We start from the raw sequence: 56927 nt of genomic DNA, 5'->3' as shown, positions 1-56927 counted from the left end.
CGAGATCGCCACCGCCTCCCCGGAGCTCTTTCTGCGCCGCACCGGCCGCCGCGTCGAGTCCGGGCCCATCAAGGGCACCGGCCGCACCACCGCCGACCTGCTTCCCAAGGACCACGCCGAGAACGTGATGATCGTGGACCTGGTCCGCAACGACCTCGGCCGCGTCTGCGCCACGGGATCGGTCACCGTCCCCGAGCTGTGCGCCGTCGAGGAGCACCCGGGCCTCGTGCACCTCGTCTCCACCGTCGCCGGCGAGCTCGCCGACGGGGCCGGCTGGCCGGAGCTCCTCGCCGCCACCTTCCCGCCCGGCTCCGTCACCGGCGCCCCCAAGTCCTCGGCTCTGCGGATCATCGAGGCCCTGGAGACCGCGCCTCGCGGCCCCTACTGCGGCGGCATCGGCTGGGTGGACGCCGACCAGGGCACCGCCGAGCTCGCCGTCGGCATCCGCACCTTCTGGATCGACCGCGAGGTGCCCGGCGGGGCCCGCCTGCGCTTCGGCACCGGCGCCGGGATCACGTGGGGCTCCGACCCGGACCGTGAGTGGGCCGAGACCGAGCTGAAAGCCGCCCGCCTGCTGCGGGTAGCGTCGGGCACCCATGAGGAGACCGGTGTCCATGGGACGAACGGCATGAGCGGAGGGACCGTACGGTGAAGATCTGGCTCGACGGAGCGCTGCGGGACGCGGACGACGCGAGGGTGTCCGTGTTCGACCACGGACTGACCGTGGGGGACGGCGTCTTCGAGACGCTCAAGGTGCAGCACGGCGAGCCCTTCGCGCTCACCCGCCACCTGGAGCGGCTGACCCGCTCGGCCCGCGGTCTCGGCCTGCCCGACCCCGACCTCGACGAGGTGCGCCGGGCCTGCGCCGCCGTCGTCGAGGCCAACCCGATGGCCCTCGGCCGGCTGCGCGTCACCTACACCGGTGGGGTGTCCCCGCTCGGCTCCGACCGCGGCGACGCCGCGCCCACCCTGATCGCGGCCGTGGCCGCGTCCGGCCGCCGCCCCGACACCACCGCGGTCGTCACCGTGCCCTGGGTCCGCAACGAGCGGTCCGGGGTCACCGGGCTGAAGACCACCTCGTACGCGGAGAGCGTCGTCGCGCTCGCCGCCGCCCACCGGGCCGGTGCCTCCGAGGCGCTCCTCGCCAACACCGTGGGACGGCTCTGCGAGGGCACCGGCTCCAACGTGTTCGCCGTCCTCGACGGGGAGCTGCACACGCCGCCCGTCGCCTCCGGCTGCCTGGCCGGCATCACCCGCGCGCTCGTCGTCGAGTGGGCCGGGGCCAAGGAGACCGACCTGCCGTTCGACGTGCTGGAACGGGCCGAGGAGGTCTTCCTGACCTCCTCGCTGCGCGACGTCCAGGCCGTGGTCCGCATCGACGGCCGCGCGACCGGATCCGCCCCGGGCCCGGTCACCGCCGAGGCCATGCGGACGTTCGCGGCCCGCGCCGCCGTCGACCCCGACCCGGTCTGACCGGAGCGGAGGGGCCCGGCCCTGTCTTCGCGGCCGCCGGGCGGGTAGAACTCAGGGGATGACCACCACCCTGCGGCCCGCACAGCCGCTCCAGCAGAACAGCGACGGCACCCGCTCGCGGACCTACGAGGTCCGGGTCAACAGCCGCCGCGTCGGCAGCCTCGAACTGGCCACCCGGTCCGCCGCCCAGCCGGGGGTCGGGCTGATCCGGAACCTGTGGATCGAGGAACCGGACCGGCGGCGCGGACGCGGCACGGTCGCCGCGCTCGCCGCCGAGGAGGTGCTGCGCGGCTGGCGCTGCGCGAGCATCGCCGTGTCGGTCCCGGTCGGTGCGGAGCGCGCCCGGCGGCTGGTGGACGCGCTCGGCTACCGGGAGACCGGCCGGGTCATGGTCAAGGATCTGCCCGCCGAGCCGCCCGAGCTGCCGCCGGGCGGCCGGGGGCGCCCCATGGCCCCGGCCGAGTTCGACGACTGGCTGGAGCGGGCGGTGGGGGAGTACGCCCACCACCTGACCACGCCGGGCACCACTCCGGAGCAGGGGCTGGCCGCGTCCCGCGCGGAGCACGCCCGCATGCTGCCGGCGGGGCGGGAGACGCCCGGCGCGGACTTCCTCCTGCTGGAGGCGCCGGGGGGCGGCGTCCTGGGCACCCTGTGGATCGGGGACCTGGAGGTCGCCGGGTTCGGCGCGATCCCGTACGTGTGGGACGTGGACGTCGCGGCCGAGCACCGGCGCAAGGGTCACGGGCGGGCCCTCATGCTGCTGGCCGAGCGCACCGCCCTCGCGGCGGGAGCCCGGAACCTGGGCCTGCACGTCGTCGAGGGCAACACCCCGGCCCGCCGGCTCTACGAGTCGCTCGGCTACCGGGACACGGTCGTGAACGCCATCAAGGCACTGGTGTAGCCCCGAGGCGCGGCCGCGACGGGGGTGTCGTCGCACTCGCCCCTGCCGCGCGGTGTGCGGCCCGTACGCGCGCCGCGCTGTCGGGGTCGACCGCGCCCGTCCGGTCCGCGGGCGACCCTCCGCCGGGCGGGCGTACGCACCGGACGCCGCGCGCCCCCCCGGGGGGCGTCGCGACCGTGACGACGCGGACCCGGCAGGATCCGCACGAGACGGCCTACGCCACTCCGGCCAGGAGGCGGTCGGCGATCTCCTCGATGCGGGCGCGCAGGCCGTCCTGGCTCTTGCCGCCGTCGAGGCGCTCGCCGCCGATCACGTACGTCGGGGTGCCGGTCACGCCGATCGCCTTGCCCTCCGCCTGGTCGGCGTCGACGATCAGGATGTGCCGCCCGTCGATCAGTGCGGTGTCGAACTCCTCGACGTCGAGGCCGAGTTCACGCGCGACCTCCAGCAGTACGGGCTCGCCCTCACGGCCCAGCCCGGCGGTGCGCGCCAGCACCGCCTCGACGTACGGCCAGCCCTGCCCCTGCGCCACGGCCTCCTCGGCGGCCTGGGCCGCGGCGAAGGCGTGCTTGTGCTTGTCCAGCGGGAAGTGGCGCAGCCGGATGTCCAGCCGGTCGCCGTAGCGGGCCCGCAGGGCGCGGACGTCGTCCAGGGCGGCGTGGCAGTCCGGGCACTGCAGTTCGCACCAGACGTCGAGGATCACGGAATCGGTCATGGGAACAGTCTCCCAGCCCCCGCACGGCCCTTTGACCGGCACCTGGGGAGGAGACCCGACCCGGAGATGTCCCGGAGATCGCGCCCGGCGGGGCCGGCGACCTGGCCCGTACGGGGGCGACCGGTGCACGATGGACGGGTACGGATCGCCCGTCACCGACAGCCGGAGGGCCGCATGCTTGCCGAGACCATCTGTTCCGCGGCGTCGGTGGCCGGCCTGGGCATCGCCGCGCTCACGGCCTACCGCCGCCGCTTCCTGACGGCCACCCGGATCGCCGCGTACGCGCTCGTCCCGCTCGGACTGGTGATGACGGGCGTCGTGGCCTGGGCGACCGAGGTGGTGTTCGAGCCGACCGTGTGGGCCGGTTTCGGGGTCCTCGGGCTCGCCTGGCTGCTCTTCGCCACCACCCGCGTCGTCGAGCGCCGCAGCCTGGGCAAGGCCGCGAAACCTCCGCGGCCGGTCAAGGGCGCCCCCGCCCGGGAGGCCGTCGCCCCGGCCGCCTCCGAGCCGTCGCTCGGCGCCGCGGCCGCGGGCGGTACCCGGCCGGCCGGGCGGCAGAAGCCTGCGGCCGCCGCGGGGGACGACTTCTCCGATATCGAGGCCATCCTCAAGAAGCACGGCATCTGACCGGGAGGGGCGGACATCGGCCCGGGTCCACGAGATCGGGCGAACTACCGCGCGGATATTGGCGTGTTGAGACAGGGGCGGTCACGGGCTGCGCCATCATCGCCCGGACATGCTCGACACACCGCACAGTGAGCCGTCGGTACCCGCACCGCTCCCCGCCCCCGTCGCGGAGGAGCCGCGGGGCTGCCTCTTCGCGCTCTCCCAGCCACCCCTGATGATCTTCCTAGGCGTGATCGGAACCCTGCTGCTGCTGGCCGCCGTGCACGACCTGTTCGTGCTGTGACGCCGCGTGTCCCGCCGCCGGCCCGGGGGCTCCGTGCTCCGACACCTCGGCGTCGGCCTCCTTGCGCCGGGCCCGGTACGCGGCCACGTGCAGCCGGTTCCCGCAGGTCCGGCTGTCGCAGTAGCGGCGCGAGCGGTTCCTGGAGAGGTCCACGAAGGCGCGCCGGCAGTCCGGGGCCTCGCAGCGGCGCAGCCGTTCCTGCTCGCCGGAGACCACGATGAAGGCCAGCGCCATCCCGCCGTCGGCGGCGAGGTGGTCGCCCAGCGAGGCGCCCGGCGCGAAGTAGTGGACGTGCCAGTCATAGCCGTCGTGGTCGGTCAGCTGCGGCGTGGTGCCGGCGGTCGCCACGAGCTCGTTGATCAGTGCGGCCGCCGCGCGTGGGTTCGGCGCGGCGAAGACCTGGGCGAACTTGCCGCGCACGGCCCGGACGCCGGCCAGGTCGCGGGCGCTGAGCTCGCCCACGTCGCTGATCGCGTAGTCCCGGACGAAGCCGCGCAGCGCGCCGATCTCCGCGAGCCTGTCGGGCTGGTCGGCCTCGGCCGTGGTGTTCACCAGGGCGACGACGACGTCGAGCGCGCGACGGGTGTCGTGGGGGATCTGCACGGGTCTCCCTCATGGGCCGGAGCCTGCGACGACGGGCCGCCGCCGCTGGTGGCCGACTCTAGCGGGTCCCCTCGCGGGGCCGTCCCCACGCGCACCGGCGCCGTCCCCGTGGTTGGCTTCCGCGGGAACAGCGCCGGCACTCGCGTATGTGGTTGTCCGGCCCACACCGTCGCCCCGAGTCGGACGGTGCCGGGCGGCTGTAGGCCTGGCTCAGCTTTCGGCCAGGATGTGGGAGAGCTCCTTGTCGAGGTCGAAGTGCCGGTGCTCGGTTCCTGGCGGAACCGCGGCGTCCGTCCGCTTGAGGAACGACTCGAGTGCTCGGGCGGGTGCTTCGAGCAGTGCTTCTCCCTCCGGTGAGCTCAGGGCGATGCAGACGACGCCCTGACCGTGGCTGCGGGACGGCCAGACGCGGACGTCGCCGGTACCGGTGGGCCGGTGGAGGCCCTCCGCGAGGAGGTCGCGGGCGAATACCCATTCGACCGTCTCCTCGGCGCCGGTGTGGAAGGTGGCGTGCACGGCGTAGGGGTCGGCCGTGTCATACCGCAGGCCCGCGGGAACAGGCAGTGAGGACTCGCTCGACACAACGAGGCGCAGGTGCAGCTCGCAGCTGACCGTGGTGTTCATAAGCGCCAGGGCCTTTCGCTCAGTGTGCGCTCGGGGATTCGCACGTCGGCGAAATCGACATGCCACCTACGGTGCCGTTGTAAACCCCTCTGACCGTTTTGCGGACCTCTGGGTCCCTCGTACGGCGGATCCAAACCCGCATTCACGTGTGCATCCGGCTCGGGTAGATTCGAGGCCATGAATACGGGGAGTGACCGCGAGACCAACGAGTCCGCCGCAGGGGCCGCCGCAGGATCCACGCCGGACGCGCAGACCACGCCGGACGTCCCGGCCGCGCCGGCCGCCGAGGCCGCGGCCGAGGAGACGCCGCACGTCTCCAAGGCGCCCGACTTCGTCAAGGCCCGGCGCGGCCTGCACCTGAGCTGGCAGGTCGGCGTCTTCGTCGTCGGCCTCGCCGTCATCGGCGCGGGCGTCGCCATGCTCGTCCTGCCCGGCCCCGGCTGGGTGGCGATCTTCGCGGGGCTGGCGATCTGGGCCACCGAGTTCGCCTGGGCCCACCTCGTCCTGCGCTGGACCAAGCGCAAGGTCACCGAGGCCGCCCAGAAGGCGCTCGACCCCAAGGTGCGCCGCCGCAACCTCATCCTGACCGGCGCGGGCCTCGTCATCGCGGGCGCCCTCATCGGCTTCTACCTGTGGAAGTACGGGCTCGTGCTGCCCTGGGACATCAAGGACCAGTGATGGTCGGGGAGCACCGCTGACATGCGGTAATGTTTGCGGTGCGTCCGGGCGATTAGCTCAGTGGGAGAGCACTTCGTTCACACCGAAGGGGTCACTGGTTCGAACCCAGTATCGCCCACCCGGACCAGAGGCCCGGAGACTTCACCGTCTCCGGGCCTCCGGCGTTTCCCCGGTCCCTCCGCTCCCCTCCCGCGCGGTCCGGCACCCCCGTCGCCCGCCGTCAGCGCAGGCGCCCCAGTGCGTCGCGCAGGCGCCGGGCGTCCGCCAGCCGCCTCTCGTACGTGGCGCCCACCGCCAGCAGCAGCAGGCCGGCCAGCGCCGGCGGCAGCCAGCGCGGCAGGGCGCCCGCGACCTGCGCCACGTACGGCGCCAGCTCGTGCAGGGCCACCGCCGCCAGGACGGCGCCGCCGAGCAGCAGCGGAGCCTGCAGTCCGCGGCGGGCGCCCGCCAGGGTCAGGGCCAGGGCGGCCAGGCCGAGCAGCAGCGGGCGCTGCCAGTCCGCGTCCGCCCAGGCCGCCAGCAGGCTCGGCAGCAGCGTCGCCGCCAGGCCCGGACCGTACGCCGTCCAGGACGAGGCCTCCGGGTCCTTGCGGCGCCGCAGGAACCCCACCGCGAGCGCGGGCAGCGTCACCGGCAGGGTGTACGCCTCCGGGGCCGTGACCCCGTCCGACGCCAGCCGGACCCAGGTCGCCGCCGCGAACAGCGCGACCGCCGCCCAGCCCAGGGCGCGCCGCTCCGGCCGTACCGCCGCGCCCGCGCACACCACCCCGGCCAGCGCCAGGACCAGCGCCAGCGTCCCGGGCCGCGGGGCCGCCAAGGCCACCGCGAGCAGTCCGGCCGCTCCCGCCGCCGCTTCCGCGGAGAGCCGTACCGGTCCCAGGCGCGGCCCGAGCGCGGCCACCGCCGCGGGGACCGCGAGCACCGGCAGGCCCCACCAGGCCACCGCCAGGCCGGAAGCCGCGGCCGCCGCCGCGAGCAGTCCCGCGGCGTACCCGACCGCGCATCCGGCCGCCGTCGAGCGGGCCCACCGCGGAGCGCGCCCGTACGCCGCTCCCGCGGCGCAGCCCGCGCCCAGCAGGCCCCAGACCGCGAAGGTGGCCGCGCGGCCGTCCAGCGCGCCCAGGGACACGCTCGCGGCCCCGCCCAGCGCGCACGCGGCCGCCGCGAACGAGGTGCCCCGCGCCGACGCGCGCAGGGCCAGGCACCCGGCGGCCCCCGTCACCGCCAGCTGCGCCGCGAACACCCCCGCCGCCGGAAGTCCGAGCAGGACCGGTGCCGCGAACAGCCCCGACCAGGCCGCGACCACCGCCACCACCGCCGGCTCCGGCCGCGCGAGCGTGCGGGAGAGCGACCAGGCCGCCCCCGCCACCACCAGCAGGACCACCGGGGCCGAGGCCCCCGACGCGTACGGGCTCCAGCCGGGCGTCGTGCCCGACCACACCTCGTCCAGCACCGCGAGCGGCGCCGCCAGCGCCGGAACCGCCGCCGCCCAGCCCCACAGCGCCGCGAGGGCGCTCACCCCGGCCCCTGCCCGGGCCGACCCGCGCCGGACCGCCGCCGGCAGCCCGGCGACGCGTACGCACGCCACCAGCGCCAGCGCCGCCGGCAGGTGCGCCGCGACCGCCCAGCCCGTGTCCAGGGCCGGACGTGCCACGCCGCCGACCGCCACCGCCCAGGCGACCCCGCCCGCCGTCGCGGCCGCCGCCGCCCGCGGCTCCCGCCAGGCCGCCGCCGCCCCGAGGGCCGCTCCCGCCAGCAGCAGGGCCGCCGGGGCCACCGCTCCGCCGGGCGAAGCCGCCGACCAGGACGCGGCCGTGCCCAGCAGCAGCGCCCCCGCGCCGAGGACCGCGCCCAGGGCTGCGGCCAGGGCCGCCGCCGGCGCCCCCGGCGTGCCCCGAGCCGACCGGAACCGCAGGGCCGCGGCCACGTCCAGCGCCGCCGTCACCAGCAGCGCCCAGCCGACCCGCACCGGGCCCCCGTCCGAGGCCAGCGCGGCCAGCGGGAGCGGCAGCTGCGCCGCCAGGACCGCCGCCGGCAGCGGGAGGCGCAGCCCGGACGGACCCCCGCGCGCCAGGACCCACCCGTACCCGGCCCAGAGCGCCGCCAGCGCCGCCGCGGCCCCCGCCGCGTACCCGGTGGCGTCGAGGCCGGACAGGGCCGCCGCGTACAGCGCGTACGCGTCCAGCACCGTCAGCAGCAGGCCCAGCGCGCCCACCGACTCCGCCGTCGAGCGCAGCCCACGGCGCAGCAGGAGGACCGGCGCGGCCAGGGCCGCCGCCGTCACCACGGCCAGCACCGCCGACCGCCCGGCGATCCCCAGGGACCCCCAGCTGACCAGCGTGAAGGCCAGCGCGGCCACCGCCAGCAGCACCGCGCCCAGGGTCAGCAGCACGTTCTGCGCGCTCGGAGCCGAGGCGTCCTTCGCGGCCGCAGGGGCCCATGCCGGAGCGCCGCCGGGAGCCGGTCCACGGCCGGGCGCACCGGCCGGCGGGGCGGAGTACAGCAGGCGCAGCAGCCAGTCCCTGCGGCCCAGCAGGTAGAGGCGCCGGGCGTCGAGTCGTACCAGCTCGCGGTCGATGAGCGCCAGCTCCTCGGCCGGCGGCAGTGACGTGTTCATGATTCGCAGTGTGGTGCCGGTCACGCCGTCAGCACATGGGCGGGGGTACTCAGATGCGCCTGAGTACCCATCCGGTACCGGCAAAACCCGGACAACGGGGGGCGCAGCGGGCCAGACTGCACCCATGGACCTGAGCAGCTGGGACCGCTGGAGCCGCTACCGCTTCCGCAGCGTGTGGGACCTCGACGCCGCGCCCGCACGTGTCTACGCCGTGCTGGAGCAGCCCGGCGAGTACCCGGCCTGGTGGCCGCAGATACGCCGGGTCCGACCGGTCGACGAGCGCACCGGCACCGCGCTGGTCCGCTCCGTCCTGCCCTACGCGCTGCACGTCACGGCCACCGAGCTGCTCCGCGATCCCGGCCGCGGCGTCCTGGAGGTGGCGCTGCGCGGTGACATCGAGGGCTGGGCGCGGTGGACCGTGCGGGCGCGGGGCGCGGCCGGCGGCGGGCGCAGCCGCGCGCTGTACGAGCAGGAGGTCGAGGTGCGCCGGCCGCTGATGCGGCGCCTCGCGCTGCCGGGGCGGCCCGTGTTCCAGCTCAACCACGCGCTGATGATGCGGGCCGGGCAGCGCGGTCTGGCGGCCCGGCTGGCGGCGTTCCCGGAAGCGGTTTGAACGAGCCCCGGGCCTTCTGTATTGTTCAGTCCGTTCCCGGGCGATTAGCTCAGCGGGAGAGCACTTCGTTCACACCGAAGGGGTCACTGGTTCGATCCCAGTATCGCCCACCATGCAGGACCTGGCTTCGACAGCGGGGCTGAACACAGGCCCCCCGGCAGGGCCTTGACGGACAAGCCGCAGGTCCCTTCCCCAGCGGGGGAGGGACCTTTCGGCGTTCCCGCACCGGGCCGGCCCGGTGCGGTGCGCCCGCTACGCCGCCGTGGACAGGTCCGGCCGCAGCGGCCAGTGCGGGTCGACCGACTCCGGCGTGCCCTGCCGCGCGAACCAGGCCTGGAGGCCGCGCGCCTGCGCGGCGTGCCACACCTGCTGGAGCGTGTGCAGCTCGGCCGGGCTCAGCCGCTCCAGCCGCCCCGCGAACCGGCGGCCCACCGCCCGCACCAGCTCCAGGGACGCCATCGCGTCCGCCGCCGCGTCGTGCGCGCCCTCCAGCTCGATCCCGTAGTGCGCGCAGAGGTCGGTCAGCGTCCGGCGGCCCTTGCGGTACCGGTCGAGGTGCTTGTCCAGCACCCGCGGATCCAGCACCGTCAGCGGCCGGTTGTCCAGGTACCGCGACAGCGAGGACGCCCGGTGCCGGCGCAACTCCCGGTCCAGCAGCGTCAGATCGAACGGCGCGTTCATCACCACCACCGGCCGGCCGGCCACCTGCTGCTCCCCGAGCGCGCGGGCTATCTCCTCCACCACCGGCGCGGGCCAGCGCCCGTGCCGCTGCAGGTGCTCGTCGGTGAGCCCGTGCACCTCCGTGGCGCCCGCGGGAACGGGGATGCCGGGGTTGACCAGCCAGCGGGTGGAGCGCACCCGGCCCCCCGCACACTCCTGCACGACGAGCGCGGCGGACACGATCCGGTCCCGCTCGACGTCCACTCCGGTCGTCTCCGTGTCGAATGAGGCCAGCGGGCCCTCGTACCAGCGTGTCATGGCGAACTCCTCGTCCCCGGTCGGCAGATGGGGCGCCCCCGGGCGCCTCCGCCTCCGAACGCGCCACCCTTGCCCGCTTCGGTGATACCCGGGCTGTTTGCCCCGTACGCCGTTTGCGGGGACCCGGCTGCGGAGACAACAACCGTGGGGGGCCGTGCACATGACCGGCCGTCACCCCACCCACCACCCACCGCGGAGCCGGAAGGCATGGGGACCGGCCATGGCGCTCGCACAGCCCGAACAGGGCGGGGTGCTGGCGGGGCGGATCGATGCGCGGACCGGCACGCCGGACGAGCCGCGGACCGGACCGCTGCGCGGCACACTCGCCACCACCGCCTGCATGGAGACCCTCCAGGTGGGATACCTGCACGCCGTCGCCGCGGCGGCCGGCTGCTCGCTCTCCCAGCCCTTCCCGGACAACGGCATCGACTGGCACGTCAGCCACGGCGCCCCCGAGCACGTCGTCGACGACGAGGTCACCGTCAAGGTGCAGTTGAAGGCGACCTACCAGATACCGCCCAGACCGCCCGGCCCCACCTTCTCCTTCACGCTCGACAACGAGCACCTGGTGAAGCTGGCCCGCACCCCGGTCGCCGTCCACAAGATCCTCGTCGTGATGCTCGTCCCGCGGGAGCGCGACCAGTGGCTCGCCGCCGGGCACGACCGGCTCGACCTGAGGCACTGCTGCTACTGGACCAATCTGGCCGGGCACCCCGTGACCGGCCGGCGCCGGACCACCGTGCGGATCCCGACCACGCGGATCTTCGACGACCGGGCGCTGTGCGAGATCATGACCCGGGTCGGGTCGGGAGGGACACCTTGATGCACCGGCACTCGCCGAACCTCGAACCGCTGCCGTCCACGCCGTACGCGGACCTCGCCCACCCCGCCGCACCCGACCCCGCGAAGGTCGACCCCGTCGTGCTCGGCGCCCTGCTGCGCCACCACGGCTGGCTGCGCCGGGGCGGGGCCGCCGGCCGCTACGGGCGCTGGACACCGCCCGCGGGCGGCTCCGGCGCCAGCCTCCTCGTCCCGGAGAGCCGGGCCTTCCCCGACAGCGGCGACCTGCTGGAGGAGGCGCTCACCGCGCTCTCGCGCAGCGCGGTGCCGTCCGCGCGGGATGTGCTCTACGGGCTGAGCGTGCCGAGCGACGAGGTCCGCTGGGACCGGGAGATCCCGCCCGGCCCGTACGGGTTCCCGTCCGAGGCCGCGTGGACGGCGCAGGAGCAGCTCCGCTCGGCCGCCCGCCGGCTCCTGCTGGCCGGGGCCCTGGCGGACCGGGCGCGGGCCGGCTACTACGGCGCCCGGCACCGCGCGAAGGCCGAACGGGCCCTGGACGGCGTCCTGGTGGGCCCCGCCCCGGGCGCCCGGCGGCTCACCGCGTACGTCCCCGTGGACGGTGGGCGGGGCCTGGTGACCCGGCTCCACCACGCCCTGCACGCGACCCGCGAGGCCGTGGACTACCGGCGGGCCACCGGCGGCATGGAGGCCTTCGACGCGGCCGTGGCCGCCGGGGTCAGCCGGGAGCTCGCCGACGCGCTGATCGCGCTGGTCCGGGGCACCGAGGGAGCCCGGATCGCGCTCGCCTGGGCACCGGCGGCCGGGGTGCCGGCCGGGTGCGCGGCGCGCCCGGAACCGGTGGAGTTCTCGCCCGGCGACCTCCCCGTCCTGCGCGAGGCCGCCGCCCGCTACACCCGGGACGAACCGGCCGTCCGGGTCAGCGTCACCGGCGCCGTCGTGCGGATGCGGCGCTCGGCCCCCGGGGGCGGGGGCACCGTACGGCTGCGGGTCCTCGCCGGGGCGGACGTCCCGTACGTACGGGTGGCGCTGGACGAGGAGGCGTACGGGGTGGCGGTCCACGCCCACCTGGCGGGGCTGCCCGTCAGGGTCGGCGGGCGGCTCCAGCGGCGGGGCGGCTTCCGGCGGCTGACGGACGCGGCGGACCTCGTGCCGGTGCCGCTGGACGAGGTCGAACGGGACCGGCTGATGAAGTCGCTGGACGCGGCGTTCGACGCGCCGGACGTACTGCCGGGGGACGCCTAGGCGATCGGCCGGGACGCCCGGGGGCCCGGGCGGCGGCAGCCGCGCGTAGCCTGGGCGCTCCCGCCCGCGACCCCGAGGATCCCGCATGCCGAACCCGCTCGTCCGCCCGCTGGACCTCGCCGACGACGCCACGGCGGGCGCCGTGCACCGGATCGGCCGGGCGGCGTACGCGGTGGAGGCCGGGCTGATCGGATTCGACGGCATCCCCGCCCTGCACGAGAGCCTCGACGAGATGCGGGCGCGACCGCTGCGGTGGCTCGGCGCGGTGTCCGCGGACGGCGTGCTCGCCGGTTTCCTCGCCTGGGCGGAGGAGCCGGACGGCGTCGTCGGCGTCGACCGGCTCTGCGTGGACCCGGCCTGGTTCCGCCGGGGGATCGCCTCCCTGCTGCTGCGCCACGTACTGGCGGAGCTCTTCCCGGACCGCCGCGTCGAGGTGACCACGGGCGCCGGGAACGCCCCGGCGGTGACCCTGTACGAGCGCCTCGCTTCCTCCGCGGCCCGGACTTCTCGCCCGTCCCGGGGTTGCGCATGGCGTCGTTCGGCCGGCCGCCGGGGGTTCCGGGCGGTGCCCCGCCGATAACCGTTTAGGGGCGCCGCCCCTCCGCTCGGTACGATTCGGGAGCGCAGTGTTCGCTCGCGCACCCCCTGAGTCAGGAGAGACCGGTGTCAGACGTCCGTGTGATCATCCAACGCGATTCCGAGCGGGACGAGCGCGTGGTGGCCACGGGCACTACGGCGGCGGAGCTCTTCGCCGGCGAGCGCACCATCGTCGCCGCCCGCATCGCCGGTGAGCTGAAGGACCTCGCGTACGAGGTGAAGGACGGCGAGACCGTCGAGCCGGTGGAGATCTCCTCCGAGGACGGCCTGAACATCCTGCGCCACTCGGCCGCCCACGTCATGGCCCAGGCCGTGCAGGAGCTCTTCCCCGAGGCCAAGCTGGGCATCGGCCCGCCGGTCCGGGACGGCTTCTACTACGACTTCGACGTCGCCAAGCCCTTCACCCCCGAGGACCTCAAGGTCATCGAGAAGAAGATGCAGGAGATCCAGAAGCGCGGGCAGCGGTTCTCCCGCCGCGTGGTCACCGACGAGGCGGCCCGCGAGGAGCTCGCCGACGAGCCGTACAAACTGGAGCTCATCGGCATCAAGGGCTCCGCGTCGACCGACGACGGCGCGAACGTCGAAGTGGGCGCCGGCGAGCTGACCATCTACGACAACCTCGACGCGAAGACCGGCGAGCTGTGCTGGAAGGACCTCTGCCGGGGTCCCCACCTGCCCACCACCCGCACCATCCCGGCCTTCAAGCTCATGCGCAACGCCGCCGCCTACTGGCGCGGCAGCGAGAAGAACCCGATGCTCCAGCGCATCTACGGCACCGCGTGGCCGTCGAAGGAGGAGCTGAAGGCCCACCTCGACTTCCTCGCCGAGGCCGAGAAGCGCGACCACCGCAAGCTCGGCAGCGAGCTCGACCTCTTCTCCGTCCCGGACGAGATCGGCTCCGGCCTCGCCGTCTTCCACCCGCGCGGCGGCATCATCCGCCGCACCATGGAGGACTACTCGCGCCGCCGGCACGAGGAGGAGGGCTACGAGTTCGTCTACACCCCGCACGCCACCAAGGGCGCCCTCTTCGAGAAGAGCGGCCACCTGGACTGGTACGCGGAGGGCATGTACCCCCCCATGCAGCTCGACGGTGGTACCGACTACTACCTCAAGCCCATGAACTGCCCGATGCACAACCTGATCTTCGACGCGCGCGGCCGCTCCTACCGCGAACTGCCGCTGCGCCTCTTCGAGTTCGGCACCGTGTACCGGTACGAGAAGTCCGGCGTCGTGCACGGCCTGACCCGCGCCCGGGGCTTCACCCAGGACGACGCGCACATCTACTGCACCCGGGAGCAGATGGCGGAGGAGCTCGACCGCACGCTCACCTTCGTGCTGAACCTGCTCCGCGACTACGGCCTGACCGACTTCTACCTGGAGCTCTCCACCAAGGACCCGGAGAAGTTCGTCGGCTCGGACGAGGCCTGGGAGGAGGCCACCGCCGTCCTCCAGTCGGTCGCCGAGAAGCAGGGCCTGCCCCTGGTCCCGGACCCGGGCGGCGCCGCGTTCTACGGCCCGAAGATCTCCGTCCAGTGCCGTGACGCCATCGGCCGCACCTGGCAGATGTCGACCGTCCAGCTCGACTTCAACCTGCCGGAGCGCTTCAACCTGGAGTACACCGCGCCGGACGGCTCGCGCCAGCGCCCGGTCATGATCCACCGCGCGCTGTTCGGTTCGATCGAGCGGTTCTTCGCCGTACTGCTGGAGCACTACGCGGGCGCCATGCCGCCGTGGCTGGCCCCGGTCCAGGCGGTCGGCATCCCGATCGGCGACGGGCACGTGGAGTACCTGCAGGAGTTCGCCGCCGAGGCGAAGAAGCAGGGGCTGCGGGTCGAGGTCGACGCCTCCTCCGACCGCATGCAGAAGAAGATCCGCAACCACCAGAAGCTCAAGGTCCCGTTCATGGTCATCGTCGGTGACGAGGACATGGCCGCGGGCACCGTCTCCTTCCGCTACCGCGACGGTTCGCAGGAGAACGGCATCGCGAAGGACGAGGCCCTGGCCAAGCTGGCCAAGGTCGTCGCGGACCGCGTCCAGGTCTGATCCGAAGCGGAACGCGCACGTGGGGCCCCCGGGGGAGCGATCGCTTCCCCGGGGGCCTTCCTCGTCCGCTCGGGCAAGGTCATATGCTGCATCCCATGACGATTGAGCCGGAGCAGCAGATCGGTGTGGGCACGCAGGACGCGTTCCAGCGTCTGTGGACGCCCCACCGGATGGCCTACATCCAGGGTGAGAACAAGCCCACCGGCCCGGAGGCCGGGGACGGCTGTCCCTTCTGCGGGATTCCGGAGATGTCGGACCAGGACGGCCTGGTCGTGGCGCGGGGCCGGCACGTCTACGCGGTGCTGAACCTCTACCCGTACAACGGGGGCCACCTGATGGTCGTCCCGTACCGGCACGTCGCCGACTACACCGAGCTGGACGGGCCGGAGACGGCGGAGCTGGCCGACCTCACGAAGCGGGCCATGGCCGCGCTGCGCAAGGCGTCCGGGGCGCACGGCTTCAACATCGGCATGAACCAGGGCGCGGCCGCGGGGGCGGGCATCGCCGCGCACCTGCACCAGCACATCGTGCCCCGCTGGGGCGGCGACACCAACTTCATGCCGGTGGTGGGCCACACCAAGGTGCTGCCCCAACTCCTCGCGGACACCCGCCAGATGCTGGCCGACGCCTGGCCCGTCGGCTAGGCCGTGTCGTTCGGATCAGCGCGGGCCCGGGGTGTCCGGCACCGCGCCTCGCGGCGTTCTCGTCGGTCGCCGACACACCACGTCGGCTCCCTCCTCGGCCTTGCGACGCACGGCACCGGACACCCCGGGCCGATCCGCCCCGATCCGAAAGACACGGCCTAGGCCGGTCCGGAGCCGGTCCCGGCTCGGCCGGGGGACCGGTCCCCGCGCTCGCGCCAGGTGCGCAGCACGGCCTCCACGTCGAACTCCGTCAGGTTCAGCGGAGGCCCCGGCGGCGGCCTGCGCAGGGCCGTGCGGATCTTCTCGTTGACGTCGGTGAGGACGGCCCGCAGCTGGCGCTCGGAGCGCGCCGCCAGCGCCGTCTCCAGCGCGTCCTCGGCCTCCTTGCGGAGCGCGAGGGCCGGCGGCAGGACGGCGAACCCCTCGTCGTGCAGCTTCCCCTTGACCCACCACAGCTCGTCGTACGGGGCGTCGAGCGAGGCGAGCGGCTTGCCGTAGCCGGGAAGGTCCTCGAAGTCCCCGCGGGCGGCGGCTTCCCGGATCTGCCGGTCCACGAACGTCTCGAAGCTGACGCCAGGCGGTTTGCGCTCGGTCACGGGTCGCTCCTCCGGTGCGTACGGATGCCCTGGGCTGCGCCTTCAGCGTAACCGGGACGTCGTCCCGGCCGGGCGGGCCGGCCGGGGGAGGGCCGACACCATCCGGAGGAGACGGACCCGGCCGACAAGATCCGAAAGAGACGCCCTAGCCGTCGTACGCGTCCGCCTTGCGCGGCGACGGTTCCTGGATCATGCCGCTCATGATCGACGAGCGGTTGGTGAAGCGCTCGGTGTCGACACCGTTCTCCTCCAGGACCTTGAAGGTCGCGGCGTGCACGGACCGCAGGACCGGGGCCACGGTGCGCAGGGCGTCGTCCGCCATGAACCGGTGGCGCCACATCGAGCCGGCCCACACGTGGCGGACGCCGAACGGCTCGGGCAGGACCAGCTTGCCGCCGAGGTAGTCCAGGATCGGCGGGTACCACGTGAGCGGGGCGCGCACGGCGAGGCGCACCACCTCGCTGGCGTCGACCAGCGGGAGCGGGCGCTCCGTGGTCTCCCAGAAGCGGATGCTCTTGGGGACCTCCACCGTCGGGGCCTTGGACTTCGTGGTGAACAGGCCGTTGACGGGGCCCAGGGCGTGCGCCGTCACGTCCACGCGGAGCGTCTTGTAGAGCACGGTGACGGTCACCAGCATGGTGATGACGAGCTGGCCGTCCCAGAGCGGGTACTGGATGCCGAGGTAGTGCCGGTTGCCCGCGTTGAACTGCTGCTCGTTGCATATCCGGGTGATCTCGTGCGGCTTGATCAGGAAGGTGTCGACGTTCTCGCCGGTGGGGCGGGCCACCTCGCCGGCGCCCTCGCCGACCGGCGTCACGATCCAGTGCTGGATGGCGGCGGGCGGGAACCCGCCGGTGTGCAGGGGGCCGCGCTCCAGCTTGCGGAGCTGGGCGTCGATCGCGCGTACGACGTCCCAGCTGCGGAACGGGTGGATCTCGGCGACGCCCTCCCTGGGCGCGAGCTCCTCGGCCATCTGCCAGTTGCCCCAGCGCACGCCCATGCCCAGGATGCCCTTGGAGCCCGCGTAGAAGACCGAGTTGCTGCGGTCCTCGGCGGTCAGCTTGGCCAGCTGGCGCCGGAGGTCCTCGCGGGCCTTCTCGTCCGGGTTGCCCGGTACCGCCTCGGGGATCTTGGCGGCGACGCCGCCGCCGCCCAGCAGCCCGTCCCAGCGCGAGCGCAGGTCGGCGGCGGTCGCCTCGCAGATCCGGCGGGCGAGCAGCCAGCCCAGGGCCGGAGCGATGATCATGGCGCGCAGGTACAGGCCGAGGAACCCGGTGAACGGCAGCCGGAACATCAGCACGGCCACCAGGACGGCCACCCCGACCAGGAGGAGGGTGCCGATCCAGGAGGAGCGCTTGCCGTCGCCGGACGCCAGCGACCGGCGGAGCTGGAAGAGGCCCAGCCACAGCAGCAGGCCGGGCAGGAACAGCACGCCGCACACCAGCATGATCAGGCGGAGCTTGCGGTCGCGTTCCTTGCGGATCCGGGACGCGGCCAGGCAGTGCTCGACGACGGTCTGCGGATCGGCGCCGAAGGACTGGATCAGCGGCTTGCGGCCGGGGCCGAGGGTGCGCGTCTCGACGGCCCGGCAGAAGGCCTCGCCGAGGCTGGGCTCGAAGAGGGAGATCTTCGGGGGCTTGACCGTGGACGCGTGGTGCTCGCTGTTGGCGCCGAGTATGAGGTCGAGTCTGGTGTCCTTCGCGCCGTCCCGGTACGCCGCGGAGGCCAGCGCGTTGGTCGCCGCCGTCTGCCCGCCACCCCCCTGGAGGGGAATCTGCGCTCCGGGCCTGAAGTCGAATCCGTCGTCCGCCACCGCTGCCCCCATCGCTGTGCGTCGTGCGTTTTGGTGCGCCGACGAGCTTATCGGCGGATCTCGCCCCGTGGTCATGGGACAGGGAAATGCCGCCCGCCGCAAGCGGGTTGGCCGGGCGGCCGTTCCGCGTCAGGTCAACTGACGGCTCGCGTCGGCTGGTTCGTGCATCTTGTCCGCGATGTGGGACGGCACCGGTTCGTGGCGTACGTAGGCCCGGGCGAAGCCGCCGGTACCGTGCGTGACGGAGCGCAGCTCGACGGCGTAGCGGCCGATCTCGATCTCGGGGACCTCGGCGCGCACGCGGGTGCGCCCCGGGCCGGCCTGCTCGGTGCCGACGACGCGGCCGCGGCGGCCCGCGAGATCGCTCATGACCGGGCCGACGTACTCGTCCGGGACGAGGACGGAGAGCTCGGCGACCGGTTCCAGGAGGTCGATGCGGGCCCCGGCCGCCGCCTCGCGCAGGGCGAGCGCGCCGGCGGTCTGGAAGGCGGCGTCGGAGGAGTCCACCGAGTGGGCCTTCCCGTCGAGGAGGGTGACGCGCACGTCGACCAGCGGGTGGCCGGCGGCGACCCCCCGGGCGGCCTGGGCGCGTACGCCCTTCTCCACGGACGGGATGAACTGCCGGGGCACGGAGCCGCCGACCACCCGGTCGACGAACTCCACGCCGCTGCCCGGCGGGAGCGGCTCCACCTCGATCTCGCAGATCGCGAACTGGCCGTGGCCGCCGGACTGCTTCACGTGCCGGCCGCGCCCGGCGGCCTTCGCCCCGAAGGTCTCGCGCAGGCTGACCTTGTGCGGGACCGGGTCGACCTGGACGCCGTACCGGGTGCGCAGCCGCTCCAGGGTGACCTCCTGGTGTGCCTCGCCGAGGCACCACAGGACGAGCTGGCGGGTGTGCGGGTTCTGCTCCAGCCGCAGGGTCGGGTCCTCGGCGACCAGGCGCGCCAGACCCTGCGAGAGCTTGTCCTCGTCGGCCTTGCTGTGGGCCTCGACGGCGAGGGGGAGCAGCGGGTCGGGCATGGGCCAGGGCTCCATGAGGAGCGGGCGCTCCTTGGCGGACAGGGTGTCGCCGGTCTCGGCCCGGGTCAGCTTGGCGACGCATGCGAGGTCGCCGGCGATGCACCGGTCCAGGCTCCGCTGCTGCTTGCCGAAGGGGGAGGTCAGGGTGCCGATCCGCTCCTGGAGGTCGTGGTCCTCGTGGCCGCGGTCGGCGAGGCCGTGGCCGGAGACGTGCACGGTGGCCTCCGGGCGCAGGGTGCCGGAGAAGACGCGGACGAGGGACACCCGGCCGACGTACGGGTCGGAGGTGGTCTTGACGACCTCGGCGACGAGGGGGCCGTCGGGATCGCAGGTGACGTCCGGGCGGGCGGCGCCGTCGGGCGCGGTCACGGTCAGGGCGGCGCGCTCCAGCGGGGTGGGGAAGCCGCCGGTCACGAGTTCGAGGAGCTCCACGGTGCCCAGGCCCTGGCGGGCGCCGTCGGCGGCCGGGGCGGCCATCAGGACGGGGTGGAAGGTGCCGCGGGCGACGGCACGCTCCAGGTCGTCGACGAGGGTCCCCGGGTCGATGTCCTCGCCGCCGAGGTAGCGGTCCATGAGGCCCTCGTCCTCGCTCTCGGCGATGATCCCCTCGATCAGGCGGGAGCGGGCCGCGTCGATGAGGGCCTGCTCGGCCGGGTCCGGGTCGCGCTCGGCGCGCTCACCGGAGGCGTAGTCGTACGCGCGCTGCGACAGCAGCCCGAGGAGGCCGGTGACCGGGGCGTGCCCGTCGGGCCCGGCGGGGCCGTACAGCGGCAGGTAGAGCGGGATGACGGCGTCGGGGTCGTCGGCGCCGAAGACGTCGCCGCAGACGGACGCCATCCGGTCGTAGTCGGCGCGGGCCGCCTCCAGGTGCGTGACGACGATGGCGCGGGGCATCCCGACGGCCGCGCACTCGTCCCAGACCGCGCGGGTGGCCCCGGACAGGCCCTCGGCGCCGTCCGCGGCCGAGACGACGAAGAGGGCCGCGTCCGCGGCGCGCAGACCGGCCCTGAGCTCTCCCACGAAGTCGGCGTATCCCGGAGTGTCCAGGATGTTGATCTTGATTCCGTCCCAGGCGACGGGGACGAGGGACAGCTGGACGGAGCGCCGGCGCCGGTGCTCGATCTCGTCGTAGTCGGAGACGGTGGCCCCGTCCTCGACCCGGCCGGCCCGGTTCACGGCTCCGGCGGTCAGGGCCAGGGCCTCGACGAGGGTGGTCTTGCCCGACCCGCTGTGGCCGACCAGCACGACGTTCCGTACGGATGAGGGGCGGTCGGCCGTCAGTGCCCTGCCGGCGGCTCCGGAATGGTGTGACGTGGCTCCCATGGTGCTCGTGCCTCCCGATGGTGACGGTGAGGAGGGAAACGGGGTCCTTCGAGCTTTGCACCGGTGGCACAGCGCGTCCATACGTCGCGCCGACGGCGCACCGGTGGCGCGCCGGGAGGCGGCGGAGGGATGAAGTACGGCCCCCGCGGCCCGAACCGGTGGGTGCGCGGCGTCCGGGAGGCGCCGTGCTGGCTACGATGGGCCAGCCGGTGGCCGTGGTGGCCGTGCGGCCCAGCGACCCTCCGGGAAGGCCATGCTGAACAAGTACGCGCGTGCATTCTTCACGCGTGTTCTCACGCCATTCGCCGCATTTCTGCTCCGGCGGGGGGTGAGTCCGGACGCGGTCACCCTGATCGGCACGGCCGGAGTGGCGGCGGGAGCGCTGGTCTTCTTCCCCCGGGGCGAGTTCTTCTGGGGCACGATCACCATCACCCTCTTCGTCTTCTCCGACCTGGTGGACGGGAACATGGCCCGCCAGGCCGGTGTGTCCAGCCGCTGGGGCGCCTTCCTCGACTCCACCCTCGACCGGGTGGCGGACGCGGCGATCTTCGGCGGGCTCGCGCTCTGGTACGCGGGCTCCGGGAACGACAACGCGCTCTGCGCCGTCGCGATCTTCTGCCTCGCCAGCGGCCAGGTGGTCTCCTACACCAAGGCCCGCGGCGAGTCGATCGGGCTCCCGGTCGCCGTCAACGGCCTCATCGAGCGCGCCGAGCGGCTGGTCATCTCGCTGGTCGCCGCCGGCCTATCCGGCCTGGAGATCTTCGGCGCCCCCTCGTGGATCGGGGTCCTGCTGCCGATCGCGCTGTGGATCGTCGCCGCCGGCTCCGTCGTCACGCTGATCCAGCGGGTGGTCACCGTACGCCGCGAGGCCGCCGAGGCCGACGCCGCCGCGGCCGCCGCCGAAGGGGGAGCCGCCTGATGGGCACCGCACAGGACAAGCTGGTCGACGGGCTGTACGGGCTCGGCTGGGCCGGCGTGAAGAAGCTGCCCGAGCCGGCCGCGGTCGCCCTCGGCCGCCGGATCGCGGACTTCGCGTGGAAGCGCCGCGGCAAGAGCGTGCTGCGCCTGGAGTCCAACCTGGCCCGGGTCGTGCCCGACGCCGGTCCGGAGCGGCTGCGCGAGCTGTCCAAGGCCGGCATGCGCTCTTACATGCGGTACTGGATGGAATCGTTCCGGCTGCCCACCATGGATCCGAAGCGGTTCGGCACCGACGTGCAGATGAAGGACGACCACATCCTGCGCGAGGCCCTGGCCTCCGGCCGCGGCGTCGTCGTCGCCCTGCCGCACCTGGCCAACTGGGACCTCGCCGGGGCCTGGGCCACCGGCCACATCGGCGTGCCGCTCACCACGGTCGCCGAGCGGCTCAAGCCCGAGTCCCTCTACGACCGCTTCGTGGCCTACCGGGAGAGCCTCGGCATGGAGGTGCTGCCCCACAACGGCGGCGCCGCCTTCGGCACCCTCGCCCGGCGGCTCCGCTCCGGCGGCCTCGTCTGCCTCGTCGCCGACCGCGACCTGTCCGCCTCCGGCGTCGAGGTGGACTTCTTCGGCGCCACGGCGCGCATGCCGGCCGGTCCGGCGCTGCTCGCCCAGCACACGGGCGCGGCGCTGCTCCCCGCCACCCTGTACTACGGGGACGCGCCCCAGCTGTACGGTCGCATCCACCCCGAGGTGGAGGTGCCCACGGCGGGTACCCGGACCGAGAAGACCGCCGCCATGACGCAGGCGCTCGCGGACGTCTTCGCACGGGGCATCGCGGAGCACCCGCAGGACTGGCACATGCTCCAGCGCCTGTGGCTCGACGACCTGGAGGAGCGCCCGTAGTGAAGATCGGCATCGTGTGTCCGTACTCGTGGGACGTGCCGGGCGGCGTCCAGTTCCACATCCGCGACCTGGCGGAGCACCTGATCCGCCTCGGCCACGAGGTGTCGGTGCTGGCCCCGGCGGACGACGAGACCCCGCGGCCGCCGTACGTGGTCCCGGCGGGACGGGCGGTGCCGGTGCCGTACAACGGGTCGGTGGCCCGGCTGAACTTCGGCTTCCTCTCGGCGGCCCGCGTGCGCCGCTGGCTGCACGACGGGTTCTTCGACGTCCTCCACATCCACGAGCCCGCCTCGCCCTCCCTGGGGCTGCTGGCCTGCTGGGCGGCGCAGGGCCCCATCGTGGCCACGTTCCACACCTCGAACCCCCGCTCACGGGCGATGATCGCCGCGTACCCGATCCTGCAGCCCGCGCTGGAGAAGATCAGCGCCCGGATCGCGGTGAGCGAGTACGCGCGCCGCACCCTCGTGGAGCACCTGGGCGGCGACGCGGTGGTGATCCCGAACGGGGTCGACGTGGACTTCTTCGCCAAGGCCGAGCCCAAGGCGGAGTGGGGCGGGCAGACGCTCGGCTTCATCGGCCGCATCGACGAGCCCCGCAAGGGCCTGCCGGTGCTGATGGCGGCCTTCCCGAAGATCGTGGAGGCCTGCCCGGACGTACGGCTGCTGGTCGCCGGCCGCGGCGACGAGGAGGAGGCGGTCGCCTCCCTACCCGCCGACCTGCGGGGGCGGGTCGAGTTCCTGGGCATGGTTTCGGACGAGGACAAGGCGCGGCTGCTGCGCAGCGTGGACGTGTACGTCGCCCCCAACACCGGCGGCGAGAGCTTCGGCATCATCCTCGTCGAGGCCCTGTCGGCGGGCGCGGCGGTACTGGCCTCGGACCTCGACGCCTTCGCGCAGGTCCTGGACCAGGGCGGGGCGGGAGACCTCTTCGCCAACGAGAACGCCGACGCTCTCGCGGCCGGCGCGATCGCCCTCCTGCGGGACCCGGCCCGGCGCGCCGAGCTCAGCGACCGCGGCTCGGCGCACGTGCGCCGCTTCGACTGGTCCACGGTCGGCGCCGACATCCTGGCCGTCTACGAGACGGTGACCGACGGCGCGGCGGCGGTGGCCGAGGACGAACGCGTCCCCCTCCGCACCCGGCTCGGCCTCTCCCGGGACGCCTGACCGCGACGGCGGCGCCGGTGGCGCCGGCGACGACGGCGGCCCGGCGGACCGGGCGACCCGGCCGGGTCCGCCGGAGCGCCACCCCGCCCACCGGCGCTGACGGGGGCCGGGGCGGGGGCCGGTAGAGTCGCCGCCCGTGATCGAAACCCTTGTCTGGATTGCCCTGGCGCTCGGTGTCATCGGGGTCTACCTGAGCTGGACCGCCGGCCGGCTGGACCGGCTGCACTCGCGCATGGACGCCGCGCGGGCGGCCCTCGACGCCCAGCTCGTACGGCGCGCCTCCGTGGTGCTGGAGGTGGCCACCTCCGGCGTCCTCGACCCTGCCTCCTCCCTCGTGCTCTACGAGTCCGCGCACGCCGCCCGGCAGGCCGCGGAAGAGCACCGGGAGGTCGCCGAGAGCGAGCTCAGCCAGGCGCTGCGGGCCGTCTTCGCCGACGCCGACCAGGTGGACGTGCTCAAGGCGGCCCCGGGCGGGACCGAGGCCACCGAGGACCTGGCGGCGGCCGTACGCCGGGTGCCGATGGCCCGGCGGTTCCACAACGACGCCGTACGGGCCGCCCGCGCCCTGCGCAGGCACCGCAAGGTCCGCTGGTTCCGGCTGGCCGGACACGCGCCCTTCCCGCTCGCCTTCGAGATGGACGACGAGCCCCCGGCCCACCTCGCGGAGCGCCCGGTCTAGGAAGGCGGAGCGGGCCGGTTCAAGGGTGAAGGAGGCCCCCCGGGGGCGGCCGTGCCCGCCGATGCAGGCCGTCCGGCGGACCGGTCCAGGGCCGCAGCGGACAAGTCGGGGAGCCACCGGCTACACATTGGCCCTTGTTGTGGACTGGTCGGTGGGGTTGTCTCAACGGAGTAGTAGTCGCGTCTTCCCTTTCGAGTGAGGTCAACCCGTGAGCACGCTTCCCCCCTCCCCCCAGTCCGCCGAGTCGGCGATCGGCACCTCCCGCGTCAAGCGCGGCATGGCCGAGCAGCTCAAGGGCGGCGTGATCATGGACGTGGTCAACGCCGAGCAGGCGAAGATCGCCGAGGACGCCGGCGCCGTGGCCGTCATGGCCCTGGAGCGGGTCCCGGCCGACATCCGCAAGGACGGCGGGGTCGCCCGCATGTCCGACCCGAACATGATCGAAGAGATCATCGAGGCCGTCTCGATCCCGGTCATGGCCAAGTCCCGCATCGGCCACTTCGTCGAGGCCCAGGTGCTCCAGTCCCTCGGCGTCGACTACATCGACGAGTCCGAGGTGCTGACCCCGGCCGACGAGGTCAACCACTCCGACAAGTGGGCGTACACCACCCCCTTCGTCTGCGGCGCCACCAACCTGGGCGAGGCCCTGCGCCGCATCGCCGAGGGCGCGGCCATGATCCGCTCCAAGGGCGAGGCCGGCACCGGCAACGTGGTCGAGGCCGTCCGCCACCTGCGCCAGATCAAGAACGAGATCGCCCGCCTGCGCGGCTACGACAACAACGAGCTCTTCGCCGCGGCCAAGGAGCTGCGCGCGCCGTACGAGCTCGTCAAGGAGGTCGCCGAGCTCGGCAAGCTCCCCGTCGTGCTGTTCTCCGCCGGTGGCGTCGCCACCCCGGCCGACGCCGCGCTGATGCGCCAGCTCGGCGCCGAGGGCGTCTTCGTCGGCTCCGGCATCTTCAAGTCGGGCGACCCGGCCAAGCGTGCCGCCGCCATCGTGAAGGCCACCACCTTCTTCGACGACCCGAAGATCATCGCGGACGCCTCCCGGAACCTGGGCGAGGCCATGGTCGGCATCAACTGCGACACCCTCCCCGAGTCCGAGCGCTACGCCAACCGGGGCTGGTAACACGTATGGGCAGCACCCCCGTCATCGGTGTCCTGGCTCTTCAGGGCGACGTACGGGAGCACCTGATCGCCCTGGCCGCGGCGGACGCCGTGGCCAGGCCGGTCCGGCGCCCCGAGGAGCTCGCCGAGGTCGACGCCCTGGTGATCCCCGGCGGCGAGTCCACGACGATGTCGAAGCTCGCCGTGCTGTTCGGCATGCTGGAGCCGCTGCGCGAGCGCGTGCGCGCCGGCATGCCGGTCTACGGCACCTGCGCCGGCATGATCATGCTGGCGGACAAGCTCCTGGACGGCCGCGAGGACCAGGAGACGCTCGGCGGGATCGACATGATCGTCCGCCGCAACGCCTTCGGCCGGCAGAACGAGTCCTTCGAGGCGCGGATCGACTTCGCGGGCATAGCCGGCGACCCGGTCGAGGGTGTCTTCATCCGCGCCCCGTGGGTGGAGTCGGTCGGCGCTTCGGCCGAGGTGCTCGCCACGTACGACGGCCACACGGTCGCGGTGCGGCAGGGGAACGTGCTCGCCACGTCCTTCCACCCGGAACTGACCGGCGACGACCGCGTTCACGCGTACTTCGTCGACATGGTGCGCGCGGGGCTCTGACGGCGTCCCGGTAGGATCTGTGGCGAACACTGTTGGTGACGCGAAGGAGACAGGCAGATGTCCGGCCACTCTAAATGGGCTACGACGAAGCACAAGAAGGCCGTGGTCGACGCCAAGCGCGGCAAGCTCTTCGCGAAGCTGATCAAGAACATCGAGGTCGCGGCGCGGATGGGCGGCGCCGACATCGACGGCAACCCGACGCTCTTCGACGCCATCCAGAAGGCCAAGAAGAGCTCGGTCCCGAACAAGAACATCGACTCCGCGGTCAAGCGCGGCGGCGGCCTCGAGGCCGGCGGCGCCGACTACGAGACGATCATGTACGAGGGCTACGGGCCGAACGGCGTCGCGGTGCTCATCGAGTGCCTCACCGACAACCGCAACCGCGCCGCGTCCGACGTACGGGTCGCGATGACCCGCAACGGCGGCTCGATGGCCGACCCGGGTTCGGTCTCGTACCTGTTCAACCGCAAGGGCGTCGTCCTGCTGCCCAAGGGCGAGCTGTCCGAGGACGACATCCTGGAGACGGTGCTGGAGGCGGGCGCCGAGGAGGTCAACGACCTCGGCGAGAGCTTCGAGATCATCAGCGAGGCCACCGACATGGTCGCGGTCCGCACCGCACTCCAGCAGGCCGGCATCGACTACGACTCGGCCGACTCCAACTTCCTGCCGACCATGCAGGTCGAGCTGGACGAAGAGGGCGCGCGCAAGATCTTCAAGCTCATCGACGCGCTGGAGGACAGCGACGACGTGCAGAACGTCTTCGCCAACTTCGACGTCTCCGACGAGGTCATGGAGAAGGTCGACGCGTAACGCGTCCGCCGACACCGTTCGAACGGCGGGCCGCCGGGGACACACCCCGGCGGCCCGCCGTCGTGTTGTGCGCGATGTCAGTGGCGCCGGATAGCCTGCACGCACACGGACGGGCGATCGAACGGACAGGGGGCAGGGTGCGCGTACTCGGTGTGGACCCGGGGCTGACGCGGTGCGGCGTCGGCGTCGTCGAGGGTGTCGCCGGCCGTCCCCTGACCATGCTCGCGGTGGGGGTCGTACGGACGCCCGCCGACGCCGAGCTCGGCGCCCGGCTCGTCGCGATCGAGCGGGGCATAGAGGAGTGGCTCGACGCCCACCAGCCCGAAGTCGTCGCCGTGGAGCGGGTGTTCAGCCAGCACAACGTGAGCACCGTGATGGGCACCGCCCAGGCGAGCGCCGTCGCCATGCTGTGCGCGGCCCGCCGCGGCATCCCGGTCACCCTGCACACCCCGAGCGAGGTCAAGGCCGCCGTCACCGGCAGCGGCCGCGCCGACAAGGCCCAGGTCGGCGCCATGGTCACCCGGCTGCTGCGGCTCGCCGAGCCGCCGAAGCCCGCCGACGCCGCCGACGCCCTCGCCCTCGCCATCTGCCACATCTGGCGGGCCCCCGCCCAGAACCGCCTCCAGCGGGCGGTCGCCCTGCACGCCTCGAAAGGCCGTACCCGATGATCGCCTTCGTCAGCGGCCCGGTCGCCGCGCTCGCCCCCACCCTGGCCGTGATCGAGGTCGGGGGAGTGGGCATGGCCGTGCACTGCACGCCGCACACGATCGCCGGCCTGCGGACGGGCGAGCCGGCCCGGCTGGCCACCTCCCTGGTCGTACGGGAGGACTCGCTCACCCTGTACGGCTTCGCCGACGACGACGAGCGGCAGGTCTTCGAGGTGCTGCAGACCGCGAGCGGGGTCGGCCCGAGGCTCGCGCAGGCGATGCTCGGCGTGCACCGGCCGGACGCGCTGCGGACCGCCGTGTCGACGGGCGACGAGAAGGCGCTCACGGCGGTGCCGGGCATCGGCAAGAAGGGAGCCCAGAAGCTGCTCCTGGACCTCAAGGACAAGCTGGGGGCCCCACTGGGCGCCAGCGGCCTCGTCGGCGCCCAGCGGGCGGTGGCGGCCGGTCCCGCGCCCTGGACGGAGCAGCTCGCCGCGGCCCTCATCGGGCTGGGGTACGCCGCGCGCGACGCGGACGAGGCCGTCGCCGCGGTCACCCCGCAGGCCGAGGAGGCCATCGCGGCCGGCGGCCAGGCCCCCGTCCCGCAGCTCCTGCGCGCGGCCCTGCAGTCCCTGAACCGCGCCCGCTAGCCGCCGGCCCGCAGCCGTCCGCGTACGGGCCCCCGGGCGCGTTCCCCCGCCGGCCGGCCGCAGGGGCGGCCACCGCAGCAACCGCAGCAACCGAGAAGGCAGACTGACACCGTGAACTGGGACGACGACACCACCGCCGAGGACGAGGCACGGATCGTCGAGGGCGTCGCCGACGGCGAGGACACCGCGGTGGAAGCGGCCCTGCGGCCCAAGGACCTCGGTGAGTTCGTCGGTCAGGAGAAGGTCCGCCAGCAGCTGGACCTGGTCCTCAAGGCGGCCCGCCAGCGCGGGGCCACCGCCGACCACGTCCTGCTGTCCGGCGCGCCCGGCCTCGGCAAGACCACCCTCTCGATGATCATCGCCGCCGAGATGGGCGCCCCGATCCGCATCACCTCGGGCCCCGCGATCCAGCACGCCGGTGACCTCGCCGCGATCCTCTCCTCCCTCCAGGAGGGCGAGGTCCTCTTCCTCGACGAGATCCACCGCATGTCGCGGCCCGCCGAGGAGATGCTCTACATGGCCATGGAGGACTTCCGCGTCGACGTGATCGTCGGCAAGGGCCCCGGCGCCACCGCCATCCCCCTGGAGCTTCCGCCGTTCACCCTCGTGGGTGCCACCACCCGGGCCGGGCTGCTGCCCCCGCCGCTGCGCGACCGCTTCGGGTTCACCGGGCACATGGAGTTCTACGCCCCCGAGGAGCTGGAGCGCGTCATCCACCGCTCCGCCGGACTCCTCGACGTCGAGATCGACACCGCCGGCGCCGCTGAGATCGCCGGACGCTCCCGCGGCACCCCGCGCATCGCCAACCGCCTGCTGCGCCGGGTCCGCGACTACGCCCAGGTCCGTGCCGACGGGGTGATCAACCGCGAGGTGGCCGGCACCGCCCTGAAGGTCTACGAGGTGGACGAGCGCGGGCTGGACCGCCTCGACCGGGGGGTGCTGGAAGCCCTGCTCAAGCTCTTCGGCGGCGGCCCCGTCGGCCTGTCGACCCTGGCCGTGGCCGTGGGGGAGGAGCGGGAGACCGTCGAGGAGGTCGCGGAGCCCTTCCTGGTCCGCGAGGGCCTGCTGGCTCGCACGCCCAGGGGACGGGTGGCGACGCCCGCCGCGTGGGCCCACCTGGGACTCGTACCCCCGCAGCACGGCGGGAGCGGATCAAGCGGACAACAGGGCTTGTTCGGGGCCTGACGGCGCGGACGTTCGCCCCCTCAGGAACTGCGATGCCATGCTGGGCGTTGTTCCATCGGTGCGGACTCGCCTAGACTCCGCCGATGCCGACCCTTCGGGTCGGCATGCCCACCCCCCGTAAAAAGGCCGCCGTCCGCGTGCGGTCGTGCGAAGGATTTCCGTCCCGTGAATCTCGTGACCTTCCTCCCGTTCATCGTGCTCATCGGGGCCATGATCCTGATGACCCGCTCCGCCAAGAAGAAGCAGCAGGCGGCCGCGCAGATGCGCAACGAAATGACGCCCGGCACCGGTGTCCGCACCATCGGCGGCATGTACGCCACGGTGAAGGAGGTCGGCGACGACACCGTCACCCTCGAGGTCGCCCCCGGCGTCCACGCCATCTACGCGAAGAACTCCATCGGTGCCGTGCTCGAGGACGAGGAGTACAACCGCATCGTCCACGGCGTCATCGCCGACGCCGAGAACGACACGCCGGTCGTCCCCGACGACGCGTCCTCGCTCACCGGGACGCCGAAGGCAGACCTCACGAAGGACGAGGACGAGGCTCCCAAGCTCGACCTGGGCAAGAAGGAGGGCTCGGTCGACGAGCCCGGCGACGAGCCCAAGGACGGCAAGGCCGACGGCGAGGCCGGCGCGAAGTAGCGCGCGGCCCGGGACCGCGGGGCGCCTGACCGGCGGCCGTCGCGGTCCCGGTCAGTGACCCACTTCTGCGGGGGGCAGGGGTCCCCACCACACATTTCGTGGCCGTCCGCGCGCTGACCCGGCGCGGGGCGGTTGGACAGGGAGAAACGACAAGGTGGCAGCACCGAAGAAGGGCCGGCGGCCCACGGGGGCTCAGGGGAGGCCGGGGCGTGCCCTGGCGATCATCCTGATCGCGATGGTGGCGCTCACCGCGGGGATGTTCGTCTCGGACCAGACGACTCCCCGGCTCGGCATCGACCTCGCGGGCGGCACGAGCATCACGCTCAAGGCCAAGAGCGAGCCCGGCAAGCCGGACGCGATCAACGAGACCAACATGAACACGGCGGTCGGCATCATCGAGCGCCGCGTCAACGGTCTCGGCGTCTCCGAGGCCGAGGTCCAGACCCAGGGCCGCGACCACATCATCGTCAACATCCCCAAGGGGATGAACGAGAAGCAGGCGCGCGAGCAGGTCGGTACCACCGCGCAGCTCTACTTCCGCCCGGTCATCGCCTTCGCGGACGGCGCCCCCGCCGCTCCCGAGGGCAGCCCGAGCCCGAGCCCCTCCGCCAGCGGTTCCGGCGCCCCCAAGGCCGAGGACGGCAACAAGTCCTCTCCGTCGGCCACCCCGTCGTCCAGCGCCACTTCCCAGGGCCGCGCGCTCAGTGAGGCCCTCAAGGCTCCGAACGCCCCCACTCCCTCGCCCTCGGCGAGCGAGTCGAAGAAGGCAGACGACAACAAGGCCCCGTCGCCCTCCGCGTCGGCCCCGCCGACCGGTGACGAGGCGGCCGCGGCCGACCTCCAGGCCCGGTTCGCCACACTCGACTGCACCGACGAGGCGCAGCGCACCGCCGTCGGCAAGGGCGTCAAGCCCACCGAGCCGACGCTCGCCTGTGGCCAGCGCGGCGATGCCTGGGGCAAGTGGGTGCTCGGTCCGGCCGCCGTCGAGGGCAAGGACATCGCGAGCGCCAAGGGCGCCATCGACCAGCAGTCCGGTCAGTGGATCGTCACGATGGACTTCAACGACAAGGGCAGCGACGCCTTCGCGAAGGTCACCGGCGAGCTCTCCGCCAAGCAGCCGCCGCAGAACCAGTTCGCGATCGTGCTCGACGGCAACGTCGTCTCCGACCCGTCCGTCTCCTCGGCGATCATGGGCGGCAACGCGCAGATCTCCGGTGGCTTCACCCAGCAGTCCGCGCAGGACCTGGGCAACATGCTCTCGTACGGCGCCCTGCCGCTCTCCTTCAGCGAGGACAGCGTCACCACCGTCACCGCCGCCCTCGGCGGCGAGCAGCTGCGCGCCGGCCTGATCGCCGGTGCGATCGGCATGCTCCTCGTGGTGATCTACCTGCTGGTGTACTACCGCGGCCTCGCATTCATCGCGATCATCAGCCTCCTGGTGTCCGCGGTGCTCACCTACACGATCATGTCGCTCCTCGGCAAGGGCATCGGGTTCGCGCTCAACCTGCCCGCGGTCTGCGGCGCGATCGTGGCCATCGGCATCACAGCGGACTCGTTCATCGTCTACTTCGAACGCATCCGCGACGAGATCCGCGAGGGCCGGACCCTGCGTCCGGCCGTCGAGCGCGCCTGGCCGCGCGCCCGGCGCACGATCCTGGTCTCCGACTTCGTGTCGTTCCTCGCAGCCGCGGTGCTCTTCATCGTCACGGTGGGCAAGGTCCAGGGCTTCGCCTTCACACTGGGTCTGACGACCCTGCTCGACGTCGTCGTGGTGTTCCTCTTCACCAAGCCCGTCATGACGCTGCTGGCGCGTACGAAGTTCTTCTCCAGCGGCCACCCGTGGTCCGGGCTGGACCCGCAGCGGCTCGGCGCCAAGCCCCCGCTGCGCCGGTCCCGCCGACCCGGCCCCGCCCCCGCCCCCGTCGACGCAAAGGAGGCGTGAGAGATGTCGAAGCTGGGAGATCTCGGCGCCAAGCTGTACCGCGGTGAGGTCGGCTACGACTTCGTCGGCAAGCGCTTTCTCTGGTACGGCGTTTCCATCCTGATCACCATCACGGCCATCGTGGCCGTGGCCGTTCAGGGCCTCAACATGGGGATCGAGTTCAAGGGCGGTGCCGTCTTCACCACCCCGAAGACCTCCGTCTCCGTCGCTAAGGCCACGGAGGACGCGGAAGCGGCCTCCGGCCACGACGCGATCGTCCAGGAGCTCGGCACCGGCGGCCTGCGGATCCAGATCTCCGGTGTGGACACCGCCGCCGCGAGCGACGTGAAGAAGCAGCTGGCCACCGACCTCAAGGTCAACGAGGCCGACATCAACGCCGACCTGGTCGGCCCCAGCTGGGGCTCCCAGATCGCGAACAAGGCGTGGACCGGCCTCGGCATCTTCATGGTCCTCGTGGTCATCTACCTCGCCATCGCCTTCGAGTGGCGGATGGCGGTCGCGGCACTGATCGCCCTGATCCACGACCTCACGATCACGGTCGGCGTCTACGCGCTGGTCGGCTTCGAGGTCACCCCGGGCACGGTCATCGGTCTGCTGACGATCCTCGGTTACTCCCTCTACGACACCGTCGTCGTCTTCGACGGTCTCAAGGAGGGGTCGAAGGACATCACCAAGCAGACCCGCTTCACGTACAGCGAGGTCGCCAACCGCAGCATCAACGGCACCCTGGTCCGCTCGATCAACACCACGGTCGTGGCGCTGCTCCCGGTCGGGGCCCTGCTGTTCATCGGCGGCGGCTTCCTGGGCGCCGGCATGCTGAACGACATCTCGCTGTCGCTGTTCGTCGGCCTCGCGGCCGGCGCGTACTCCTCGATCTTCATCGCGACCCCGCTGGTCGTCGACCTCAAGGAGCGCGAGCCGGCCATGAAGGCCCTGAAGAAGCGCGTGCTCGCGAAGCGGGCGGGCGCCGCGGCCAAGGACGAGTCCGCGGACGACGGCCACGCCACCGACGCCGGTGACGCGCCCGAGGCCGTGGCGCCGGGCCGGCCGGGGCGTCGCCGGTGACCCCGCCGCTGACCGAGGACGTGCGGGGGCTGCTGCTCAGCCGCATCAAGGACGTACCGGACTACCCGAAGCCGGGCGTGATGTTCAAGGACATCACCCCGCTGCTGGCGGATCCGAAGGCGTTCGCCGCGCTCACCGACACGCTCGTGGAGCTGGCCGGGCAGTACGGCGCGACGAAGATCGTCGGGCTGGAGGCGCGCGGGTTCATCCTGGCGGCTCCGGTCGCCGTCCAGGCCGGGATCGGCTTCGTGCCGGTGCGCAAGGCCGGGAAGCTGCCGGGCGCGACGCTCGCCCAGTCGTACGAGCTGGAGTACGGGACGGCCGAGATCGAGGTCCACGCGGAGGACCTGTCGGCCGGTGACCGGGTCATGGTCATCGACGATGTCCTGGCCACCGGCGGCACCGCCGGGGCCTCGCTGGAGCTCATCCGGCGGGCCGGGGCGGACGTCGCCGGGGTCGCGGTCCTGATGGAGCTGTCGTTCCTGCCGGGCCGGTCCCGGCTGGCCGGCGCCCTGGACGGGGCTCCACTGGACGCCCTGATCGTGGTCTGACCCTTTCGTCACGAGCGGCGGGCACCCGGTTCACCCCCGGGCGCCCGCCGCTTTCGCGTACGGCGCCGGTGCCCGTGCGGGCCGGATCGGGCCCCGGCGGCCCGAGGCGCGGCCTCGGCGAACGGCGTGCGGAAACCCTCGCTACCATGGGATGTCCGGACCTGACCGGGGCACCGGATCCTCCCCCAGACTCCGTCCCGGGGGACCCCCGTGAGGAGCGCTCTTGCCAGACGAGGTCCAGCCAATCTCCGCCGCGCAGCCCGACCCGCAGGCCGAGGCGGCCGCGGCGCCCGCCGCCGCGCCCCCGCCGGCGCCGACGGCCCCGGCGGCCAAGCCCGCCCCGGCCGTGAAGCCCGCCCCGGCCCCGGCGGCCAAGCCGGCGCCGGGGAAGTCGGCCGGATCGTCCAACCGGGTGCGGGCCCGCCTCGCCCGCCTCGGCGTGCAGCGCTCCAACCCGTACAACCCGGTGCTGGAACCCCTCCTGCGCATAGTCCGCAGCAACGACCCGAAGATCGAGACGTCGACGCTGCGCCAGCTGGAGCAGGCCTACCAGGTCGCCGAGCGCTGGCACCGCGGCCAGAAGCGCAAGAGCGGCGACCCGTACATCACGCACCCGCTCGCCGTGACGACGATCCTCGCCGAGCTCGGCATGGACCCCGCCACCCTGATGGCCGGCCTGCTCCACGACACCGTCGAGGACACCGAGTACGGCCTGGAGGACCTGCGCCGCGACTTCGGTGACGCCGTGGCCCTCCTCGTCGACGGCGTCACCAAGCTCGACCGGGTCAAGTTCGGCGAGGCCGCCCAGGCGGAGACCGTGCGCAAGATGGTCGTCGCGATGGCCAAGGACCCGCGCGTCCTGGTCATCAAGCTCGCCGACCGCCTGCACAACATGCGCACCATGCGCTACCTCAAGCGGGAGAAGCAGGAGAAGAAGGCCCGCGAGACCCTTGAGATCTATGCCCCGCTGGCACACCGGCTGGGCATGAACACCATCAAGTGGGAGCTGGAGGACCTCGCCTTCGCGATCCTCTACCCCAAGATGTACGACGAGATCGTCCGGCTGGTCGCCGAGCGCGCGCCCAAGCGGGACGAGTACCTCGCCGTCGTCACGGACGAGGTGCAGACCGACCTGCGGGCGGCCCGGATCAAGGCCACCGTCACCGGACGGCCCAAGCACTACTACAGCGTCTACCAGAAGATGATCGTCCGCGGCCGCGACTTCGCGGAGATCTACGACCTGGTCGGCATCCGCGTCCTCGTGGACACCGTCCGGGACTGCTACGCCGCCCTCGGCACCGTGCACGCGCGATGGAACCCGGTCCCCGGCCGGTTCAAGGACTACATCGCGATGCCCAAGTTCAACATGTACCAGTCGCTCCACACGACGGTCATCGGACCCAGCGGCAAGCCGGTCGAGCTGCAGATCCGCACCTTCGACATGCACCGCCGGGCCGAGTACGGCATCGCGGCGCACTGGAAGTACAAGCAGCAGACCGTCGCCGGCACCTCCAAGGTGCGCACGGACGTCCCCCAGGCCGCCAAGGGCAGCGCCGGGCAGGACACCGTCAACGACATGGCCTGGCTGCGCCAGCTGCTGGACTGGCAGAAGGAGACGGAGGACCCGGGCGAGTTCCTCGACTCGCTGCGCTTCGACCTCTCCCGCAACGAGGTCTTCGTCTTCACGCCCAAGGGCGACGTCATAGCGCTGCCGGCCGGCGCCACTCCCGTGGACTTCGCGTACGCGGTCCACACGGAGGTCGGCCACCGGACCATAGGGGCCAGGGTCAACGGCCGCCTGGTGCCGCTGGAGTCCACCCTCGACAACGGCGACCTGGTCGAGGTCTTCACCTCCAAGGCCGAGGGGGCCGGACCGTCACGGGACTGGCTGGGCTTCGTCAAGTCCCCGCGGGCCCGCAACAAGATCCGCGGCTGGTTCTCCAAGGAGCGCCGCGACGAGGCCATCGAGCAGGGCAAGGACGCCATCGCGCGGGCCATGCGCAAGCAGAACCTGCCGATCCAGCGCATCCTGACCGGCGACTCCCTGGTCACCCTCGCGCACGAGATGCGCTACCCCGACATCTCCTCCCTCTACGCGGCGATCGGCGAGGGCCACGTGGCCGCGCAGGGCGTCGTGCAGAAGCTCGTCCAGGCCCTCGGCGGCGAGGAGGCGGCCAACGAGGACATCGAGGAGAGCATCCCGCCCGCCCGCGGCCGCAGCAACCGGCGGAAGAACGCGGACCCGGGCGTCGTCGTCAAGGGCGTCGACGACGTGTGGGTCAAGCTCGCCCGCTGCTGCACCCCGGTGCCGGGGGACCCGATCGTCGGCTTCGTCACGCGCGGCAGCGGCGTGTCGGTCCACCGCGCGGACTGCGTCAACGTGGACTCCCTCTCCCAGGAGCCCGAGCGGATGCTCGAGGTCGAATGGGCGCCCACCCAGTCCTCGGTCTTCCTGGTCGCCATCCAGGTCGAGGCGCTCGACCGGTCCCGGCTGCTGTCGGACGTCACCCGGGTCCTGTCGGACCAGCACGTCAACATCCTCTCGGCGGCCGTCCAGACCTCCCGCGACCGAGTGGCCACCTCCCGGTTCACCTTCGAGATGGGCGATCCCAAGCACCTGGGACACGTCCTGAAGGCCGTCCGGGGCGTGGAGGGCGTGTACGACGTCTACCGCGTGACCTCGGCCCGCAGGCCGTAGCGGCCGGACCGCAACGCGGCGGTGGGCGCCACCCCCTCGGGGATGGCGCCCACCGTCGTACGCGCGGTGTCCGGGGCCCGTCAGCCGCCGAACTCCTCCAGGCCCTTGAGCGCCTGGTCCAGCAGGGCCTGGCGGCCCTCCAGCTCACGGCCCAGCTTGTCGGCCTTCGCGTTGTTGCCCGCGGCGCGCGCCGCGTCCACCTGGCCGCGGAGCTTGTCCACGGCCGCCTGGAGCTGGCCCGTCAGCCCGGCCGCGCGCGCCCGCGCCTCCGGGTTCGTACGGCGCCACTCGCCCTCCTCGGCCTCCTGAATGGCCCGCTCGACCGTGTGCATCCGGCCCTCGACCTTGGGCCGGGCGTCGCGCGGCACGTGGCCGATGGCCTCCCAGCGCTCGTTCAGCGAGCGGAACGCGGCACGGGCCGCCTTCAGGTCGGTGATCGGGACGAGCTTCTCGGCCTCGTCGGCCAGCTCCTCCTTCAGCTTCAGGTTCTCGGTCTGCTCGGCGTCGCGCTCGGCGAAGACCTCGCTGCGCGCCGCGAAGAAGACGTCCTGCGCACCGCGGAAACGGTTCCACAGGTCGTCCTCCGACTCGCGCTGCGCGCGGCCGGCGGCCTTCCAGTCCGCCATCAGCTCGCGGTAACGGGCCGCCGTCGGACCCCAGTCGGTCGACTTCGACAGCGACTCGGCCTCCGCGACCAGCTTCTCCTTCACCTTGCGGGCGTCCTCGCGCTGCGCGTCGAGCGAGGCGAAGTGCGCCTTGCGGCGCTTGGAGAAGGCGGACCGGGCGTGCGAGAAGCGGTGCCACAGCTCGTCGTCGGACTTGCGGTCCAGGCGCGGCAGACCCTTCCAGATGTCCACCAGGGCGCGCAGCCGCTCGCCGGCGCTGCGCCACTGGTCGCTCTGCGCCAGCTCCTCGGCCTCGACGACCAGCGCGTCCTTGGCCGCGCGGGCCTCGTCCGTCTGCTTGGCCTTCTGGACCTTGCGCTCCTCGCGCCGCGACTCCACGGTCGCGACCAGCTTGTCGAGCCGGACGCGCAGGGCGTCGAGGTCGCCCACGGCGTGGTGCTCGTCCACCTGCGTGCGCAGGTGGTCGATGGCCGTCTGCGCGTCCTTGGCGGACAGATCGGTGGTCCGCACCCGCTTTTCGAGGAGGCCGATCTCGACCACCAGGCCCTCGTACTTGCGCTCGAAATAGGCCAGGGCCTCCTCAGGGGTGCCCGCCTGCCACGAGCCGACGACCTTCTCGCCATCGGCAGTACGCACGTACACGGTGCCCGTCTCGTCGACTCGGCCCCACGGGTCGCTGCTCACAGCGCCTCCTCCACCTGATGCCTGCGAGGGGTTCGCCCCCTGGGCATCGTCCACAGTTTCCTGGGGCGGGCAGCGCCCGCCCTGCACAACGCCAACATAGGCGACCGCCGGGCCGGCTGTCCGCATCCCGCACGACGGAATCTCGGCGTGCGGGGGAGGGAACGGCCGGTCCGGGGGTCGCCGGGTCCCGTCAGTTCTGGGTGACGGTGCCCTTCTCGATCTTCACCTCGGTCTTGGGCGCCCCGTCCTGGCCGCCGTCGGCCGTACCGGCCTTGGCGACCTGCTCCAGGACCTTCAGGCCGGCCGCGTCGATCGTGCCGAAGGGCGTGTACGACGGGGCCAGCGGGCTGTCCTTGTAGACGAGGAAGAACTGGCTGCCGCCCGAGCCCGGCTGACCGGTGTTGGCCATCGCCACCGTGCCCGCCGGGTAGACGACCTGCCCCTGCTCGTTCGCCTTGCCGAGGGAGTCCAGGTTCTCGTCCGGGATGGTGTAGCCGGGGCCGCCCATGCCGGTGCCCTGCGGGTCGCCGCACTGGAGCACGAAGATCCCGCCCGTCGTGAGCCGGTGGCACTTCGTGTTGTCGAAGTACCCGGCGTCGGCGAGCGACTTGAACGAGTTCACCGTCTGGGGGGTCTTCGCCGCGTCCATCGCGAACGAGACGTCGCCGGCGCTGGTCTTCAGCGCGAAGGTGTACTTCGCCTTCGCGTCGATCGCCATCGCGGGCGAGGGGGACTGCTGGGGCGTCGGCGAGGAGGACGGGGTCGCGGCCGGGTCGGCCGCCTGGTCCTTCTTGTCCGAGTCGAAGACCCCGCCCACGACGAGACCGACGAGCGTGGCGACCACCACGGCCACCGCCGCGCCGATCACGGCCGCGCGGCGGCGGGACTTCTGCCGGGCCTCGGCCCTGCGCTGCTGCTGGCGCTCGTACTTCTCCTTGGCGAGCTGTCGCCGCCGCTGATCGCTCGTGACCACCGGGTCGTCTCCTTGTGCGTCTCTGGTACCGCTGTCCGGGCTGGGATAGGCCGTACCGTATATGGGTTCGCTGTGTAATGAGCGGCGCCGGTAGGCTCTGAGCAGCAGCATTCCGATCTGCAGCCTCCCGCCGGACGACGATTGAGGACGAACGTGCTGATTGCCGGGTTCCCGGCCGGGGCCTGGGGGACCAACTGTTACGTGGTCGCCCCCGCCGCCGGTGAGGAGTGCGTCATCATCGACCCGGGCCACCAGGCCACCCGCGGCGTCGAGGAGATGCTGAAGAAGCACCGGCTCAAGCCCGTGGCGGTCGTCCTGACCCACGGCCACATCGATCATGTGGCCTCGGTCGTCCCGGTGTGCGGAGCACACGACGTACCGGCCTGGATCCACCCCGAGGACCGCTACATGATGAGCGACCCCGAGAAGGCCCTCGGCCGCTCGATCGGCATGCCGCTCATGGGCGAGCTGACCGTCGGCGAGCCGGACGACGTCCGCGAGCTGACCGACGGCGCGGGCCTGAAACTGGCCGGAATGGACTTCTCGGTCGCCCACGCCCCGGGCCATACCAGGGGGTCGGTGACGTTCCGGATGCCCGAGCTGGCGGCCACCGCGCAAGAACAAGGGTGTCCGCCGGTCCTCTTCTCGGGCGATCTGCTCTTCGCCGGCTCCATCGGCCGCACCGACCTGCCCGGCGGTTCCCACGCCGAGATGCTCGAATCGCTGGGCCGCGTGTGCCTGCCGCTCGACGACTCGACCGTGGTGCTGTCCGGCCACGGCCCCCAGACCACCATCGGCCGCGAGCGCGCGACCAACCCGTACCTGCGGGAGGTCGCCGCCGGCCTGGCAGCGGACCCGAAAGCCGCTCCACGACGAGGAATGTGACGAGAGTTCCGTGAGTACTTTTCAGGCCCCCAAGGGCACGTACGACCTGCTGCCGCCCCGGTCCGCGACCTTCCTCGCGGTCCGCGAGGCGATCGCCGCGCCGCTGAGGAACTCGGGCTACGGGTACGTCGAGACCCCCGGCTTCGAGAACGTCGAGCTGTTCTCCCGCGGCGTCGGCGAGTCCACCGACATCGTGAGCAAGGAGATGTACACCCTCACCACGAAGGGCGGCGACCAGCTCGCCCTGCGCCCCGAGGGCACCGCCTCCGTGCTGCGCGCCGCGCTCCAGGGCAACCTGCACAAGGCCGGCCTGCTGCCCGTCAAGCTCTGGTACTCGGGCTCGTACTACCGCTACGAGCGGGCGCAGAAGGGCCGCTACCGTCACTTCTCGCAGGTCGGAGCCGAGGCCATCGGTGCCGAGGACCCGGCGCTCGACGCCGAGCTGATCATCCTGGCCGACCAGGCCTACCGGACGCTGGGCCTGCGCAACTTCCGGATCCTGCTCAACTCGCTGGGCGACAAGGAGTGCCGTCCCGTCTACCGGGAGGCCCTGCAGGCGTTCCTCGGCGGGCTGGACCTGGACGAGGACACCGTCCGCCGGGCCGAGATCAACCCGCTGCGCGTCCTCGACGACAAGCGGGAGTCCGTACAGGCGCAGCTGGTCGGCGCACCGATGCTGCGCGACTACCTGTGCGACGCGTGCAAGGCGTACCACGAGGAGGTGCGGGCGCTCGTGACGGCGGCCGGCGTGGTCTTCGAGGACGACGAGAAGCTGGTGCGCGGGCTGGACTACTACACCCGCACCACCTTCGAGTTCGTCCACGACGGCCTGGGCTCGCAGTCCGCGGTGGGCGGCGGCGGCCGCTACGACGGGCTGTCCGAGATGATCGGCGGACCGGCCCTGCCCTCCGTGGGCTGGGCGCTGGGCGTGGACCGCACGGTGCTGGCGCTGGAGGCGGAGGGCGTGTCGCTGGACATCCCCGCCGCGACCTCGGTCTTCGCGGTGGCCCTGGGCGAGGAGGCCCGCCGGGTCCTGTTCGGCAAGGTCACCGAGCTCCGCAGGGCGGGCGTCCCCGCGGACTTCTCCTTCGGGGGCAAGGGCCTCAAGGGCGCGATGAAGGACGCCAACCGGTCGGGGGCGCGGTTCGCCGTCGTCGCCGGCGAGCGGGACCTGGCCGAGGGCCTGGTCCAGCTCAAGGACATGGAGTCCGGCGAGCAGGGCACGGTGCCGCTCGCCGAACTGGTCGACACCGTCCGGGCCCGCCTGGCCTGACGACCGCTGCCGCCGACGGGGCGGGGACGGGGAGCCGCCGCGGCGTGCTCCCCGTCCCCGCCCCCGTCGTTTCCCGGCCCGGGCCGATCCGAGGGGGACCCGCTCAGCGTAGCCCGCGGCGCCCGGCCGTCGTCACCACCGCCGCGCGGTCCGTGACCTCGAGCTTGCCGAACCCCCGCAGCGGGTGTGGCTCCTTATCTCCGCCGAACGGTGGACACACAGCCCCGTACGGCACAATGGCCGGTGCTTGGTGACCTTGCAGAAGCGGAGCGGGCGGTATGACGACACGAGGTACGGACGCGGACACCGCCCCGAGGACGACGATCGGGGGCAGCCGGGCCCTGGCCCTGCTGCTGGTGATCACCGGGGCGGCGGGGCTGCTGGCCGCGTGGGTGATCACGATCGACAAGTTCAAGCTGCTGGAGGACCCGAACTTCACCCCGGGCTGCAGCCTGAACCCGGTCGTCTCCTGCGGCAACATCATGAAGAGCGACCAGGCGGCCGTCTTCGGCTTCCCGAACCCCATGCTCGGACTGGTCGCCTACGGGATCGTGGTCTGCGTCGGCATGAGCCTGCTGGCCGGAGCCCGGTTCAGCCGCTGGTACTGGCTCACCCTCAACGCGGGCACCCTCTTCGGCGTCGTGTTCTGCGCCTGGCTGACCTACCAGTCCCTGTACAACATCAACTCGCTCTGCCTCTGGTGCTCCCTGGCCTGGGTCGCCACGATCATCATGTTCTGGTACGTCACCTCGCACAACGTCCGCGAAGGGCTGCTGCCCGCGCCGGGCTGGCTGCGAAGCTTCTTCGCCGAGTTCACCTGGGTGCTCCCCGTCCTGCACATCGGGATCATCGGCATGCTGATCCTGACGCGCTGGTGGGACTTCTGGACCTCCTGAGCCGAGCGGCCCTGTCAGCGGGCTCGCATAGGCTTCCCGTGTGGAACCAGATCTCTTCACCGCCGCAGCCGAGGAACGCCAGGAGAAGGACCCGTCCAGCTCTCCGCTCGCCGTCCGCATGCGCCCGCGCACCCTGGACGAGGTCGTCGGCCAGCAACACCTGCTGAAGCCCGGCTCCCCGCTGCGGCGCCTGGTGGGTGACGGTGCGGGCGGCCCCGCCGGCGCCTCGTCGGTGATCCTCTGGGGGCCGCCCGGCACCGGCAAGACCACCCTCGCGTACGTGGTGAGCCACGCGACGCAGAAGCGGTTCGTGGAGCTGTCGGCCATCACCGCCGGCGTCAAGGAGGTCCGGGCGGTCATCGAGGGCGCCCGGCGCGCGGCCGGCGGCTACGGCAAGGAGACCGTCCTCTTCCTCGACGAGATCCACCGCTTCAGCAAGGCGCAGCAGGACTCGCTGCTCCCGGCCGTGGAGAACCGCTGGGTGACGCTGATCGCGGCCACCACGGAGAACCCGTACTTCTCGATCATCTCCCCGCTGCTGTCGCGCTCCCTGCTGCTGACGCTGGAACCGCTGACGGACGAGGACCTGAGCGCCCTGATGCGGCGGGCGCTGACCGAGGAGCGGGGCCTCGGCGGAGCGGTGACCCTGCCCGCCGACGCGGAGGCCCACCTGCTGCGGATCGCGGGCGGCGACGCCCGGCGGGCGCTGACGGCGCTGGAGGCGGGGGCCGGGTCGGCCATCGCCAAGGGCGAGGAGGAGATCACCCTTGAGACCGTCGAGGAGGCGGTCGACCGGGCGGCCGTGCGCTACGACCGCGACGGCGACCAGCACTACGACGTGGCGAGCGCCCTGATCAAGTCGATCCGCGGCTCCGACGTGGACGCGGCGCTGCACTACCTGGCCCGGATGATCGACGCGGGGGAGGACCCCCGGTTCATCGCCCGGCGCCTGATGATCTCCGCGAGCGAGGACATCGGTCTGGCGGACCCGGCGGCCCTGCCGATCGCGGTGGCCGCGGCCCAGGCGGTGGCGATGATCGGTTTCCCGGAGGCCGCCCTGACCCTCTCCCACGCCACCATCGCCCTGGCCCTGGCCCCCAAGTCGAACACGGCGACCACCGCGATCGGCGCGGCGCTGGCCGACGTCCGGGCGGGCCTCGCGGGCTCGGTTCCGACGCACTTGCGGGACGGGCACTACAAGGGCGCGGCCAAGCTGGGGCACGCGCAGGGGTACGTCTACCCGCACGACGTGCCGGGCGCCATCGCCGCCCAGCAGTACGCGCCGGACGAGATCCACGGCAAGCGGTACTACGAGCCCACCCGGTACGGGGCCGAGGCGCGCTACGCCGACGTGGTGGAGAAGGTACGGGAGCGGCTGCGCGGCGGCTCCTGACGCAGACGCCCCCGGCCCGGCGGGAGGCGGACACCGGTCCCGCCCAGGCTCCGGCCGTAGACCTCGTGCTCCGCCCACCGCCGCGACGGCGGCTCGGCCCGAGAAGCCCGCGCCACGGCCTAGCGGGAGGCCGCCGAGAAGAGGGTGTGCACCGCCCGGCGCAGGCCGCAGATGTCCGTCACCGGGTCCGGGAAGTCGAAGCGGGCGTCGAACGGGCCGGACGCGCCGCCGGTGAAGCGCACGCGCAGGCCGAGCCGGTCCAGGGCCAGCGGGACGGCGGTCACGCCGTCCGCCCCGCGCGCGCCCAGCAGCCCGCACAGCCCGCCCAGCCGGTCGCCGTGGGCCGCGTGCAGGTGCTGGAGCAATTCGCTCTCGTGGGCCACCATCGGGTCCGGCTCCGCTTCGGCCAGGTCCTCCGGCTCGACGTGCTCGGCGCCCCACAGGTCGTCCACCGAGATCTCGCCGACCTCCAGGCGCAGCAGCATCCACGCCGGACGCCCGGTGTACGGGGCGTCCAGGGACTCCGACATCCCCAGCAGCTCGCCCACCGGGTGGCGCTCGGCGAGCAGCGCCGCGCAGGCCGCGCGCTCGTCCCCGCGCACCGCGGTCAGCCACCCGGCCAGCCATGCGCGGCCTCGGATACGATGGGGCACGGACACCGGCGCCACGTCCGTGATCTCGATCACGGCGGTGAGGTCGTCGTCCTGGGCGTGAGCGGCTGCCCTGGCAGCCGCGGATTCCCCGGAAACAAGGAGAATCACGTCCCCGTCCGGGGTGACGGTCCGTGCGGCCGGCATCCCCGTCCCGAACTCCGTCGGCTCGTGACTGTCGTGAGCACCCCGCAGAGTGAGGGATACTGAGGCGTTGGACTCTACGAGGGTTCGTACGCGTTCGGCTCCGGTGAGCTGCCGAACGCCTTCCCTGGGACGCGGCTGACCTTGCTTATCGTCGTCGAAAGCAGATTCCGTTTCGTTGGAATCTGAACTTCGACGCGCACTGGGCAGGGGGATCCCATGTGGTCGAGACATTACGTCCTCCTCGCTAAGGTAAGCCTCACCTAACTTACATGGAGGTAGGTTCCACGTGAACCAGAAGCGACCCAAGGTCAAGAAGTCGCGTGCCCTCGGCATTGCGCTGACCCCGAAGGCCGTCAAGTACTTCGAGGCCCGCCCCTACCCGCCGGGCGAGCACGGCCGTGGCCGCAAGCAGAACTCGGACTACAAGGTTCGTCTGCTGGAGAAGCAGCGTCTGCGCGCTCAGTACGACATCTCTGAGCGTCAGATGGCCCGCGCGTACGACCGCGCCAAGAAGGCCGAAGGCAAGACGGGCGAGGCGCTGGTCGTCGAGCTCGAGCGTCGCCTCGACGCCCTGGTCCTGCGTTCGGGCATCGCCCGCACCATCTACCAGGCCCGCCAGATGGTCGTTCACGGCCACATCGAGGTCAACGGCGACAAGGTCGACAAGCCGTCGTTCCGCGTCCGTCCGGACGACGTCATCACGGTGCGCGAGCGCAGCCGCGAGAAGGTTCCGTTCCAGGTCGCCCGTGAGGGTGGCTACGCAGGCGAGGGCGAGACCCCGCGCTACCTGCAGGTCAACCTGAAGGCCCTGGCCTTCCGCCTGGACCGCGACCCGAACCGCAAGGAAATCCCGGTCATCTGCGACGAGCAGCTGGTCGTCGAGTACTACGCCCGCTGACGCAGGCGTAGCCCTCACAGGCTGGTCGAAGCCCGTCGTCCCCTTCGGGGGACGGCGGGTTTTCCCGTACCCGGACCCCGTCCCTCCCCGGCGCGGCCCGCTACTGCTGGTCGGCCGCCGCCCGGCGCGACACCCGGGAGCCCCGCGCGCCGCCGCGCCAGGCCGGGCGCGGCGAGGAGGCCGTACCGCCCCGCTCCCCGGGGCCGCGCAGCGCGCGCACCACCAGCGCCTCCCGGCTCAGCACCCGTCCCTCGGCCGCGTACGCCGCGTAGCGCTCGGCGCCCAGCAGCTCACCGGCCCGCTCCCGGCACATCAGCCGCGGCGCGTTGAAGTACCCCGAGCCGAACAGCTGGAGCCCCACCCCTCCCCACATCGGCTCCGCCGCGCCCTGGAGCACCGCGGCCTCCACCGGATCGCCCTCCGCGACCGTCACCAGGGCCAGCAGCTCCAGCGCGAGCACCAGCCCCACCAGGTCGTGGAACGCGTGGTTGATCGCCACGCTCTCCGTCAGCAGCCGCCGCGCCTCGGCCGCGCCCCCCGCGTCCAGGGCCGCGTAGGCGAGGACGTACAGGGCGTACGCCTTCGTCCAGCGCTCCCCGCGCTCCTCGCAGATCTCCCGCACCTCGCCGCACAGCGTCGCCGCACCCGCCAGGTCCCCCTGGAAGGCCAGCGCCATCGCCAGCTCCACCTGGCACATCAGGACGTTGCTGTTCAGCTCCCCGGCCGCCCGGTACCGCTGCAGCGCCCCGCCCAGCAGCTCCCCGGCCCGCGCCATGTCGTCCGAGACCAGCGCCAGGCAGCCCAGCCGGTGCACCGCGTAGGCGGCCGCCACCGCGTTGTCCGTCCGCGCCGCCGCGTCCCGGCACTCGTACAGGGCGCTCATCGACGCCACCGCGTCCCCCTGCAGCGCCGCCACGTAGCCGAGCACCCACAGCGCCTTGAGCCGCGAGGCCTCGTACTCCACCGGCTGCTCGGCCGCCTCCAGCGACCGGTCCAGCCAGTGCCGGCCCTCGGTGAGCCGGCCGCAGCCGGCCCAGTAGAACCACAGGGTTCCCGCCAGGTACTGGCCCAGGTGCGCCTCGTCCGGCTCGTCCAGGCAGCACTCCAGCGCGAGCCGCAGGTTCGGCAGCTCCGCCTCCACCAGCGCGGCCACCGCCTCCTGGCGCGGGCTGAACCAGTCCAGCTCGCACCAGGTGGCCAGTCCCATGTACCAGTCCCGGTGCCGCCGCCGCAGCCGCCCGGCGTCGCCGAGCGACTCCAGCCATCCCGCGCCGTACGCCCGTACGGTCTCCAGCATCCGGTAGCGCACCCCGGCCGGGGTCTCCTCCCGCACCAGCAGGGACTGCGCCAGGAGCTCCCCGACCAGGTCCAGCACGTCGTCCGCGTGCAGGTCCGGCCCCGCGCACACGTACTCCGCGGCGTCGAGGTCGAACTGCCCGGCGAACACCGACAGCCGCGCCCACATCAGCCGCTCCGCGGCGGTGCACAGCTCGTGGCTCCAGCCGATGGCCGTGCGCAGCGCCCGGTGCCGGGGGAGTCCCCCGCGCGCCCCGCCCGTCAGCAGCGCGAAGCGGTCCTCCAGCCGGGCCAGCACCTGCTCCGGGGACAGGGTCCGCAGCCGGGCCGCCGCCAGCTCCAGGGCCAGCGGGATCCCGTCGAGCCGGGCGCACAGCTCGACCAGCGCGGGCCGGTTCGCCACGGTCACCGCGAAGGCGGGATCGGCCGCCCGGAGCCGCTCGGCCAGCAGCGCGAGGGCCTCCTCGGGCGCCGGCGGGGCCAGCGGGAACGCCCGCTCCCCGTCCAGGTCCAGCGGGCGCCGGCCCGCCGCGAGCACCCGCAGGCCGGGGCAGGCGCGCAGCAGCTCCCGTACCAGGGCGGCGGTCTCGTCCACCAGCTGCTCGAAGCCGTCCAGGACCAGCAGCAGGCGCCGCCCCGCCAGGTGCCCGGTCAGCACGGCCCGCGGCGGCCGGGTGGTGTGGTCGGTCAGCCCGAGCGCCTCCGCGACCACGACCTCCAGCAGCGCCGGATCCCGTACGGAGGCCAGCTCGGCCAGCCACACGCCGTCGCGGTGGCGTTCCTGCCCCGCGTCCGCCGCCGACCGGGCCGCTGCGAGCACCAGCCGGGACTTGCCCACCCCGCCCACACCGGTCACCGTGACGAGCCGGGAGGACTCCAGGAGCCGGCCCAGCCCGGCGAGTTCGGCACCCCGCCCGACGAATCGGCCCAGCTCCGAGGGAAGATTGCCCCGGGCGGTGTTGCGGAGGGGTCTGTGTCGCATGGGATACGGAGGGTACTGCTCACGGAGCTCTGCGTACAAGGCGCTCGCGCCGCCGCCGGTATTCCGGTATGGGCGGGGATCTCCGGCGCGATAGGGTCGTAGGGCCATGGGCAGGTGCAGTACAGCCGGCATCCGAGTACAGACAGAGAGCGGTGTGACGTGTCAGGTGGAGAGGTGGCCGGGATCCTCGTGGCCGTCTTCTGGGCCATCCTGGTCTCCTTCCTCGCCGTGGTGCTGGTGAGGCTGGCCCAGGTGCTCAAGGCGACCGGCAAGCTGGTGGCCGAGGTGACCGAGCAGGCGGTCCCGCTGCTCGCCGACGCCTCCACGACGGTCCGCTCCGCGCGCACCCAGCTCGACCGGGTCGACGCGATCGCGAGCGACGTCCAGGAGGTGACCTCCAACGCCTCCGCCCTGTCCTCCACGGTGGCCTCCGCCTTCGGCGGGCCGCTGGTCAAGGTCGCGGCCTTCGGCTACGGGGTGCGCAAGGCACTGGGCAAGACGGACCCGGCACCGGCCGGTACGCCGCGCAAGACATCCCGGCGCACCGTGATCGTCGGCCGTACGGTGCCGTCGGCCAGGCGCCGGAAGCAGAAGGGCTGAGACTCCGATGTTCCGCCGAGCCTTCTGGTTCACCGCCGGCGCAGCCGCCGGCGTATGGGCCACCACCAAGGTCAACCGCCAGCTCAAGAAGCTGACGCCGGAGAGCCTCGCCGTCCAGGCCGCCGACAAGGCCGTGGAGGCGGGGCACCGCCTCAAGGACTTCGCCCTCGACGTCAAGGCGGGAATGACGCAGCGCGAGGACGAGCTGAACGACGCACTGGGGCTCCACCAGGACCCCGACCGGCCCGACAACGTCACCGCCCTGCCCGGGCCGCGGCGGCTGCGGGCCATCGAGCCCGACCAGCACGACAAGACCACCGAACGACCGAAGTTTTCGTACAACCGGAATGAGGACCACTGATGGAGTCGGCTGAAATCCGCCGCCGCTGGCTGAGCTTCTTCGAGGAGCGCGGTCACGCCGTCGTCCCTTCGGCGTCGCTCATCGCGGACGACCCGACTCTGCTGCTGGTGCCCGCGGGCATGGTCCCGTTCAAGCCGTACTTCCTGGGCGAGGTCAAGCCGCCCGCGCCCCGGCTCACCAGCGTGCAGAAGTGCGTGCGCACGCCGGACATCGAAGAGGTCGGCAAGACCACCCGCCACGGCACGTTCTTCCAGATGTGCGGCAACTTCTCCTTCGGGGACTACTTCAAGGAAGGCGCCATCCAGTACGCCTGGGAGCTGCTCACCAGCTCCGTGGCGGACGGCGGCTACGGCCTGGAGCCCGAGAAGCTCTGGATCACCGTCTACCTCGACGACGACGAGGCCGAGCAGATCTGGCGCGAGAAGATCGGCGTCCCCGCCGAGCGCATCCAGCGCCTGGGCAAGAAGGACAACTTCTGGTCCATGGGCGTCCCCGGCCCCTGCGGCCCGTGCTCGGAGATCAACTACGACCGCGGCCCCGAGTTCGGCGTCGAGGGCGGACCGGCCGTCAACGACGAGCGCTACGTGGAGATCTGGAACCTGGTCTTCATGCAGTACGAGCGCGGCGCCGGCGACGGGAAGGACGACTTCCCGATCCTCGGCGACCTGCCGTCGCAGAACATCGACACCGGTCTCGGCCTCGAACGTCTCGCGATGATCCTGCAGGGCGTGCAGAACATGTACGAGACCGACACCCTGCGCGTGGTCATGGACAAGGCCACCGAGCTGACCGGCGTGCGCTACGGCGCCGCCCAGGGTACGGACGTCTCGCTGCGCGTGGTCGCCGACCACATCCGCACCTCGGCCATGCTCATCGGCGACGGCGTGACCCCCGGCAACGAGGGCCGCGGCTACGTGCTGCGCCGCATCATGCGCCGCGCCATCCGCAACATGCGCCTCATGGGTGCCACCGGGCCGGTCGTCCAGGACCTCATCGGCGTCGTGGTCGACACCATGGGCCTGCAGTACCCGGAGCTCGTCACCGACCGCAAGCGCATCGAGACCGTCGCGCTCGCCGAGGAGGCCGCCTTCCTCAAGGCCGTCAAGGGCGGCACGAACATCCTCGACACCGCCATCACCGAGACCAAGGCCACCGGCGGCACGGTCCTGGCCGGCGACAAGGCGTTCCTGCTCCACGACACCTGGGGCTTCCCGATCGACCTGACCCTGGAGATGGCCGCCGAGCAGGGCCTCTCCGTGGACGAGGACGGCTTCCGCCGCCTCATGCAGCAGCAGCGCGACCAGGCCAAGGCCGACGCCAAGGCCAAGAAGACCGGGCACGCGGACATGTCCGCCTACCGGCAGATCGCCGACGGCTCCGGCGCCACCGAGTTCACCGGCTACGCCACCACCCAGGGCGAGTCCACCATCGTCGGTCTCCTGGTCAACGGCGTCTCCGCGCCCGCCGCCTCCGAGGGCGACGACGTCGAGGTCGTGCTCGACCGCACCCCCTTCTACGCCGAGGGCGGCGGCCAGCTCGCCGACCAGGGCCGCATCAGGCTCGACTCCGGCGCCGTGATCGTCGTGCGCGACGTGCAGCAGCCGGTCCCGGGCGTCTCCGTGCACAAGGGCTCCGTCCAGGTCGGCGAGGTGACGGTGGGCGCCTCCGCGTACGCCGCCATCGACGTCCACCGCCGCCGGGCCATCGCCCGCGCCCACTCGGCCACCCACCTGACGCACCAGGCGCTGCGCGACGCGCTCGGGCCCACGGCCGCCCAGGCCGGCTCCGAGAACTCGCCGGGCCGCTTCCGCTTCGACTTCGGCTCCCCGAACGCCGTCCCCGGCTCGGTGCTGACCGACGTCGAGCAGAAGATCAACGACGTGCTCTCCCGCGAGCTCGACGTGACCGCCGAGATCATGAGCATCGACGAGGCGAAGAAGCAGGGCGCCATCGCCGAGTTCGGCGAGAAGTACGGCGAGCGCGTGCGCGTCGTGACCATCGGCGACTTCTCCAAGGAGCTGTGCGGCGGCACCCACGTCGGCAACACCGCCCAGCTGGGCCTGGTGAAGCTGCTCGGCGAGTCCTCCATCGGCTCCGGCGTGCGCCGCGTCGAGGCCCTGGTCGGCGTGGACGCGTACAACTTCCTCGCCAAGGAGCACACGGTCGTCGCCCAGCTCCAGGAGCTGGTCAAGGGGCGCCCGGAGGAGCTGCCCGAGAAGATCGCCTCCATGCTCGGCAAGCTGAAGGACGCCGAGAAGGAGATCGAGAAGTTCCGCGCGGAGAAGGTCCTGCAGGCCGCCGCCGGACTCGCCGCCGGTGCCCAGGACGTACGCGGCGTCTCCGTGGTCACCGGCCGGGTGCCCGACGGCACCGGCGCCGACGACCTGCGCAAGCTGGTCCTCGACGTCCGCGGCCGGATCGGTCAGATGTCGGGGCAGGGCGACCGCCCGGTCGTCGTGGCCCTGTTCACCGTGGCGGGCGGCCGCCCGCTGACCGTCATCGCCACCAACGAGGCCGCCCGCGAGCGCGGTCTCAAGGCCGGCGACCTGGTCCGCGCCGCGGCCAAGACCCTCGGCGGCGGAGGCGGCGGCAAGCCGGACGTCGCCCAGGGCGGCGGACAGAACGCGGCCGCCGTCGGTGACGCCATCGCCGCCGTCGAGCGCCTCGTGGGCGAGACCGCCTGATGACGCTGCGCCGTGGCCGCCGGCTCGCCGTCGATGTCGGGGACGCCCGGATCGGGGTCGCCTCGTGCGACCCCGACGGGGTGCTCGCCACGCCGGTGGAGACCGTGCCGGGCCGGGACGTCCCCTTCGCCCACCGGCGGCTGCGGCAGCTCGTCGCGGAGTACGAACCCCTCGAAGTCGTGGTCGGCCTGCCCCGCTCGCTCAGCGGGCGGGAGGGGCCGGCCGCGGCCAAGGTGCGCGCCTTCGCGAACGAACTGGCCAGGGGCATCAAGCCGGTGACGGTGCGCCTGGTGGACGAGCGGATGACCACGGTCACCGCCGCCCAGGGTCTGCGGGCCTCGGGGAGGAACGCGAAGAAGGGCCGTTCGGTCATCGATCAGGCGGCCGCGGTGGTGATCCTGCAGAACGCTTTGGAGACCGAACGGGTATCAGGTAATCCGCCTGGCGAGTGCGTCGAAGTGGTTGTCTGATCGCGATACGGTAACGTTCCGCGCGATGAGACGGCATTCGAACAAGCCGTCGCCTACCACCAAAGAGGCGGAACCGGGTGTCGCGGAGTACCGAATCCGCGGCCTTCGTCTCGCGGCTCTAGGGGACCGATGACTGAGTATGGACGGGGCCGCGGCTCCGAACCGTGGCACCCCGAGGACCCCCTGTACGGGGACCAGGGGTGGACCGCGCACCAGACCCAGCAGGGCCAGCAGGGCCAGGCGCCCTACGGTGGTGCCCCGCAGCAGCCGTACCCACAGGAGCCGCAGTACCAGGAGCAGCAGCAGTACGGGCAGCAGCAGTACCAGGACCCGGACTACCGCGATCCGCAGCAGTTCCAGGCACCGCAGCAGTATCTGGAACAGCAGGAACAGCAGTACCAGCAGCACCCCGGGCAGCAGCAGTACACCGCCGAACCCCCGTTCGGCGAGGCGCAGCAGTACGCGCAGGCCCAGCAGCAGCACCGGCAGGACCAGCAGCACCAGCAGATGTACGCCGCCCAGCAGGCGTACCCCCAGGCCCAGCCCCAGCAGCCGTCGGTGTACGACTCCCAGGGCTGGGACACCGGCCAGGGCCAGTACGTCGCCGCCGCCGCGCAGACGGACGCGTACGCCGGGACGGACCCGTACGCCCAGCAGCCCGTCGCGGGCTACCCCGGCGAGACCCCGGACCTGTACACCACTCCCGACGCCTTCCCGCCGCCGCAGCCCCCGGGCCGCCGGCACCTGGAGCCCGATCCGGTCGAGGAGCTCCCCGACGACGCGGCGGCCGACGGGGCCGAAGGCCTCTTCGCCGGGGGCGACGACGGCGACGAGCCCGGCGACGGGCGCCGGGGCGGCCGCTCCAAGGGCGGCAAGCCCAAGCGGCGGAGCGGCGCGGCCTGCCTGATCGCCGCCGTGGTGATCATCGGTGTGGTCGGCGGCGGCGGGTACTACGGCTACACCTACCTCAAGGACCGGTTCGGCTCCGCCGCGGACTTCGCGGGCGAGGGTTCCGGCGAGACCGTCGAGGTGACGATCCCCCAGGGTGCCGGACTCGGCCAGATGGGCCGCATCCTCAAGGCGGCCGGGGTGGTCGCCAGCGCCCAGGCCTTCGTGGACGCGGCCACCGCCAACCCGGACGGCAGCAAGATCCAGCCCGGCGTCTACCCGCTCAAGAAGGGGATGTCGGCGGCGTCGGCGGTCGAGTTCATGACGGACCCGTCCAAGCTGAACGTCCTGACGATCGCCGAGGGCTGGCGCAACGCCAAGGTCTACGACGCGATCGACAAGAAGCTGAAGAAGCCCGAGGGCACCACCCGCGGCATCGCCCAGCGCGAGGTCAAGAACCTCGGCCTGCCCGCCTGGGCGAACAACAACCCGAAGATCATGGACCCGCTGGAGGGGTTCCTCTACCCGGCGCGCTACGACCTCAGCCAGGACAGCACGCCCGAGTCCCTGCTCCGGCAGATGGTCAAGAACGCGACGGACAAGTACACCGAGCTGGGCATCGAGGGCAAGGCCAAGGACCTGGGTCTGGAGAACCCGCTCCAGGTGGTCACGGTCGCGAGCCTCGTCAACGCCGAGGGCAAGAACCACGACGACTTCCGGAAGATGGCGGAGGTGGTCTACAACCGCCTCGAGAAGACGAACGACGTCACCAACCAGAAGCTCGAGTTCGACTCGACGTACAACTACATCAAGGGGACGAGCGAGATCAACTTCTCGCTCAAGGAGGCCAGGGCCTTCGACCACCCCTACAACACGCACTTCGTCAAGGGACTGCCGCCGGCCCCCATCGGCAACCCCGGCGCCGACGCGCTCAACGCCACGCTCGACCCCGACGAGGGCGGCTGGATGTTCTTCGTATCGGTCGACGGCGACAAGACGACCTTCACCAAGACCTACGAGGAGCACCAGAAGCTGGCCGCGGAGTTCCTCGAGCGGCAGAAGCAGAAGAACGGCGGGTAGCAGGACATGTCACGGATACGGGCAGCGGTGCTCGGATCACCCATCGAGCACTCCCTCTCACCGGTGCTGCACCGTGCCGCCTACCGGGAGCTCGGCCTCGACGGCCGGACCTACGACCGCTTCGAGGTCGACGAGGCCGCGCTCCCCGGGTTCCTGGCGGCGATGGGCCCCGAGTGGGCGGGGCTGTCGCTGACGATGCCGCTGAAACGGGCGGTCATCCCGCTCCTCGACGGCATCAGCGCCACCGCCGCCTCGGTCGAGGCGGTCAACACGGTCGTCCTCACCGAGGACGGCCGGCGCCTCGGCGACAACACCGACATCCCGGGCATCGTCGCCGCGCTCCACGAGCGCGGCATCGACGAGGTGCCGTCCGCCGCCGTCCTCGGCGCGGGCGCCACCGCATCCTCCGCCCTCGCCGCCCTCGGGCGGATCTGCACCGGCGAGGTCACGGCGTACGTCCGCTCGCGGGCCCGCGCGGACGAGATGCGGCACTGGGGCGAGCGCCTCGGGGTCTCCGTCCGCACGGCGGACTGGTCGGACGCGGCCCGGGCGCTGGCGGCGCCGCTGGTGATCGCCACTACGCCGGCCGGCGCCACCGACGCCCTGGCCGCCGCCGTACCGGACGCCCCGGGCACCCTCTTCGACGTGCTGTACGACCCCTGGCCGACCGCGCTCGCCGCGGCCTGGACCGGGCGCGGCGGCACCCTCCTCGGCGGCTTGGACCTCCTGGTCCACCAGGCGGTCCTCCAGGTCGAGCAGATGACGGGGCACGCCCCGGCGCCGCTGGCGGCCATGCGGGCCGCGGGCGGGGCCGCGCTGCTGGCCCGCCACTGACACCGCCCCGCTGGACCCCGCGGCCCCCCGCACCGGCCGATCTTCGTCCATCCCCGGGTGCGCGGCCGTCCGACAGCTGGACCGGAGGGCCGGGCACCGGCCGGGCCATGGGAGGATCGGGTACGGCGGGTCCGGGCCGCGCACCCGTTCGCGCCGTCGCTGTACCAGGCGCGAGCATGAGGAGCATCGTTGAGCAGGTTGCGTTGGCTGACCGCCGGGGAGTCGCACGGACCGGCGCTGGTAGCGACGCTGGAGGGCCTTCCCGCCGGCGTCCCCGTCACCACGGAGCTGGTGGCCGACCACCTGGCCCGGCGCCGGCTCGGCTACGGCCGCGGCGCCCGGATGAAGTTCGAGCAGGACGAGATCACCTTCCTCGGCGGCGTCCGTCATGGGCTGTCGCAGGGTTCGCCGATCGCGGTCATGATCGGCAACACCGAATGGCCCAAGTGGGAGACCGTGATGTCGGCCGACCCGGTCGACCCCTCGCTGCTCAAGGAAACCGGCCGCAACGCGCCGCTGACCCGTCCCCGCCCCGGTCACGCCGACCTGGCGGGGATGCAGAAGTACGGCTTCTCCGAGGCCCGCCCGATCCTGGAGCGCGCCAGTGCCCGTGAGACGGCCGCCCGCGTCGCCCTCGGCGCCGTCGCCCGGTCCTTCATCAAGGAGGTCGCCGGCATCGAGATCGTCTCGCACGTGGTGGAACTGGCTGCGGCCAAGGCCCCGTACGGGCTCTACCCGACCCCCGCCGACGTGGACCGGCTCGACGCCGACCCGGTGCGCTGCCTCGACGCCGACGCCGGCAAGGCGATGGTGGCCGAGATCGACCAGGCCCACAAGGACGGCGACACCCTCGGCGGCGTCGTCGAGGTCCTCGCGTACGGAGTGCCCGTCGGCCTCGGCTCGCACGTGCACTGGGACCGGCGCCTCGACGCCCGCCTCGCCGCAGCCCTGATGGGCATCCAGGCCATCAAGGGCGTCGAGGTCGGCGACGGCTTCGACCTGGCCCGCGTGCCCGGCTCGCAGGCCCACGACGAGATCGTCTCCACCCCCGACGGCCTCAAGCGCACCACCGGCCGCTCCGGCGGCACCGAGGGCGGTCTGACCACCGGCGAACTGCTGCGCGTACGGGCCGCGATGAAGCCCATCGCGACCGTGCCGCGCGCGCTGGCGACCGTGGACGTGGCGACCGGTGAGGCGACGGTGGCCCACCACCAGCGCTCCGACGTCTGTGCCGTCCCGGCCGCGGGCATCGTCGCCGAGGCCATGGTCGCGCTGGTCCTCGCCGACGCCGTCGTCGAGAAGTTCGGCGGGGACTCGGTCCCCGAGACCCGGCGCAACGTGCGGTCCTACCTCGACAACCTGCAGATCCGGTGACCGGCGGACCACTGGTCGTCCTCGTCGGCCCGATGGGGTCCGGCAAGTCCACGGTCGGCGCGCTGCTCGCCGACCGGCTCGGCGTCCCCTACCGGGACACCGACGCCGACATCGTCGCCGCCCAGGGCCGGGAGATCTCCGACCTCTTCGTCGACGAGGGCGAGCCGTACTTCCGCGCCCTGGAGCGGCAGGCCGTCGCGGCCGCCGTCGCCGAGCACACCGGAGTCCTCGCCCTCGGCGGCGGGGCCGTCCTCGACGGGGGCACCCGAGAGCTGCTGGCCGGGCTGCCCGTCGCCTACCTGTCGATGGACGTCGAGGAGGCCGTACGGCGCGTGGGGCTCGGCGCCGCGCGCCCGCTGCTCGCGGTCAACCCGCGCCGCCAGTGGCGCGAGCTGATGGACGCCCGGCGCCCCCTGTACACCGAAGTCGCGCGCGTCGTGGTGGCCACCGACGACCGCACCCCCGAAGAGGTCGCCCAGGCGGTCCTCGACGCTCTGGAGTTGAAGGACGTATGACAGACCAGGTGACGCGCATCCAAGTCGGCGCCAGCGCCGGACACGCCGCGTACGACGTGCTGGTCGGCCGGCAGCTGCTCGGCGAACTCGGCACCCTGATCGGTACGAAGGCCCAGCGGGTCGCCGTGATCCACCCCGAGGCCCTGGCCTCGACGGGCGAGGCACTGCGCGACGACCTGGCGGGGCAGGGCTACGAGGCGGTCGCCATCCAGGTGCCGAACGCCGAGGAGGCCAAGACCATCGAGGTGGCGGCGTACTGCTGGAAGGCACTGGGGCAGTCCGGCTTCACCCGCACCGACGTGATCGTCGGCGTCGGCGGGGGCGCCACCACCGACCTCGCGGGCTTCGTCGCGGCCTCCTGGCTGCGCGGGGTGCGCTGGATCGCCGTGCCGACCACCGTCCTGGCGATGGTCGACGCGGCCGTCGGCGGCAAGACGGGCATCAACACCGCCGAGGGCAAGAACCTCGTGGGCGCCTTCCACCCGCCGGCCGGCGTGCTCTGCGACCTGGCGGCCCTGGACTCGCTGCCGGTCAACGACTACGTCAGCGGCCTCGCCGAGATCATCAAGGCCGGTTTCATCGCCGACCCGGCGATCCTCGACCTGATCGAGGGCGACCCGGAGGCGGCCCGGACGCCCGCCGGCCCGCACACGGCCGAGCTCATCGTCCGCTCCATCCAGGTCAAGGCCGACGTGGTCTCCAGCGACCTCAAGGAGTCCGGGCTCCGCGAGATCCTCAACTACGGCCACACCCTCGCGCACGCCATCGAGAAGAACGAGCGCTACAAGTGGCGCCACGGCGCCGCCGTCTCCGTCGGCATGGTCTTCGCCGCCGAGCTGGGCCGCCTGGCGGGCCGCCTCGACGACGCGACCGCCGACCGGCACAAGGCGGTCCTCGCCGCGGTGGGTCTGCCCCTGACCTACCGCGGCGACCAGTGGCCCAAGCTGCTGGAGACCATGAAGCTCGACAAGAAGTCCCGCGGCGACCTGCTGCGGTTCATCGTCCTCGACGGGCTGGCCAAGCCGACCGTCCTGGAGGGCCCCGACCCGGCCGTGCTCGTGGCCGCGTACGGCGAGGTCGCCGCGTGAGCCGCCGCGTCCTCGTGCTGAACGGTCCCAACCTGGGCCGGCTCGGCTCCCGCGAGCCCGACGTGTACGGGGCCACCTCGTACGCCGGGCTGGTCGAGAGCTGCCGCACGCTGGGGGAGGAGCTCGGATTCGACGTCGAGGTCCGCGAGACCAACGACGAGGGGCAGATCGTGCGCTGGCTGCACGAGGCGGCCGACGGCAAGATCCCCGTCGTGATCAACCCGGGGGCCTTCACGCACTACTCGTACGCCATGAGGGACGCGGCCGCCCAGCGCACCGCCCCGCTCATCGAGGTGCACATCTCGAACCCGTACGCCCGCGAGGAGTTCCGGCACACCTCGGTCATCGCCGCGGTGGCGACCGGGACCGTGGCGGGCTTCGGCATCGGGTCCTACCGCCTCGCGCTGCGCGCGCTGGCGGACGAGACCACGGCCTGATACCCGCTGCTCCGGCCCGGCCCGGGGGGGGGGGGGGGGGGGGCCCCCCCCCGGGGGGGGGGGTATAAAAAAAAAACACCAACCCACACCGGGGGGAGTAGGGATATAGGGGGAAGTGGTTGTA

53 protein-coding genes, 2 tRNA genes and 1 pseudogene (1 of these 56 running past the window's edge) are annotated in these 56927 nt (G+C 72.8%); 44 read left to right on the top strand and 12 right to left on the bottom strand.

Annotated features, from left to right (window positions below):
• The 3 genes in view from ACFWW8_RS30920 to ACFWW8_RS30910 are tightly spaced (at most 58 nt apart) and all read left to right on the top strand, a layout consistent with a single transcriptional unit that may run on beyond the window.
• On the top strand, positions 1–652 hold the 3' portion of the coding sequence (locus ACFWW8_RS30920; RefSeq protein ID WP_386534027.1) for a chorismate-binding protein. 434 nt of this gene lie to the left of the window's left edge; only the last 652 of its 1086 coding nucleotides appear in the window; its start codon lies off the left edge, out of view; the stop codon is at positions 650–652.
• On the top strand, positions 649–1473 hold the full coding sequence (locus ACFWW8_RS30915) for an aminotransferase class IV (RefSeq protein WP_386534024.1): 825 nt from the start codon (positions 649–651) through the stop codon (positions 1471–1473). The genes ACFWW8_RS30920 and ACFWW8_RS30915 overlap by 4 nt, the downstream gene beginning before the upstream one ends.
• A 58-nt stretch (positions 1474–1531) precedes the next feature.
• A complete protein-coding gene (locus ACFWW8_RS30910) occupies positions 1532–2374 on the top strand; it encodes a GNAT family N-acetyltransferase (RefSeq protein WP_386534022.1) in 843 nt (280 codons plus the stop codon).
• Between the two features lie 214 nt (positions 2375–2588).
• Here the strand turns inward: ACFWW8_RS30910 and ACFWW8_RS30905 are convergent, their stop codons facing one another.
• Positions 2589–3089 carry a DsbA family protein gene (locus ACFWW8_RS30905; protein ID WP_386534019.1) on the bottom strand — a complete coding sequence of 167 codons (501 nt, stop codon included), beginning with the start codon at positions 3087–3089 and terminating at the stop codon, positions 2589–2591.
• A 174-nt stretch (positions 3090–3263) separates the two neighbouring features.
• On the opposite strand from ACFWW8_RS30905, the gene ACFWW8_RS30900 reads away from it, so the two are divergent.
• Complete coding sequence (locus tag ACFWW8_RS30900; RefSeq protein WP_386534017.1) at positions 3264–3716, top strand: hypothetical protein; 453 nt, start codon at positions 3264–3266, stop codon at positions 3714–3716.
• A gap of 109 nt (positions 3717–3825) precedes the next feature.
• On the top strand, positions 3826–3999 hold the full coding sequence (locus ACFWW8_RS30895) for a hypothetical protein (protein ID WP_383931950.1): 174 nt from the start codon (positions 3826–3828) through the stop codon (positions 3997–3999).
• Between the two features lie 48 nt (positions 4000–4047).
• Here the strand turns inward: ACFWW8_RS30895 and ACFWW8_RS30890 are convergent.
• Both ACFWW8_RS30890 and ACFWW8_RS30885 read right to left on the bottom strand, forming a co-directional pair.
• Positions 4048–4602, bottom strand: a pseudogene (locus ACFWW8_RS30890) (CGNR zinc finger domain-containing protein); the annotation flags it as partial.
• A gap of 210 nt (positions 4603–4812) precedes the next feature.
• On the bottom strand, positions 4813–5226 hold the full coding sequence (locus ACFWW8_RS30885) for an SsgA family sporulation/cell division regulator (protein WP_030011909.1): 414 nt from the start codon (positions 5224–5226) through the stop codon (positions 4813–4815).
• A 177-nt stretch (positions 5227–5403) separates the two neighbouring features.
• Here ACFWW8_RS30885 and ACFWW8_RS30880 point away from each other — a divergent pair, with 177 nt between their 5' ends.
• Both ACFWW8_RS30880 and ACFWW8_RS30875 read left to right on the top strand, forming a co-directional pair.
• Complete coding sequence (locus tag ACFWW8_RS30880; protein WP_386534015.1) at positions 5404–5904, top strand: TIGR02611 family protein; 501 nt, start codon at positions 5404–5406, stop codon at positions 5902–5904.
• A gap of 46 nt (positions 5905–5950) precedes the next feature.
• Positions 5951–6022: transfer RNA gene (locus ACFWW8_RS30875), tRNA-Val, on the top strand.
• Positions 6023–6124: 102 nt separating this feature from the next.
• Here the strand turns inward: ACFWW8_RS30875 and ACFWW8_RS30870 are convergent.
• Positions 6125–8521 (bottom strand): SCO7613 C-terminal domain-containing membrane protein, encoded by a 2397-nt coding sequence (locus ACFWW8_RS30870; RefSeq protein WP_386534012.1) that lies wholly within the window; start codon positions 8519–8521, stop codon positions 6125–6127.
• A 124-nt stretch (positions 8522–8645) separates the two neighbouring features.
• Between ACFWW8_RS30870 and ACFWW8_RS30865 the strand changes: the two genes are divergently transcribed.
• Together ACFWW8_RS30865 and ACFWW8_RS30860 are read left to right on the top strand one after the other, a co-directional pair.
• Positions 8646–9134 (top strand): SRPBCC family protein, encoded by a 489-nt coding sequence (locus tag ACFWW8_RS30865; protein ID WP_386534010.1) that lies wholly within the window; start codon positions 8646–8648, stop codon positions 9132–9134.
• Positions 9135–9172: 38 nt separating this feature from the next.
• Positions 9173–9247, top strand: a tRNA-Val gene (locus ACFWW8_RS30860).
• A gap of 139 nt (positions 9248–9386) precedes the next feature.
• On the opposite strand, the gene ACFWW8_RS30855 is transcribed toward ACFWW8_RS30860, so the two are convergent.
• Positions 9387–10112, bottom strand: a complete 726-nt coding sequence (locus tag ACFWW8_RS30855) for a 3'-5' exonuclease (RefSeq protein WP_386534008.1) — start codon at positions 10110–10112, stop codon at positions 9387–9389.
• A gap of 220 nt (positions 10113–10332) precedes the next feature.
• Here ACFWW8_RS30855 and ACFWW8_RS30850 point away from each other — a divergent pair, with 220 nt between their 5' ends.
• The 5 genes from ACFWW8_RS30850 (at position 10333) to ACFWW8_RS30830 (ending at position 15439) form a co-directional block, all read left to right on the top strand.
• Positions 10333–10935 carry a DUF4365 domain-containing protein gene (locus tag ACFWW8_RS30850; protein WP_386534006.1) on the top strand — a complete coding sequence of 201 codons (603 nt, stop codon included), beginning with the start codon at positions 10333–10335 and terminating at the stop codon, positions 10933–10935.
• Positions 10935–12155, top strand: coding sequence for a hypothetical protein (locus tag ACFWW8_RS30845; RefSeq protein WP_386534003.1), 1221 nt, complete (start codon positions 10935–10937; stop codon positions 12153–12155). The genes ACFWW8_RS30850 and ACFWW8_RS30845 overlap by 1 nt, the downstream gene beginning before the upstream one ends.
• Positions 12156–12240: 85 nt before the next feature.
• On the top strand, positions 12241–12735 hold the full coding sequence (locus tag ACFWW8_RS30840) for a GNAT family N-acetyltransferase (protein WP_386534001.1): 495 nt from the start codon (positions 12241–12243) through the stop codon (positions 12733–12735).
• Between the two features lie 83 nt (positions 12736–12818).
• Complete coding sequence (gene thrS, locus ACFWW8_RS30835; protein ID WP_386533999.1) at positions 12819–14795, top strand: threonine--tRNA ligase; 1977 nt, start codon at positions 12819–12821, stop codon at positions 14793–14795.
• Between the two features lie 83 nt (positions 14796–14878).
• On the top strand, positions 14879–15439 hold the full coding sequence (locus ACFWW8_RS30830; protein ID WP_386533996.1) for an HIT family protein: 561 nt from the start codon (positions 14879–14881) through the stop codon (positions 15437–15439).
• A gap of 158 nt (positions 15440–15597) precedes the next feature.
• On the opposite strand, the gene ACFWW8_RS30825 is transcribed toward ACFWW8_RS30830, so the two are convergent.
• From ACFWW8_RS30825 to ACFWW8_RS30815, 3 genes are all read right to left on the bottom strand, one after another.
• The gene (locus ACFWW8_RS30825) at positions 15598–16035 is read right to left on the bottom strand and encodes a DUF1992 domain-containing protein (RefSeq protein WP_386533993.1); all 438 of its coding nucleotides are present in this window, start codon (positions 16033–16035) and stop codon (positions 15598–15600) included.
• A gap of 145 nt (positions 16036–16180) precedes the next feature.
• Positions 16181–17848 (bottom strand): hypothetical protein, encoded by a 1668-nt coding sequence (locus tag ACFWW8_RS30820; RefSeq protein WP_386533991.1) that lies wholly within the window; start codon positions 17846–17848, stop codon positions 16181–16183.
• Between the two features lie 129 nt (positions 17849–17977).
• Positions 17978–20191, bottom strand: coding sequence for an elongation factor G-like protein EF-G2 (locus ACFWW8_RS30815; protein WP_386533988.1), 2214 nt, complete (start codon positions 20189–20191; stop codon positions 17978–17980).
• Positions 20192–20444: 253 nt separating this feature from the next.
• Here ACFWW8_RS30815 and pgsA point away from each other — a divergent pair, with 253 nt between their 5' ends.
• From pgsA to ACFWW8_RS30740, 15 genes are all read left to right on the top strand, one after another.
• The gene (gene pgsA / locus ACFWW8_RS30810) at positions 20445–21110 is read left to right on the top strand and encodes a phosphatidylinositol phosphate synthase (protein ID WP_386533985.1); all 666 of its coding nucleotides are present in this window, start codon (positions 20445–20447) and stop codon (positions 21108–21110) included.
• Positions 21110–22012, top strand: a complete 903-nt coding sequence (locus ACFWW8_RS30805) for a phosphatidylinositol mannoside acyltransferase (RefSeq protein ID WP_386533983.1) — start codon at positions 21110–21112, stop codon at positions 22010–22012. Before pgsA ends, ACFWW8_RS30805 begins: the two co-directional genes overlap by 1 nt.
• Complete coding sequence (locus tag ACFWW8_RS30800; protein WP_386533980.1) at positions 22012–23175, top strand: glycosyltransferase family 4 protein; 1164 nt, start codon at positions 22012–22014, stop codon at positions 23173–23175. The genes ACFWW8_RS30805 and ACFWW8_RS30800 overlap by 1 nt, the downstream gene beginning before the upstream one ends.
• 136 nt (positions 23176–23311) lie before the next feature.
• Positions 23312–23854 carry a hypothetical protein gene (locus ACFWW8_RS30795; RefSeq protein WP_386533977.1) on the top strand — a complete coding sequence of 181 codons (543 nt, stop codon included), beginning with the start codon at positions 23312–23314 and terminating at the stop codon, positions 23852–23854.
• A gap of 208 nt (positions 23855–24062) precedes the next feature.
• Positions 24063–24980 carry a pyridoxal 5'-phosphate synthase lyase subunit PdxS gene (gene pdxS / locus ACFWW8_RS30790; protein WP_386533975.1) on the top strand — a complete coding sequence of 306 codons (918 nt, stop codon included), beginning with the start codon at positions 24063–24065 and terminating at the stop codon, positions 24978–24980.
• Positions 24981–24985: 5 nt separating this feature from the next.
• The gene (pdxT, locus tag ACFWW8_RS30785) at positions 24986–25579 is read left to right on the top strand and encodes a pyridoxal 5'-phosphate synthase glutaminase subunit PdxT (RefSeq protein ID WP_386533973.1); all 594 of its coding nucleotides are present in this window, start codon (positions 24986–24988) and stop codon (positions 25577–25579) included.
• 57 nt (positions 25580–25636) lie between these two features.
• Complete coding sequence (locus ACFWW8_RS30780; RefSeq protein ID WP_386533970.1) at positions 25637–26389, top strand: YebC/PmpR family DNA-binding transcriptional regulator; 753 nt, start codon at positions 25637–25639, stop codon at positions 26387–26389.
• A gap of 137 nt (positions 26390–26526) precedes the next feature.
• The gene (ruvC, locus tag ACFWW8_RS30775) at positions 26527–27057 is read left to right on the top strand and encodes a crossover junction endodeoxyribonuclease RuvC (RefSeq protein WP_386533968.1); all 531 of its coding nucleotides are present in this window, start codon (positions 26527–26529) and stop codon (positions 27055–27057) included.
• Positions 27054–27686: a Holliday junction branch migration protein RuvA gene (ruvA, locus tag ACFWW8_RS30770; protein WP_386533965.1), complete on the top strand. Its 633-nt coding sequence runs from the start codon at positions 27054–27056 to the stop codon at positions 27684–27686. Before ruvC ends, ruvA begins: the two co-directional genes overlap by 4 nt.
• A 111-nt stretch (positions 27687–27797) precedes the next feature.
• Complete coding sequence (ruvB, locus tag ACFWW8_RS30765) at positions 27798–28871, top strand: Holliday junction branch migration DNA helicase RuvB (protein ID WP_386533962.1); 1074 nt, start codon at positions 27798–27800, stop codon at positions 28869–28871.
• 165 nt (positions 28872–29036) lie between these two features.
• Positions 29037–29513, top strand: coding sequence for a preprotein translocase subunit YajC (gene yajC, locus ACFWW8_RS30760; protein WP_386533959.1), 477 nt, complete (start codon positions 29037–29039; stop codon positions 29511–29513).
• Between the two features lie 154 nt (positions 29514–29667).
• Positions 29668–31455, top strand: a complete 1788-nt coding sequence (gene secD / locus ACFWW8_RS30755) for a protein translocase subunit SecD (protein ID WP_386533956.1) — start codon at positions 29668–29670, stop codon at positions 31453–31455.
• A 3-nt stretch (positions 31456–31458) separates the two neighbouring features.
• Complete coding sequence (gene secF, locus ACFWW8_RS30750; RefSeq protein ID WP_386533953.1) at positions 31459–32520, top strand: protein translocase subunit SecF; 1062 nt, start codon at positions 31459–31461, stop codon at positions 32518–32520.
• Positions 32517–33071, top strand: coding sequence for an adenine phosphoribosyltransferase (locus ACFWW8_RS30745; protein WP_386533950.1), 555 nt, complete (start codon positions 32517–32519; stop codon positions 33069–33071). The genes secF and ACFWW8_RS30745 overlap by 4 nt, the downstream gene beginning before the upstream one ends.
• A 223-nt stretch (positions 33072–33294) precedes the next feature.
• The gene (locus ACFWW8_RS30740) at positions 33295–35769 is read left to right on the top strand and encodes a RelA/SpoT family protein (RefSeq protein ID WP_386533948.1); all 2475 of its coding nucleotides are present in this window, start codon (positions 33295–33297) and stop codon (positions 35767–35769) included.
• A gap of 80 nt (positions 35770–35849) precedes the next feature.
• Here ACFWW8_RS30740 and ACFWW8_RS30735 read toward each other — a convergent pair whose 3' ends face one another.
• Positions 35850–37079, bottom strand: a complete 1230-nt coding sequence (locus tag ACFWW8_RS30735; RefSeq protein WP_386533945.1) for a DUF349 domain-containing protein — start codon at positions 37077–37079, stop codon at positions 35850–35852.
• 190 nt (positions 37080–37269) lie between these two features.
• Positions 37270–38052, bottom strand: coding sequence for a peptidylprolyl isomerase (locus ACFWW8_RS30730; RefSeq protein WP_386533942.1), 783 nt, complete (start codon positions 38050–38052; stop codon positions 37270–37272).
• Positions 38053–38205: 153 nt separating this feature from the next.
• Between ACFWW8_RS30730 and ACFWW8_RS30725 the strand changes: the two genes are divergently transcribed.
• The 4 genes from ACFWW8_RS30725 (at position 38206) to ACFWW8_RS30710 (ending at position 42499) form a co-directional block, all read left to right on the top strand.
• A complete protein-coding gene (locus tag ACFWW8_RS30725; protein ID WP_386533940.1) occupies positions 38206–38937 on the top strand; it encodes an MBL fold metallo-hydrolase in 732 nt (243 codons plus the stop codon).
• Positions 38938–38947: 10 nt separating this feature from the next.
• On the top strand, positions 38948–40210 hold the full coding sequence (gene hisS, locus ACFWW8_RS30720; protein WP_386533937.1) for a histidine--tRNA ligase: 1263 nt from the start codon (positions 38948–38950) through the stop codon (positions 40208–40210).
• 278 nt (positions 40211–40488) lie between these two features.
• Positions 40489–41106: a vitamin K epoxide reductase family protein gene (locus tag ACFWW8_RS30715; RefSeq protein ID WP_386533934.1), complete on the top strand. Its 618-nt coding sequence runs from the start codon at positions 40489–40491 to the stop codon at positions 41104–41106.
• A gap of 40 nt (positions 41107–41146) precedes the next feature.
• Complete coding sequence (locus ACFWW8_RS30710) at positions 41147–42499, top strand: replication-associated recombination protein A (protein WP_386533932.1); 1353 nt, start codon at positions 41147–41149, stop codon at positions 42497–42499.
• A gap of 119 nt (positions 42500–42618) precedes the next feature.
• On the opposite strand, the gene ACFWW8_RS30705 is transcribed toward ACFWW8_RS30710, so the two are convergent.
• Entirely contained in the window at positions 42619–43296 is a 678-nt protein-coding gene (locus tag ACFWW8_RS30705; RefSeq protein ID WP_386533929.1) for a DUF2470 domain-containing protein, read from the bottom strand.
• A gap of 286 nt (positions 43297–43582) precedes the next feature.
• Here ACFWW8_RS30705 and rpsD point away from each other — a divergent pair, with 286 nt between their 5' ends.
• On the top strand, positions 43583–44194 hold the full coding sequence (gene rpsD, locus ACFWW8_RS30700) for a 30S ribosomal protein S4 (protein WP_008740451.1): 612 nt from the start codon (positions 43583–43585) through the stop codon (positions 44192–44194).
• Positions 44195–44294: 100 nt separating this feature from the next.
• Here the strand turns inward: rpsD and ACFWW8_RS30695 are convergent, their stop codons facing one another.
• Entirely contained in the window at positions 44295–46472 is a 2178-nt protein-coding gene (locus ACFWW8_RS30695; protein ID WP_386533926.1) for an ATP-binding protein, read from the bottom strand.
• Positions 46473–46631: 159 nt separating this feature from the next.
• Between ACFWW8_RS30695 and ACFWW8_RS30690 the strand changes: the two genes are divergently transcribed.
• The 10 genes from ACFWW8_RS30690 (at position 46632) to aroQ (ending at position 56803) form a co-directional block, all read left to right on the top strand.
• Positions 46632–47072, top strand: coding sequence for a DUF948 domain-containing protein (locus tag ACFWW8_RS30690; RefSeq protein ID WP_386533924.1), 441 nt, complete (start codon positions 46632–46634; stop codon positions 47070–47072).
• Between the two features lie 7 nt (positions 47073–47079).
• On the top strand, positions 47080–47433 hold the full coding sequence (locus tag ACFWW8_RS30685; protein WP_386533922.1) for a DUF6167 family protein: 354 nt from the start codon (positions 47080–47082) through the stop codon (positions 47431–47433).
• Positions 47433–50117 (top strand): alanine--tRNA ligase, encoded by a 2685-nt coding sequence (gene alaS, locus ACFWW8_RS30680; RefSeq protein ID WP_386533919.1) that lies wholly within the window; start codon positions 47433–47435, stop codon positions 50115–50117. Before ACFWW8_RS30685 ends, alaS begins: the two co-directional genes overlap by 1 nt.
• Positions 50117–50587: a Holliday junction resolvase RuvX gene (gene ruvX, locus ACFWW8_RS30675; RefSeq protein ID WP_386533917.1), complete on the top strand. Its 471-nt coding sequence runs from the start codon at positions 50117–50119 to the stop codon at positions 50585–50587. The genes alaS and ruvX overlap by 1 nt, the downstream gene beginning before the upstream one ends.
• Positions 50588–50716: 129 nt before the next feature.
• Complete coding sequence (gene mltG, locus ACFWW8_RS30670; protein WP_386533914.1) at positions 50717–52555, top strand: endolytic transglycosylase MltG; 1839 nt, start codon at positions 50717–50719, stop codon at positions 52553–52555.
• A gap of 6 nt (positions 52556–52561) precedes the next feature.
• Positions 52562–53389 carry a shikimate dehydrogenase gene (locus tag ACFWW8_RS30665; protein ID WP_386533912.1) on the top strand — a complete coding sequence of 276 codons (828 nt, stop codon included), beginning with the start codon at positions 52562–52564 and terminating at the stop codon, positions 53387–53389.
• Between the two features lie 189 nt (positions 53390–53578).
• A complete protein-coding gene (aroC, locus tag ACFWW8_RS30660) occupies positions 53579–54763 on the top strand; it encodes a chorismate synthase (protein ID WP_386533909.1) in 1185 nt (394 codons plus the stop codon).
• Complete coding sequence (locus ACFWW8_RS30655) at positions 54760–55278, top strand: shikimate kinase (RefSeq protein ID WP_386533906.1); 519 nt, start codon at positions 54760–54762, stop codon at positions 55276–55278. Before aroC ends, ACFWW8_RS30655 begins: the two co-directional genes overlap by 4 nt.
• Positions 55275–56366 carry a 3-dehydroquinate synthase gene (gene aroB, locus ACFWW8_RS30650; RefSeq protein ID WP_386533903.1) on the top strand — a complete coding sequence of 364 codons (1092 nt, stop codon included), beginning with the start codon at positions 55275–55277 and terminating at the stop codon, positions 56364–56366. Before ACFWW8_RS30655 ends, aroB begins: the two co-directional genes overlap by 4 nt.
• Positions 56363–56803: a type II 3-dehydroquinate dehydratase gene (gene aroQ / locus ACFWW8_RS30645; protein ID WP_386533900.1), complete on the top strand. Its 441-nt coding sequence runs from the start codon at positions 56363–56365 to the stop codon at positions 56801–56803. Before aroB ends, aroQ begins: the two co-directional genes overlap by 4 nt.
• Positions 56804–56927: the final 124 nt, after the last annotated feature.

Source organism: Streptomyces sp. NPDC058701 (assembly GCF_042715295.1).
Classification (GTDB): domain Bacteria; phylum Actinomycetota; class Actinomycetes; order Streptomycetales; family Streptomycetaceae; genus Streptomyces.
Note: the sequence above shows the minus strand (reverse complement) of the source record. Positions and strands in the feature narration are given on the sequence as shown.

Excerpts from the sequence above, each read along its gene's own strand:
- ACFWW8_RS30910 (WP_386534022.1), top strand. The coding sequence starts at position 1,532 with ATGACCACCACCCTGCGGCCCGCACAGCCGCTCCAGCAGAACAGCGAC.
- ACFWW8_RS30905 (WP_386534019.1), bottom strand. The coding sequence starts at position 3,089 with ATGACCGATTCCGTGATCCTCGACGTCTGGTGCGAACTGCAGTGCCCG.
- ACFWW8_RS30900 (WP_386534017.1), top strand. The coding sequence starts at position 3,264 with ATGCTTGCCGAGACCATCTGTTCCGCGGCGTCGGTGGCCGGCCTGGGC.
- ACFWW8_RS30895 (WP_383931950.1), top strand. The coding sequence starts at position 3,826 with ATGCTCGACACACCGCACAGTGAGCCGTCGGTACCCGCACCGCTCCCC.
- ACFWW8_RS30885 (WP_030011909.1), bottom strand. The coding sequence starts at position 5,226 with ATGAACACCACGGTCAGCTGCGAGCTGCACCTGCGCCTCGTTGTGTCG.
- ACFWW8_RS30880 (WP_386534015.1), top strand. The coding sequence starts at position 5,404 with ATGAATACGGGGAGTGACCGCGAGACCAACGAGTCCGCCGCAGGGGCC.
- ACFWW8_RS30870 (WP_386534012.1), bottom strand. The coding sequence starts at position 8,521 with ATGAACACGTCACTGCCGCCGGCCGAGGAGCTGGCGCTCATCGACCGC.
- ACFWW8_RS30865 (WP_386534010.1), top strand. The coding sequence starts at position 8,646 with ATGGACCTGAGCAGCTGGGACCGCTGGAGCCGCTACCGCTTCCGCAGC.
- ACFWW8_RS30855 (WP_386534008.1), bottom strand. The coding sequence starts at position 10,112 with ATGACACGCTGGTACGAGGGCCCGCTGGCCTCATTCGACACGGAGACG.
- ACFWW8_RS30850 (WP_386534006.1), top strand. The coding sequence starts at position 10,333 with ATGGCGCTCGCACAGCCCGAACAGGGCGGGGTGCTGGCGGGGCGGATC.
- ACFWW8_RS30845 (WP_386534003.1), top strand. The coding sequence starts at position 10,935 with ATGCACCGGCACTCGCCGAACCTCGAACCGCTGCCGTCCACGCCGTAC.
- ACFWW8_RS30840 (WP_386534001.1), top strand. The coding sequence starts at position 12,241 with ATGCCGAACCCGCTCGTCCGCCCGCTGGACCTCGCCGACGACGCCACG.
- ACFWW8_RS30830 (WP_386533996.1), top strand. The coding sequence starts at position 14,879 with ATGCTGCATCCCATGACGATTGAGCCGGAGCAGCAGATCGGTGTGGGC.
- ACFWW8_RS30815 (WP_386533988.1), bottom strand. The coding sequence starts at position 20,191 with ATGGGAGCCACGTCACACCATTCCGGAGCCGCCGGCAGGGCACTGACG.
- pgsA (WP_386533985.1), top strand. The coding sequence starts at position 20,445 with ATGCTGAACAAGTACGCGCGTGCATTCTTCACGCGTGTTCTCACGCCA.
- ACFWW8_RS30805 (WP_386533983.1), top strand. The coding sequence starts at position 21,110 with ATGGGCACCGCACAGGACAAGCTGGTCGACGGGCTGTACGGGCTCGGC.
- pdxT (WP_386533973.1), top strand. The coding sequence starts at position 24,986 with ATGGGCAGCACCCCCGTCATCGGTGTCCTGGCTCTTCAGGGCGACGTA.
- ACFWW8_RS30780 (WP_386533970.1), top strand. The coding sequence starts at position 25,637 with ATGTCCGGCCACTCTAAATGGGCTACGACGAAGCACAAGAAGGCCGTG.
- ruvA (WP_386533965.1), top strand. The coding sequence starts at position 27,054 with ATGATCGCCTTCGTCAGCGGCCCGGTCGCCGCGCTCGCCCCCACCCTG.
- secF (WP_386533953.1), top strand. The coding sequence starts at position 31,459 with ATGTCGAAGCTGGGAGATCTCGGCGCCAAGCTGTACCGCGGTGAGGTC.
- ACFWW8_RS30715 (WP_386533934.1), top strand. The coding sequence starts at position 40,489 with ATGACGACACGAGGTACGGACGCGGACACCGCCCCGAGGACGACGATC.
- ACFWW8_RS30705 (WP_386533929.1), bottom strand. The coding sequence starts at position 43,296 with ATGCCGGCCGCACGGACCGTCACCCCGGACGGGGACGTGATTCTCCTT.
- ACFWW8_RS30695 (WP_386533926.1), bottom strand. The coding sequence starts at position 46,472 with ATGCGACACAGACCCCTCCGCAACACCGCCCGGGGCAATCTTCCCTCG.
- ACFWW8_RS30685 (WP_386533922.1), top strand. The coding sequence starts at position 47,080 with ATGTTCCGCCGAGCCTTCTGGTTCACCGCCGGCGCAGCCGCCGGCGTA.
- alaS (WP_386533919.1), top strand. The coding sequence starts at position 47,433 with ATGGAGTCGGCTGAAATCCGCCGCCGCTGGCTGAGCTTCTTCGAGGAG.
- ruvX (WP_386533917.1), top strand. The coding sequence starts at position 50,117 with ATGACGCTGCGCCGTGGCCGCCGGCTCGCCGTCGATGTCGGGGACGCC.
- mltG (WP_386533914.1), top strand. The coding sequence starts at position 50,717 with ATGACTGAGTATGGACGGGGCCGCGGCTCCGAACCGTGGCACCCCGAG.
- ACFWW8_RS30665 (WP_386533912.1), top strand. The coding sequence starts at position 52,562 with ATGTCACGGATACGGGCAGCGGTGCTCGGATCACCCATCGAGCACTCC.
- aroB (WP_386533903.1), top strand. The coding sequence starts at position 55,275 with ATGACAGACCAGGTGACGCGCATCCAAGTCGGCGCCAGCGCCGGACAC.